At 53.1% G+C, this 49159-nt stretch carries 46 protein-coding genes and 5 tRNA genes; 20 read left to right on the top strand and 31 right to left on the bottom strand.

Features of this window, described 5'->3' with window-relative positions:
• Window positions 1-101: 101 nt before the first annotated feature.
• The 9 genes from HMPREF3107_RS04600 to HMPREF3107_RS04560 form a co-directional block, all read right to left on the bottom strand.
• The gene (locus tag HMPREF3107_RS04600) at window positions 102-686 is read right to left on the bottom strand and encodes a DUF924 family protein (RefSeq protein WP_070453964.1); all 585 of its coding nucleotides are present in this window, start codon (window positions 684-686) and stop codon (window positions 102-104) included.
• Window positions 687-911: 225 nt separating this feature from the next.
• Window positions 912-3728, bottom strand: a complete 2817-nt coding sequence (ileS, locus tag HMPREF3107_RS04595; RefSeq protein ID WP_070453961.1) for an isoleucine--tRNA ligase — start codon at window positions 3726-3728, stop codon at window positions 912-914.
• Window positions 3729-3940: 212 nt separating this feature from the next.
• On the bottom strand, window positions 3941-5107 hold the full coding sequence (porB, locus tag HMPREF3107_RS04590) for a trimeric porin PorB (RefSeq protein ID WP_070453959.1): 1167 nt from the start codon (window positions 5105-5107) through the stop codon (window positions 3941-3943).
• 487 nt (window positions 5108-5594) lie between these two features.
• Window positions 5595-6506, bottom strand: coding sequence for a hypothetical protein (locus HMPREF3107_RS04585; protein ID WP_070453958.1), 912 nt, complete (start codon window positions 6504-6506; stop codon window positions 5595-5597).
• Window positions 6503-8221: a bifunctional biotin--[acetyl-CoA-carboxylase] ligase/type III pantothenate kinase gene (locus tag HMPREF3107_RS04580; protein ID WP_070453956.1), complete on the bottom strand. Its 1719-nt coding sequence runs from the start codon at window positions 8219-8221 to the stop codon at window positions 6503-6505. Before HMPREF3107_RS04580 ends, HMPREF3107_RS04585 begins: the two co-directional genes overlap by 4 nt.
• On the bottom strand, window positions 8222-8722 hold the full coding sequence (locus HMPREF3107_RS04575) for an adenylyltransferase/cytidyltransferase family protein (protein ID WP_070453954.1): 501 nt from the start codon (window positions 8720-8722) through the stop codon (window positions 8222-8224).
• A gap of 235 nt (window positions 8723-8957) precedes the next feature.
• Window positions 8958-9033, bottom strand: a tRNA-His gene (locus HMPREF3107_RS04570).
• Between the two features lie 20 nt (window positions 9034-9053).
• Window positions 9054-9130: transfer RNA gene (locus HMPREF3107_RS04565), tRNA-Arg, on the bottom strand.
• A 33-nt stretch (window positions 9131-9163) separates the two neighbouring features.
• Window positions 9164-9241 (bottom strand) — tRNA-Pro (locus HMPREF3107_RS04560).
• Between the two features lie 209 nt (window positions 9242-9450).
• Here HMPREF3107_RS04560 and folD point away from each other — a divergent pair.
• The 6 genes from folD (at window position 9451) to HMPREF3107_RS04530 (ending at window position 14143) form a co-directional block, all read left to right on the top strand.
• Window positions 9451-10302: a bifunctional methylenetetrahydrofolate dehydrogenase/methenyltetrahydrofolate cyclohydrolase FolD gene (gene folD / locus HMPREF3107_RS04555; RefSeq protein ID WP_070454090.1), complete on the top strand. Its 852-nt coding sequence runs from the start codon at window positions 9451-9453 to the stop codon at window positions 10300-10302.
• A gap of 174 nt (window positions 10303-10476) precedes the next feature.
• Window positions 10477-10968, top strand: coding sequence for a cyclic pyranopterin monophosphate synthase MoaC (locus HMPREF3107_RS04550; protein WP_070453952.1), 492 nt, complete (start codon window positions 10477-10479; stop codon window positions 10966-10968).
• On the top strand, window positions 10968-11720 hold the full coding sequence (locus HMPREF3107_RS04545; RefSeq protein ID WP_070453950.1) for a HesA/MoeB/ThiF family protein: 753 nt from the start codon (window positions 10968-10970) through the stop codon (window positions 11718-11720). The genes HMPREF3107_RS04550 and HMPREF3107_RS04545 overlap by 1 nt, the downstream gene beginning before the upstream one ends.
• Window positions 11721-11801: 81 nt before the next feature.
• The gene (gene dtd / locus HMPREF3107_RS04540) at window positions 11802-12263 is read left to right on the top strand and encodes a D-aminoacyl-tRNA deacylase (protein WP_070453948.1); all 462 of its coding nucleotides are present in this window, start codon (window positions 11802-11804) and stop codon (window positions 12261-12263) included.
• 343 nt (window positions 12264-12606) lie between these two features.
• Window positions 12607-13800 carry an MFS transporter gene (locus HMPREF3107_RS04535; protein WP_070453946.1) on the top strand — a complete coding sequence of 398 codons (1194 nt, stop codon included), beginning with the start codon at window positions 12607-12609 and terminating at the stop codon, window positions 13798-13800.
• Window positions 13801-13807: 7 nt separating this feature from the next.
• A complete protein-coding gene (locus tag HMPREF3107_RS04530; RefSeq protein WP_141742829.1) occupies window positions 13808-14143 on the top strand; it encodes a hypothetical protein in 336 nt (111 codons plus the stop codon).
• Window positions 14144-14262: 119 nt separating this feature from the next.
• On the opposite strand, the gene thiL is transcribed toward HMPREF3107_RS04530, so the two are convergent.
• Window positions 14263-15222 carry a thiamine-phosphate kinase gene (gene thiL / locus HMPREF3107_RS04525; RefSeq protein ID WP_070453942.1) on the bottom strand — a complete coding sequence of 320 codons (960 nt, stop codon included), beginning with the start codon at window positions 15220-15222 and terminating at the stop codon, window positions 14263-14265.
• Window positions 15223-15531: 309 nt separating this feature from the next.
• The gene (locus tag HMPREF3107_RS04520) at window positions 15532-16284 is read right to left on the bottom strand and encodes an OmpA family protein (RefSeq protein ID WP_070454089.1); all 753 of its coding nucleotides are present in this window, start codon (window positions 16282-16284) and stop codon (window positions 15532-15534) included.
• Between the two features lie 438 nt (window positions 16285-16722).
• Between HMPREF3107_RS04520 and HMPREF3107_RS04515 the strand changes: the two genes are divergently transcribed.
• Window positions 16723-17673 carry a LysR substrate-binding domain-containing protein gene (locus HMPREF3107_RS04515; protein ID WP_070453940.1) on the top strand — a complete coding sequence of 317 codons (951 nt, stop codon included), beginning with the start codon at window positions 16723-16725 and terminating at the stop codon, window positions 17671-17673.
• A 44-nt stretch (window positions 17674-17717) separates the two neighbouring features.
• Here HMPREF3107_RS04515 and fnr read toward each other — a convergent pair whose 3' ends face one another.
• Window positions 17718-18452 (bottom strand): fumarate/nitrate reduction transcriptional regulator Fnr, encoded by a 735-nt coding sequence (gene fnr / locus HMPREF3107_RS04510; RefSeq protein ID WP_070453938.1) that lies wholly within the window; start codon window positions 18450-18452, stop codon window positions 17718-17720.
• Between the two features lie 134 nt (window positions 18453-18586).
• Between fnr and hemN the strand changes: the two genes are divergently transcribed.
• On the top strand, window positions 18587-19993 hold the full coding sequence (gene hemN / locus HMPREF3107_RS04505; RefSeq protein WP_070453936.1) for an oxygen-independent coproporphyrinogen III oxidase: 1407 nt from the start codon (window positions 18587-18589) through the stop codon (window positions 19991-19993).
• Between the two features lie 373 nt (window positions 19994-20366).
• A complete protein-coding gene (asd, locus tag HMPREF3107_RS04500; RefSeq protein WP_070453934.1) occupies window positions 20367-21482 on the top strand; it encodes an aspartate-semialdehyde dehydrogenase in 1116 nt (371 codons plus the stop codon).
• Between the two features lie 142 nt (window positions 21483-21624).
• Here asd and HMPREF3107_RS04495 read toward each other — a convergent pair whose 3' ends face one another.
• On the bottom strand, window positions 21625-22092 hold the full coding sequence (locus HMPREF3107_RS04495; protein ID WP_070453932.1) for a hypothetical protein: 468 nt from the start codon (window positions 22090-22092) through the stop codon (window positions 21625-21627).
• Window positions 22093-22290: 198 nt separating this feature from the next.
• Here HMPREF3107_RS04495 and HMPREF3107_RS12075 point away from each other — a divergent pair, with 198 nt between their 5' ends.
• Together HMPREF3107_RS12075 and HMPREF3107_RS04490 are read left to right on the top strand one after the other, a co-directional pair.
• A complete protein-coding gene (locus HMPREF3107_RS12075) occupies window positions 22291-22458 on the top strand; it encodes a hypothetical protein (RefSeq protein ID WP_168160514.1) in 168 nt (55 codons plus the stop codon).
• Entirely contained in the window at window positions 22443-23249 is an 807-nt protein-coding gene (locus HMPREF3107_RS04490; protein WP_070453930.1) for a glycosyltransferase family 2 protein, read from the top strand. Before HMPREF3107_RS12075 ends, HMPREF3107_RS04490 begins: the two co-directional genes overlap by 16 nt.
• 178 nt (window positions 23250-23427) lie before the next feature.
• On the opposite strand, the gene HMPREF3107_RS04485 is transcribed toward HMPREF3107_RS04490, so the two are convergent.
• The 11 genes from HMPREF3107_RS04485 to lgt form a co-directional block, all read right to left on the bottom strand.
• Window positions 23428-23504: transfer RNA gene (locus HMPREF3107_RS04485), tRNA-Pro, on the bottom strand.
• Between the two features lie 29 nt (window positions 23505-23533).
• A complete protein-coding gene (locus HMPREF3107_RS04480) occupies window positions 23534-23869 on the bottom strand; it encodes a hypothetical protein (protein ID WP_003773822.1) in 336 nt (111 codons plus the stop codon).
• A complete protein-coding gene (locus HMPREF3107_RS04475; RefSeq protein WP_003773820.1) occupies window positions 23847-24155 on the bottom strand; it encodes an integration host factor subunit alpha in 309 nt (102 codons plus the stop codon). Before HMPREF3107_RS04475 ends, HMPREF3107_RS04480 begins: the two co-directional genes overlap by 23 nt.
• A 147-nt stretch (window positions 24156-24302) precedes the next feature.
• Window positions 24303-26666, bottom strand: a complete 2364-nt coding sequence (pheT, locus tag HMPREF3107_RS04470) for a phenylalanine--tRNA ligase subunit beta (protein ID WP_070453927.1) — start codon at window positions 26664-26666, stop codon at window positions 24303-24305.
• Between the two features lie 170 nt (window positions 26667-26836).
• A complete protein-coding gene (pheS, locus tag HMPREF3107_RS04465; protein WP_070453925.1) occupies window positions 26837-27829 on the bottom strand; it encodes a phenylalanine--tRNA ligase subunit alpha in 993 nt (330 codons plus the stop codon).
• A gap of 248 nt (window positions 27830-28077) precedes the next feature.
• A complete protein-coding gene (gene rplT, locus HMPREF3107_RS04460; RefSeq protein ID WP_002214103.1) occupies window positions 28078-28437 on the bottom strand; it encodes a 50S ribosomal protein L20 in 360 nt (119 codons plus the stop codon).
• Between the two features lie 12 nt (window positions 28438-28449).
• Window positions 28450-28647: a 50S ribosomal protein L35 gene (gene rpmI, locus HMPREF3107_RS04455; protein ID WP_002232040.1), complete on the bottom strand. Its 198-nt coding sequence runs from the start codon at window positions 28645-28647 to the stop codon at window positions 28450-28452.
• Between the two features lie 146 nt (window positions 28648-28793).
• The gene (infC, locus tag HMPREF3107_RS04450; protein ID WP_083284614.1) at window positions 28794-29315 is read right to left on the bottom strand and encodes a translation initiation factor IF-3; all 522 of its coding nucleotides are present in this window, start codon (window positions 29313-29315) and stop codon (window positions 28794-28796) included.
• 17 nt (window positions 29316-29332) lie between these two features.
• A complete protein-coding gene (gene thrS, locus HMPREF3107_RS04445; RefSeq protein ID WP_070454088.1) occupies window positions 29333-31246 on the bottom strand; it encodes a threonine--tRNA ligase in 1914 nt (637 codons plus the stop codon).
• A 54-nt stretch (window positions 31247-31300) separates the two neighbouring features.
• A tRNA-Val gene (locus tag HMPREF3107_RS04440) sits at window positions 31301-31377 on the bottom strand.
• Window positions 31378-31474: 97 nt separating this feature from the next.
• Complete coding sequence (gene lgt, locus HMPREF3107_RS04435; protein ID WP_070453920.1) at window positions 31475-32332, bottom strand: prolipoprotein diacylglyceryl transferase; 858 nt, start codon at window positions 32330-32332, stop codon at window positions 31475-31477.
• Between the two features lie 160 nt (window positions 32333-32492).
• On the opposite strand from lgt, the gene hemE reads away from it, so the two are divergent.
• The 7 genes from hemE to HMPREF3107_RS04400 all read left to right on the top strand — a co-directional run bounded on the left by hemE (window position 32493) and on the right by HMPREF3107_RS04400 (window position 38272).
• Window positions 32493-33554 (top strand): uroporphyrinogen decarboxylase, encoded by a 1062-nt coding sequence (hemE, locus tag HMPREF3107_RS04430; protein WP_070453918.1) that lies wholly within the window; start codon window positions 32493-32495, stop codon window positions 33552-33554.
• Between the two features lie 207 nt (window positions 33555-33761).
• A complete protein-coding gene (locus HMPREF3107_RS04425; protein ID WP_070453916.1) occupies window positions 33762-34208 on the top strand; it encodes a hypothetical protein in 447 nt (148 codons plus the stop codon).
• On the top strand, window positions 34205-34795 hold the full coding sequence (locus HMPREF3107_RS04420) for a phosphatase PAP2 family protein (protein WP_070453914.1): 591 nt from the start codon (window positions 34205-34207) through the stop codon (window positions 34793-34795). Before HMPREF3107_RS04425 ends, HMPREF3107_RS04420 begins: the two co-directional genes overlap by 4 nt.
• A 301-nt stretch (window positions 34796-35096) precedes the next feature.
• On the top strand, window positions 35097-36101 hold the full coding sequence (locus tag HMPREF3107_RS04415; protein WP_070453912.1) for a Clp protease/crotonase-like domain-containing protein: 1005 nt from the start codon (window positions 35097-35099) through the stop codon (window positions 36099-36101).
• A gap of 75 nt (window positions 36102-36176) precedes the next feature.
• Window positions 36177-36836, top strand: a complete 660-nt coding sequence (ung, locus tag HMPREF3107_RS04410) for a uracil-DNA glycosylase (RefSeq protein ID WP_070454087.1) — start codon at window positions 36177-36179, stop codon at window positions 36834-36836.
• Between the two features lie 87 nt (window positions 36837-36923).
• Window positions 36924-37442 carry an rRNA maturation RNase YbeY gene (ybeY, locus tag HMPREF3107_RS04405; protein ID WP_070453910.1) on the top strand — a complete coding sequence of 173 codons (519 nt, stop codon included), beginning with the start codon at window positions 36924-36926 and terminating at the stop codon, window positions 37440-37442.
• The gene (locus HMPREF3107_RS04400) at window positions 37442-38272 is read left to right on the top strand and encodes an HlyC/CorC family transporter (RefSeq protein WP_049248682.1); all 831 of its coding nucleotides are present in this window, start codon (window positions 37442-37444) and stop codon (window positions 38270-38272) included. Before ybeY ends, HMPREF3107_RS04400 begins: the two co-directional genes overlap by 1 nt.
• 74 nt (window positions 38273-38346) lie before the next feature.
• Here the strand turns inward: HMPREF3107_RS04400 and HMPREF3107_RS04395 are convergent, their stop codons facing one another.
• Both HMPREF3107_RS04395 and HMPREF3107_RS04390 read right to left on the bottom strand, forming a co-directional pair.
• Entirely contained in the window at window positions 38347-39165 is an 819-nt protein-coding gene (locus HMPREF3107_RS04395; protein ID WP_070453908.1) for a hypothetical protein, read from the bottom strand.
• Between the two features lie 187 nt (window positions 39166-39352).
• Window positions 39353-40147, bottom strand: coding sequence for a 3'-5' exonuclease (locus HMPREF3107_RS04390; RefSeq protein WP_049251820.1), 795 nt, complete (start codon window positions 40145-40147; stop codon window positions 39353-39355).
• A 161-nt stretch (window positions 40148-40308) separates the two neighbouring features.
• On the opposite strand from HMPREF3107_RS04390, the gene HMPREF3107_RS04385 reads away from it, so the two are divergent.
• The gene (locus HMPREF3107_RS04385) at window positions 40309-41112 is read left to right on the top strand and encodes a DsbC family protein (RefSeq protein ID WP_070453906.1); all 804 of its coding nucleotides are present in this window, start codon (window positions 40309-40311) and stop codon (window positions 41110-41112) included.
• Between the two features lie 78 nt (window positions 41113-41190).
• Here the strand turns inward: HMPREF3107_RS04385 and HMPREF3107_RS04380 are convergent, their stop codons facing one another.
• From HMPREF3107_RS04380 to HMPREF3107_RS04360, 5 genes are all read right to left on the bottom strand, one after another.
• Window positions 41191-42528 carry a sodium-dependent transporter gene (locus HMPREF3107_RS04380; protein ID WP_070453904.1) on the bottom strand — a complete coding sequence of 446 codons (1338 nt, stop codon included), beginning with the start codon at window positions 42526-42528 and terminating at the stop codon, window positions 41191-41193.
• A gap of 240 nt (window positions 42529-42768) precedes the next feature.
• Window positions 42769-43650 (bottom strand): LysO family transporter, encoded by an 882-nt coding sequence (locus HMPREF3107_RS04375; protein ID WP_210391390.1) that lies wholly within the window; start codon window positions 43648-43650, stop codon window positions 42769-42771.
• Between the two features lie 57 nt (window positions 43651-43707).
• Complete coding sequence (locus HMPREF3107_RS04370; protein WP_070453902.1) at window positions 43708-44874, bottom strand: glycosyltransferase; 1167 nt, start codon at window positions 44872-44874, stop codon at window positions 43708-43710.
• Complete coding sequence (locus HMPREF3107_RS04365) at window positions 44874-46280, bottom strand: lipopolysaccharide biosynthesis protein (protein ID WP_070453900.1); 1407 nt, start codon at window positions 46278-46280, stop codon at window positions 44874-44876. The genes HMPREF3107_RS04370 and HMPREF3107_RS04365 overlap by 1 nt, the downstream gene beginning before the upstream one ends.
• A gap of 156 nt (window positions 46281-46436) precedes the next feature.
• Window positions 46437-47264 (bottom strand): factor H binding protein domain-containing protein, encoded by an 828-nt coding sequence (locus HMPREF3107_RS04360; RefSeq protein ID WP_070453898.1) that lies wholly within the window; start codon window positions 47262-47264, stop codon window positions 46437-46439.
• 231 nt (window positions 47265-47495) lie between these two features.
• Between HMPREF3107_RS04360 and HMPREF3107_RS04355 the strand changes: the two genes are divergently transcribed.
• Window positions 47496-49076 carry a sigma 54-interacting transcriptional regulator gene (locus tag HMPREF3107_RS04355; RefSeq protein WP_070454085.1) on the top strand — a complete coding sequence of 527 codons (1581 nt, stop codon included), beginning with the start codon at window positions 47496-47498 and terminating at the stop codon, window positions 49074-49076.
• The last annotated feature ends 83 nt before the right edge of the window (window positions 49077-49159 follow it).

The following is a 49159-nucleotide window of genomic DNA, read 5'->3' as shown; positions in this document are numbered from 1 at the left end:
GCCGTACTGGTTTAAATTTAATCCACTATAGAAAAAGCCGAGTTCCGCAATATACAGAACCCGGCTTACTCCAGACAAACAATCTTTAAAAGACCATCTTATCACTCGTCGTCGTCATCCTCGTCATCCAACTCAAAACCGCTGGGGTTTGCCTTCAAAAAGGCCAATTCTTCAGGAGTGCTTTGACGGTTTAAAATGGCATTGCGGTGGGGATAACGCCCGAAACGGTCGATAACGGCCTTATGACGCTCCTCCAACCGCACACTCTTCGGCGTACCGAACCGCTGGAACAAACCGCGCGCCACAGTATGAATATTACGGTTTTCACTGTGCAGGAAAGGCATGAGAATAAACTGGCGCTGCTTGGCCTCCAGGAAAGGGAAAGACTGATGCCGAACAGCTTCCTGCGCCAGCAACAATGCCATGCGGTCTTGCGTATAAGCATGCGGCCTGCCGCGGAAAATCAACCTTGAAAACTGGTCGAGAATGATAATTTCGGCCAACCGCCCTTGTATGGTATCCCGCCAGTCCGATAATTCGCAATTTACAGCATCACGGAAAATCCGCTCATACATTACACGGACTTTCGTATCCAGAAATTCGCTATGTTCAAACCAATGCAGTTTAACTTCTTTACTGAACCAAAAATCCAGAATTTCTTGCGGGGTTACATACATCAGCTGCATCATGCTTCCTTTTGAAACAAAGCGGTTGAATGGAAAGGAAGATGATTGTATTACAAACAGTCTCTTGCTTATTTCATTTAGGTTTATCGGTTATTTTTAAAAACAAACGGTCATATTTTCAGACTAACGCGTAATTTATATGCAACATACTGATTTACCTTATCATTGTAGACAATCTAAAAGGCCGTCTGAAACCAATTTTCAGACGGCCTTTTAAACTAAGACTTAAACGTAATTCCTTGTTTCGCCCTGCCCGTCAATATTATCGGCACAACGGGCGCAGACAGTTGCATGTTCTGCCACTGTTCCAACATCTTCGGTGTAATGCCAGCAACGTTCGCATTTTTGCCCGCTGCTAACATGCACATCAACCGACAAGGCATCTCCTTCCTTAACTACGGCTTTCGAAACCAATAAGGCAAAACGCAATTCTTCGCCTAATGCGGACAATGCAGCGGCCAAATCGGCATCGGCAGTAATCTCCACCTCTGCCTGCAACGAAGAACCCAGCGACTTGTCCGCACGCAACGGTTCAATTGCAGCGGTAACGGCATTACGCGCCTCGCGTATGGCCTGCCATTTCTTCACCAGCTCCGCTTCGCTGGCAGCCGGCATTTGCGGGAAATCATGCCATGTATGGAACAACACGCTGTCTTCCTCGCCGCCGCCAATGATGTCCCAGGCTTCTTCTGCGGTAAAACACAAAATCGGCGACATCAGTAAAACCAAGCTGCGGGTAATGTGGTAAAGCGCGGTTTGCGCACTGCGGCGTGCGTGGCTGTCAGCTTTGGTGGTGTAGAGGCGGTCTTTTAGAATATCGAGATAGAAGGCGCCCAAATCCTCCGAGCAGAATGACACAATATCCTGCACGGCAAAATGGAAGGCATAACGCGGATAATAATCACCGGCTAGTTTTTCTTGCAACTGACGCGCCATTACCAAGGCATAACGGTCGATTTCCACCATATCTGCCTGCGGCACGGCATCTTCAATCGGATTGAAGTCGCTCAAATTGGCCAACAGGAAACGCAATGTATTCCGCAAACGGCGGTAGCTTTCGGTTACCCGTTTCAGAATCTCTTTTGAAATCGACAATTCGCCGCTGTAATCGGTAGCAGCCGTCCACAGGCGCAAAATATCCGCGCCGAATTCATTATACACTTCCTGCGGTGCAACAACGTTGCGTAGCGATTTCGACATTTTTCTGCCGTTTTGATCAACTACGAAACCGTGCGTCAGCAACTGTTTGTACGGCGCACGCCCCAAAGTGGCGCAGCCGGTCAGCATGGAGGATTGGAACCAACCGCGGTGCTGGTCGCTTCCTTCCAAATATAAATCGGCCGGCCAAGCCAATTCTTCCCGCTGCTTCAGCACGGAATAATGCGTCGAACCCGAATCAAACCATACATCCATTGTATCGGACAATTTGTCGTAATTTTCGCAATCTTCCGCACTCAGCAACTCACTTTTATCCAAGGCAAACCATGCCTCAATGCCTTTTTCCTCAATGCGCTTGGCCACTTCCTCCAGCAACCGTGCCGAATCGGGATGCAGTTCGCCCGTATCTTTATGCACGAAAAAGGTCATCGGTGTACCCCAGAACCGTTGGCGCGAAACCACCCAATCAGGACGGCCTTCAATCATCGCCTGCAAACGCGCACGACCCCACGCCGGGAAAAATTCGGTATCGTCCACAGCTTTCAACGCTTTGTTGCGCAGGGTTTTACCGTCCGCACCCTCTTTATCCATACCGATAAACCATTGGCCGGTGGCACGATAAATCAAGGGGGTTTTGTGCCGCCAACAATGGGCATAACTGTGTTCGATTTTGTTGTTCGCCAACAACCGTCCTACTTCCTCCAGCCATCCGACAATCACAGGATTGGCTTCCCAAACCGTCATGCCCTCAACGCGCGGTGTTCCGGCAATATAACGCCCTTGTGCGTTTACAGGGTTAAACAGTTCGATACCGTATTTGATGCAGACAAAATAATCTTCCAAACCGTGCGCCGGCGCAGTATGAACCAAGCCCGTACCGGCCTCGGTACTCACATGTTCGCCGTTCAACAACAGAATATCGCGCTCTAAAAACGGATGGCTCAATAGCAGGTTTTCCAACCTTGCCCCCGTTGTTTCCGCCAAAACCCGGAGGCCGTCTGAAAGAGATTCATCATCGGCTCCGCCAACCAACAAGCCGTAGCGCTTCAGCGCATCACGCGCCAAATCTTTAGCCAAAACCAAATTCCCTTTCGGTGTGGCAATCAGTTGATAAACGATATCCGCTCCCGCAGAGACAGCCTGACTGGCAGGCAACGTCCAAGGCGTGGTCGTCCAAATGACGGCAAAACTGTCTCCGGTTAATTTTTTCAAACCAAAGGCTGCAGCCACAGCACCATTGCTTTTAAACGGATAGGCAACATCGATGGCCAAAGAAGTTTTATCCTTATATTCCACTTCCGCTTCCGCCAACGATGATCCGCAATCCAGGCAGAATTGAACGGGTTTTGCCCCCCGATACAGATAGCCTGCCCGGTAAATTTCCCCCAAGGTACGCACCGTGTCGGCTTCGGTTTGATAATTCATGGTCAGATAAGGGCGTTCCCAATCACCCAACACACCTAGACGGATAAAGTCTTTTTTCTGCCGCGCAATCTGCTCGGCAGCGTAAGATCGGCACAACTCGCGGAATTTCGCCGTAGGCATTTCACGCCCGTGCAACTTTTCTACCATTACCTCAATCGGCAAACCATGACAGTCCCAGCCCGGTACATAAGGCGCATCAAAGCCAGCCAAGGTCTTACTTCTCAGGATGATGTCTTTCAGAATTTTATTGACGGCATGACCGATATGGATATCGCCATTGGCATAAGGAGGACCGTCGTGCAGGATAAATTTCGGCCTTCCCTGCATTTTTTCGCGCAGTTTCTGATAACGCTTTTGCTCATACCAGCTTTTCAGCCATTCCGGCTCGCGTTTGGCCAAATCGCCGCGCATGGGAAACGGCGTATCCAATAAATTAACGGTTTTACGGTAATCGGTCATTTTGTGTCTCGGAAATAGTGGAATATAAAAACCGGCCTTTTTAGGCCGTCTGAAATTCAAGGCATAGCACATTGTAGCGGAAACAGCCCTTAATTATAAGGGTATGTGCAAGGATTGAGGAAAGGCCGTCTGAAACAATATTTTCAGACGGCCTCAACAACTAAAAAAGAGCCTGCAAAGCAGGCTCTTTATCAAGCAATTCTAAATTTAAATTAGAATTTGTGGCGCAGACCAACCAAACCAGCAGTAGTTTCTACGCGGTAAGCTTCTTTATGACCAGATTTCAACCAACCGGCTTGGGCAAATGCAGTGGTACGTTTAGAGAAGTCATAATCAGCACCAACAATCACTTGGTCGTACTGAGCTTGTTTTCTCTGAGCATCGTTCAAGCCTTTGCCTTTTGCTTTAAAGCCGTGAGCGTAAGAAACTTTAGGTGTTACATTGCCGAATTTGTATGCACCAGTAACGGCCAACTCGTGAGTTTTCAAGGCTACAGAATCATCGCCTGGAACAGTAACAAAATTACGAGTAGCAGAATCCCATTCTTGAGAAGGACCTGCTTTGTAGCTATCATCACTAGTCAAAGCTGCATGGTAGCTGTCTTGGCTATCCCAACCGTTGGTGTACTGGTAACCAGCACTTACGAACAAGTTATTGGCATCGTAACCGGCTTCTACACGGTGAGCCTGACCTGACTTGCTGTTGAGCTTACCAGCAGCGTCACGCTCTACATAAGCAGATTTTTTGTAACCGAAACCATACTGAGCGAAGAAGCCAGCATTTTCATAGTTCAAACCTGCATAGTATGCAGCATTGTCTTTAGCATCATCATCACGACCGCTAGTCTGACCTATGTAACGGATAGTGTTGACTTTATTATCACGAGGAGAGAACTGAACGTTTGCGCTGAAGCCTGCGAATACCGGAGAATCGTAGCGTACAGAAACAACTTTCTGACCGGTACGGGTAAACATACCTAAGCCCAAAGCACTGTTGCTGTATTCCCAAGCATCAGTTTTATCCATTTCGTCCAACTGGGTGCTCATTTTACCAGCGCGGAAAGTACCGGCAGTAGTTTCCAAACCGATGTAAGCTTGGCGGTTACCCCAACCGGAATTAGTACCGGCAACTGAAGTTTTTTGTTCTACTTTCCAAATAGCATTCAAGCCATTGCCTAAGTTTTCGTGGCCTTTGAAACCGATGCGTGAACCGAAGTCGGCAATTGCAGTTTCAGTATGGCTTTTCTCAGTAGTAGTTGTTGTTTTTACTTTAGTCTGACCGGTTTCAACACCTGCTTTGATGGTACCGTACAGAGTTACGTCCGCCATTGCAGCAGAAGACAGAGCGGCCAGAGACAGAGCAATCAGAGTTTTTTTCATTGCTGTATTCCTTTTCTATGTTTAAGAAAATCAGGCGAAACCGGATTACTCCGATTAAGCTGTTGCGTTTATCGCCGTTGCCAGCGATTACATGGCTATTAATATAAATGTTCCGCCACAAAAAAACAAACTTTATCGGCGTTTCCCCTGCACGAATGCAGCAAAAAGTGTGTTATTTTTCCCACAACCATTGCTTATTTTCTTTCGTTTCATGGCGTTGCCTGAAATTTCATGTTGTTACAACTTTATCCCTTAATAGCTGTTTATTGCGCAATCGCCCACAAGCAATTATGGCTGCATCAGGCATCAGTCCTACTGCCAAACGGGAAAGGCACTGTAAGACTGCCTTTGCAGCAAAGAGGCCGTCTGAAATCTGACTGCAGGCATAACGGATTAACTTGATATCACCAATTCGGCATCAAGAAACCAAAAGGCCGTCTGAAAGACGTTTTACAATAAAACACCTTTCAGACGGCCTTCCGTTATTTTAACGGCATTTGTTTCTAGACAGCCTGCCGTAGCTTCCGACTATATTTTGAATGGCTTTGATATCGGCATCGTTCACAGTCATGAATGTAATCTGCATTTTGGCAACACTCTGACCACCGGACGAACCTGAATTCACCTCGCGCAACTGGCCTGTGAAACCCGCACCCTGCAAACGGTTTAACAATGCTTGGGCTTGCGCCTTATCAGACCGAATACCAATGCTGATACCGCCTTCCATTAGTACGGTATTGAAGCCTTTGCTTTGAAGGGCCTGCATTTGGCTGCCGGCATCAATCTGAATCGGTGTCCAAACCGCATAGCTTGTTTTGCTCCTGCCCGCCTCTTTGCGCTCTACCGTGCGGCTGGCCGCATGCGGCCAACGGTTTAACAGCCCTTTTATTCTGTGATAGTCGTCTTCCGGCAGGGAAACATTAGCCGTTGTTACACAGCGGTTTCCCTGTCCTGCCTCTGTAATGACGGGCTGACGCTCAAAGTTGCCCTGATTATTATTGCCCTGTGCATACTTGCTGCGCCGCATGGCTTCTTCTTTGGCCTGAATTTGGCGGCGGTTTCTTTCATCTTGCAATCTGGCTATCTGTTTCGCCGTATCTTCTTCGGTATCGGTGGGTTCGATATAGACATCAGCCGCACCACCGTTGTCCGTCAACCAGTTGCCAGACGGGGCGGACGAGGCGGGCGCAACAGCAGAAGCCGGCGTTTCGGACGCACCTGCATCCGAAGGTTTGACCATGGGTTGCGGCAAGTCTGCGGAATCACGCGTCATCCGGGCACTGGCCTCTTTCCTTTTGGCCATCATTTCCGCCTCTTGCTTTTCCATGACTTTAGGCAGCGTCATGCCGCCGAATATCGCGATATTCAGCGCCAACAACGCAAAAAACAACCATTTCATTCTTGTCCCACCCAGCTTAACAGGCCATAAATGACCAAATTATCTACGATTTTAATGTCATTGTCTAAAGCAAACGCTTGCGGCAGAGCCTCGGCCACTTTGGCCGCACCACCTCCGGTGAGGATGACATCTACTGTTTTGCCGCCGCCGATTTTTTCTTTCAGACGGCTGTGCATCAAAATAACGGCTCCGCAGACCGCATCCATCATACCGCTCGCCAATGCGTTGGACGTGGTGGTCGGGAAGGGATAAACGCGCCCGATTCGCCGGTTTAGATTGGCGGTTTTCATGGCCATGGCCTCTTTCATCAAATGAAAACCGGGCATGATGCTGCCGCCGAGATAACTGCCGTCATCGGTTAGCGCGTCTATCGTTACGGCCGTTCCGCAACTGACGACCACGCAGGCATTCCGACTGAATCGGCGGCTGCCCAATGCGTTAAACCAACGGTCGGAACCATGTTCCGCAGGATTGCGGTAGTGATTGCGGATACCCAAGGCATGAGGCATTGACGGCAGCCATTCGATTTCTGCCGCTAACTGCTCCTGCACTAGTGCCTTCTTTTCATCCCCGCACACCGCACTGCCGACTATCACAACGCCGTTACCGCCGAAATGCCGCCAGTCTTCGCCCAATTGCTGCAAATCACGATACGGCGCGCCCGAAACATTGCCTATTTTGCCGTTTTCCGCCCACGCCCATTTCAGACGGCTGTTACCGCCGTCCAACAATAAATAGCGTGTCGCCGCCCTACCGGCAGGCTCAATACTTTGACGCAGACTGATTTCGCCGCTGGCTATCCGTTTTTCGCCTCCGGCAGTCTCAAGCCGCAATACGCCCTGTTCGGTCACGCCGAGTACAGTGCCTTCTTCCAGCACTTGCCCGTTATGCAGCAGGCGGACGGAAGCACCCTGATCACGGTTGGCCGCCTCATAAGCCGCAAGGAAAGGGGCGAAACCGTGCACTGCAAATTCGGACAATATGCCGTCTAATTCGCCCAGCAGGATTCCGAGCAATTCGGCGGCACTCGGCGGCACACTTTGACAGGCGGCTTGCACGGATGAGGCATTCTCAATCTCTTTCGGCAAGACAAAATTCAAACCTATGCCGATAACGGCGGCCGTTTTACCCCCGCTGCGCATGGTTTCAATCAAAATGCCGCCCAGTTTGTCGCTACCGACAACCAAATCGTTCGGCCATTTGAGTTGCACCGGCACACCCAGCCGCTGCAATGCATTGCAACAAGCCAGGCCGACCGCCAGCGACAAAGCACCCAATTCGCCCTGCTGCCGTTCGAATACCCAACCGAAACTGAATGTCAGGCATTCGCCGATGCGGCTGTACCAGCTGCGCCCCTGCCGGCCCCGCCCTTTGGTTTGCTCGTGCACAATACACAGATAACGGTGTGCGGCATCAATATCGCGCTTTGCCGCCATCAATACCGCATCATTGCTTGAAGGATGAGTATGGAGCAGTTCGGCACGGAAACCGCCCGCAACGGCAGACAGGCACTCGTCCGAAAAAACAGCCAAAGGCCGCACCAAACGCCAATAACCGTCCTGCTGGCGCAACAACCCCCGGATATGCGCGGGCATTTTCAGCCATAAACCGTTCAACTGCTGCGGTTTCACACCCGCCTTCCCGGCCAGTGCCGCGATATGTTTGGGCAGGCCGTCTGAAAGCTCGGCCAGCAACCGCCAATGAACAGCCTGCATTTACTCACGCTCCGAAGCGCGGATTTTTGCCAGCGTCTGAGTAGTGGAAGTTTGATGCAGGAAAGGAATCGAATAGACTTTCCCGCCCCTCGCCAGCGTTTCGGCAGAGCCGACGATTTTCTCTACCGGCCAGTCGCCGCCTTTAATCAGAATATCCGGCCTGACCAGTTCAATAAGCTCGAAAGGCGTATCTTGATCAAACCAAGTAACCAAATCGACACTAGACAATGCCGCCGCCACTGCCGCCCGATCGGCCAACGTGTTAATCGGCCTGTCATCACCCTTGCCCAGCCTCCTGACCGACTCGTCGGTATTCAACGCCAACACCATGGCCGCACCTGCCGCCCTGGCCTGCGCCAAGTAAGTAACATGCCCCCGATGCAGGATATCGAAGCAGCCGTTGGTAAAAACCAGCGGCCGGGGCAAGGCAGCAATTTTCGCGGACAGCATCTCAGGGGGGCAAATTTTCCCTTCAAAATCAGGTAGTGGCCAAGTTTGCATTCTCTTTGTACTCAACTGAAATAAAGGGGCAAATCATACCGAAAGCATGGTAAGACGGCAATCCGCTGATTATCGGCATCGCTTTTCTGCTTTAACTGCTGCTTCCTGTTTCAGACGGCCTGCCTGAAACCTGAGGCCGTCTGAAACAACGAGCTGCACCATAGTCATGCCAGCCACACCGGAAGCAAAAATAACAAAACCCGCCTCATTAATGAGGCGGGTTTTGTTTTGATTTTGGGGTGGCTGATGGGGCTCGAACCCACGACAACCGGAATCACAATCCGGGGCTCTACCAACTGAGCTACAGCCACCACAAGAAAACTTGCCGTTTTGGCACGCCCGACAGGAATCGAACCTGTAACCGCCCGCTTAGAAGGCGGGTGCTCTATCCGGTTGAGCTACGGGCGCATCAACCTTTGCGTGCTGATTTTATCGGGTTTCTGGTCGGGGCGGTGGGATTCGAACTCACGACCCTCTGCTCCCAAAGCAGATGCGCTAACCGGGCTGCGCTACGCCCCGACGAGAAGAAGCGGACTATACAGAAAGCTTTATTTTGCGTCAAGCGTCCGCGCTATGTTTTTTATCAAACCAAGCATACCGTTTTATTTTTAAAACGTATTTATCTTCCACCGCATATTTCGACACCGCCGCGCACGGATGCAATTATGAAAAGCACGGCAAAAAATGCCATAATGCCGCCTTCCCGTTTTCTGTTTGAAAGGTTTTCCATGTCCGCACAAATCATCGACGGTAAAGAAGTTGCACGGCAAAGGCTGTCCATGCTGGCCGACCGCGTGGCCGAACGAAAAAACAAAGGGCTGCACACGCCCTGCCTGGCCGTCATATTGGTTGGCGACGATCCCGCCAGCGCGGTTTACGTCCGCAACAAAAAAATCGCCTGCGAAAAAGCGGGATTCGAATCGCGCTCTTATGAGATGCCGTCTGAAACCACGCAGGACGAGCTGCTGGCATTGGTGGACGAATTGAACGGCAATCCGGATGTGGACGGCATTTTGGTTCAACTGCCGCTACCGAAACAGATAAACAGCCAAGCGGTTTTGGAGCGCATCCTGCCGCATAAAGATGTGGACGGCTTCCATCCTTATAATGTCGGCCGCCTGGTGGTAAAAATGCCTCTGATGCGCCCCTGCACGCCCAAAGGCGTGATGACCTTGCTGGAAAACTACGGCGTGGAAGTGGAAGGGAAAAAAGCCGTCGTCGTCGGCGCGTCGAATATCGTCGGCCGGCCGCAAATGCTGGAACTGCTGCTGTCCCGCGCCACGGTTACCATCTGCCACAGCAAAACGTGCAATCTGGCCGAAGAAGTGGCGTCGGCCGATATTGTGGTGGCGGGCGTGGGTATCCCGAATTTCGTCAAAGGCGAATGGATCAAGCCCGGCGCGGTGGTTATCGATGTCGGCATCAACCGCTTGGACGACGGCAGCCTGTGCGGCGACGTTGAATTTGAAACGGCAAAAGAACGCGCCGCCATGATTACGCCCGTTCCCGGCGGAGTGGGTCCGATGACGATTGCCACGCTGCTGGAAAATACCCTCCATGCCGCCGAACTGCACGACTGATTCAATCATATAGTACAGGCCGTCTGAAAAGCATTTTTCAGACGGCCTCTTTACTTCCGACACCACCTGTTGCCGATATTTTGCGCTACAATCTCCAACTGTCGGCGGCTGTCTTTTCAGACGGCCTGATTAAAGAAACGGCTATTCCAATAAATTTACATTCCGGGATTTTTTATGTTCGACCCATTCTACTCCTATGAAGATGCCGGCGAAGCAACCGGCAACACCCTTCCAGACACCCCGACTGCCATTGCCTGCGGCGACATCAACCTCAACCCGCAAACGTTTGCCGCGCTAGACGACGAACCGTTGCGGAAAAGCGAAATCCTAGCCACCGCCCGCATGTCCGCCATACACGGCTGCAAACAAGCCGGCCTGCTGCTGCCGATGCATCTGCCCGCGCGACTGACCGATGTCAAAGTACAGTTCGACTTCGATGCCGCACTCAGCCGCATCGGCGTAACGGTCAGCGTTTCCTCAAACGACGCCGACAGCCTCGAAATGGAGGCCTTATCGGGCGTGAATGCCGCCCTGCTGTCGATTTACAGCGCATTGCGGCATCACGACAAAACCATGATTCTGACCCAAGTCCACCTGCTCGAACAGCACGACGGAAAAAGTAGCCCGTTTATTTTCGCCAACGAATACGAGAACCTGAGCCTGTAATGGACGACCGCGACCTCTTACGCTACAGCCGCCACATCCTGCTCGACGAAATCGGTATCGAAGGGCAGGAAAAACTTTTATCGTCCGCCGCATTGGTCATCGGCTGCGGCGGCTTGGGGGCGGCCGCCCTGCCGTTTCTGGCTGCGGCGGGTGTGGGCCGTCTGATTTTGGCCGACCACGACGAAGTCGATGAAACCAATCTGCAACGGCAAACCGCCTTCAATGAAAGCGACATCGGCCGCAACAAGGCCGAAACCTTGTCAGGCCGTCTGAAAAGCATCAACAGCCGCTGCGAAACCGTTGCCCTGCCGCATTATCTGGACGGCGACGAACTGGCGGAACAAGTCCGCCGCGCAGATGTCGTGCTCGATTGCAGCGACAATTTCGCCACCCGCCAAGCCCTCAACCGCGCGTGCGTGGCGGCGGCCAAACCCTTGGTTTCCGGCGCGGCAGCCCGCTTCGACGGCCAGCTGGCCGTCTACCGTCCCGACCTCTCCGGCTCTCCCTGCTACGCTTGCTTATTTGACGACGGGCAGGCCGACGACGGGGCATGCGCCCTGTTCGGCGTATTCTCGCCGCTGGTCGGCGTCATCGGCAGCATGCAGGCCGCCGAAGCCTTGAAAATCCTACTCGGCACCGAGCCTCAGAAATACGGCCGGTTGCACGTTTATAATGCCCTGAGCGGCCGTTGGCAGTCTTTTGCTTTGACAAAAAACCGGCAATGCCGCGTTTGCGGCCCGAAGGCCGTCTGAAAACGCCCGCCCCAACCCTCAATCCGAAACCGTCCGTCCGCCGAAATACCTTTTCAGACGGCCCGAACCGAAAGCCCGAATATGCGCGCCGTGATTCAAAAAGTTACCCATGCCGAAGTAGATGTTTTAAACGGAAACACCCGTGAAACCGCCGGACGGATTTCAGACGGCCTCACGGTGCTGCTGGGTGTCGGCACGGAAGACACCGACGCCGATGCCCGCTACATCGCCGACAAAATCGCCACCTTGCGGATTTTTGAAGACGGCGACGGCAAATTGAACCGCTCGCTGCAAGACACCGGCGGCGCGGTGCTGCTGGTTTCGCAATTCACACTCTACGCCGATGCCCGCAACGGCCGCCGCCCTTCTTTTTCCGCCGCCGCACGCCCCGAACAGGCCGAACGCCTTTATCAGGCCGTGGCGGATTTGCTGCGCGGACACGGCCTGACGGTGGAAACCGGCCGCTTTCAAACCCATATGCAGATTACGCTGTGCAACGACGGCCCGGTTACCCTGCTGCTCGACTCCAACAAACTGTTTTAACGAAGCTAACGAAACAACGGCGCAAACCGACAGGCAGAAAGCGGCCAAAGAAATCAAAAAGCAACTCTTTCCGCCGTCGTCAGGCCGTCTGAAAGACGTATCTGCGACAAACGGTATTCTGCAAACCACTCATTTAAAAAATTTGATGGGCACAGCCTCAAATCGACAAATCAGGCCGTCTGAAAACCAATCTGGCAGACACACGCCTTTTCCATTACACTGCAATAGGCAAACCGCTTGATTTCGCTTGCGATTTCAAACACGCCTTCCTCATGCGCCAAAATACCGAATCAGTTATCTCCCTGATTAAAACCAAACCATTCCCCAATACGTTTATGACCGTATGAAACAAAAAAACCGCCCCGCCGCCGCCCTGCCCCTCGGCCTGCTGCTGATTGCCGTCGCCCTGCTGGCCGCCAACCTGCGCGCGCCCTTGGCCGCACTCGGCCCTTTGGTCGGGATGATACAGGCCGATTTGCGGACTTCAGGCACGTTTATGGGCATTGCGGCCGCCCTGCCCATGCTGGCTTTCGCGCTGTTTTCGCCTTTCGCGCCGAAAGCGGCGCGGCGTTTCGGCATGGAGCGCGTATTGGCCGCATCCCTTGCCTTGATGATTGTCGCACTGGTTTGCCGCTCGTCGGAGCCGTCTGAAAGCCTGCTGGCGGGAGGGACGCTGCTGTTGGCTGCCGCCATCGCCATGGGCAACGTGCTGCTGCCCGCGCTGGCAAAACGCAATCTTCCCGGCCGGGTCGGCTTGGCGGTTGGCACGCTATCGGTGGTCATGGCATTGTCTTCGGCCCTGGCCGCATCGGCTTCCGTTCCGCTGGCGGAATATGCGGGCTGGCAATGGTCGCTGGCGGTATGGCTGCTGCCCGCAACGGCCGCATTATGCGTATGGCTGGCCATAGCGCGCCGCGCGGGTGCGGAAAGGCCGTCTGAAAATATGCTTTCAGACGGCCTCACAGGCAATATATGGCGGCTGCGTCCGGCGTGGTGCCTCAGCGCGTTTATGGGTTTGCAGTCCCTTCTGTTTTATTCGCTGGTCAATTTCCTGCCTTCGGTGCTGATGGAAAAAGGCATAGGAACCGCCGCCGCAGGCAATTATGTCGCCTTGTTTCAAATCGGCTCCCTGGCCGGCAGCCTGTCGGCATCGTTTCTGTTCGCCCGCATCAGGCACAGGCAGTGGTTCAATCTCGGCTTAAGCCTGATGATGCTGGCGGGCATCTCGGGCTTGTGGCTGATGCCGGCAGGCACCGCCCCACTGTGGATTCTCTTGGCCGGTGCGGGCACTTCGGGCTGCTTCGCGTCCGCTTTAATGCTTTTCGCACTCCGTTCATCCGATAGCCGTACCGCCGCAGCCCTCTCCGGCATGGCGCAAACCGTCGGTTATTCCATTGCCGCCGTCGGTCCGCTCGGCATGGGTCTGCTTTACGATGTTTCCGGTTCGTGGTCGGCATCATTATCCGTTTTAAGCGTGCTGATGCTTGCCGAATGCGTGTTGGCATGGTTTGCCGCCCGCCCCGACATCATCCGTTAAAGGAATCATGATGCGAAACTTGATGTTATGTATTCTGTTACTTTCAGCCTACGCTTCAGCCGAAGTGCGCTTCTACGGCAGCCTCGGCAGCGGCATTGAAAGCGGACGCTTCCGCTGGAACGGCCAAAACACCACGCAAACTGCCGTGCGTGATTTGGACTCATATGTCGGCATTCAAGGCAGGCATCCGATTGGCGGGCAAAATGCACCCGGCTGGGAATGGGCCCAACCACCTCTTCCCGCCAACATCCCAACAGACAAACAACAATCATGGCAACCACGGCAACCGGCAGATTTTGCAGACCCGTCGAACAAACCCATACTCCCGCCTGTTTCACCGTAAATTTTCAGACGGCCTCAAAATGAAATAAATGCTTTACTCACAACATAGCTTGCGACTTTTATACAAGCGCAACAAACTGGCTAAAAAATTCTTTATTGCTTTTAAAAATAGCAAAAAGTTCAGGCAAAATGATCAAAACCATATTTTTCCAATGTAATCTCCCTGCCTTCTTCATCCCAAATACGGATACCTTTGCCCGCCACCACCCTTCCTATCCTACTGACGGGCACGCCGTACTGCCGGGCTAACGCTTCAATCTGTCCACGCCGCCCGGCATCCGCGGTAAACAGCAGTTCATAATCATCTCCGCCCGCCAAAACACACTGGTGCAATTGTTTTGATGACAGGCAATCCCTTAATTCAGGCAACACGGGAATATCCTGCCAAAAAATCTCAGCCCCCGCTCCCGAAGCATCTAGGATATGTCCCAAATCCTGTATCAGGCCGTCTGAAATATCCTGCGCCGCATGAGCCTCCGCCAGCAAAGACTGTCCCAAACCTACCCTTGGAATCGGCCGCAGCAAAGCCTGCTCGCATTGCTGGAATACAGCCTGAGGCAAAACAAAATTACCCAGCAAATGTTGCAATGCCGCTGCCGCAGAACCGAGTCGGCCCGAAACCCAAACATCATCGCCTTCTCGGGCTGCACAACGCAACAAACCATGCCCTTTCGGCACTTCGCCGAAAATCGTTACATTAAATACCCAATCCCCTTTAGTCGTATCTCCGCCGATCAAAGAAACGCCATATTCATCACACAGTGCATAAAAACGATTGCAAAAAGACTTCAACCAATCCTTATCCAAAACGGGCAACGCCACACTTAAAAGCACCCACTTCGGCACCGCACCCATCGCCGCCATGTCGGATAAATTAACCGACAAGACCTTATGCGCCAAGTCTTCGGGTTTTGTATCAACGAAAAAATGCCGCCCGGCCAACAACATATCACTGCTGATGCACAGATCCCAATCAGGTCTCGGACGGACAATCGCAGCATCATCTCCAATACCCAACAATACCGATGAATCGCCCTGATTTTTAATAAGGTATTGCTCTATAAAATTAAACTCGTTCATTCTATTCCTCTTGTTATTTGAAACTCGCACACACCAACCACTATTGCGGAATCACTAAATAAAAGATACGTGATGGATTGACTAATAATTGATACATAGCAACAAGTGTTAAACAGTAAAAGCAGTACGGCCGAACAAACTTGAAACGTAACGGAAAATAAGTTGATCTGCCAAATCACCAATTCCAACATCCACATATTAGATTCATTACTCCCACTTTAACAGGAGTAATAAAAGTGAAATACCTATGCCGCACCTGACGTAACAATAAAAAAACCCCGCAAATTTGCGGGGTTTTCAAAAATCATCTTACCAGCGAGTGTAACCGTGGATGTCTGATCTTTCGCCAGGCAACCAGTGGCTGTCACTGGCAGGACGCTCACCAACGGCTTCAGAACCGACAGAAACTTGTTTTTGTACCAAGCTGCGGATCTTAACGTCTACACGGCGATCAGGTTCGATACATGCAATCAGAGCAGCGCGTTTTTTGGCTTTAGATACTTTTTTGCCCAGTTTGGAAACTTCAGCTTCACAAGTAGTGGTCATTTGAGCTTGAGACTCACCTAAACCTACAGCAGAAATCTTGCCTGCGGGTACGCCTTGGTTAACCAAGTAGTTCGCTACAGCATTGGCACGACGCTCAGACAAAGCTTGGTTGTATTGCTCTGAACCCATAAAGTCAGTATGACCTTCAACACGAACAGCCTGAACGTTAGCATCAGACAAACGGGCAGCCAAGCTATTCAGGGTTTCAATAGCCTGAGGACGCAGATTGTCTTTATCGAAGTTAAACAGAGTTTTAGCTGACAAAGAAACAGTCTCGTCTACATACTCAGGGGCGGCAGGAGCTTGAGCAACCGCATCACCGCACTCAACACGGCCTTGTGTTTCCTTATCAAAATAAGTGGTTTTCCAGCATTCTTCGTAATTGTTACGAACAATTTCTTGAGATTCACGGCTAACGACATATCCGTGTTTGGTATGCGGCTCGCTGGCGGCAAGAGTATTGGCCGAAGCAATAGCGGCAACGATTAATGCACCTAATTTAAGCTGTTTGGTCATTATTATTCCCTCATCAAAGATTGTTAATGCAATGACCCAAAGACCATTACAAAGCACAACATAACAGGCCGCTGAACTTAACGGCAACCAGAATATCTAAGGTCGTACTATAAAAAAACCCGACACAAACTGTCAATATCCCATTAAAAATTGCCCGAAGGCCGCCTGCTTCCTAGCTGTGCATCATGCCGAAAAATCAATTCCGTGTCATTCATTTACTGGTGAAAGTACTACTCTTGCCACTCCCAGTTGCACAAAAGCAACAAGAAATTACATCTTTGGATAATCCCAATCTGTTTTACGCCCTTCTCCCGATTCGCTGGCGATTTACCAAAATAATCGCCGCAAGCGGTCATTTCTTAATTTAAGTTTGTTTTTATGTTACATTCACGCTCTCAAAACAGCCCTACCCTTTCATCCGAATCATTCTTCAACATTATGAAATTACAACAATTACGTTACGCACTTGAAGTTTACCGGCATAATCTGAACGTTTCCGAAGCTGCCGAGGCCCTGTTTACTTCTCAGCCCGGCGTATCAAAACAAATACGGCTCTTGGAAGAAGAACTGGGCATTCAGATTTTTATCCGTAGCGGCAAACGGATTATATCCGTGTCACAACCAGGCAAGGCTGTGCTGCAAACGGCAGAGCGCATCCTCCACGACATCCAAAACATCAAAAACATCGGTTATGAGTTTACCAAACAGGATAACGGCGTTTTAACCATAGCCACCACGCATACTTTGGCACGCTACATATTGCCGCCCATCATTGCGGAATTTATCGGCATGTATCCCAAAGTCAGCCTGAATATCAAGCAAGGGACGCCTTCCGATATACAGCAAATGGTTTCTGAAGGGAAAGTCGATTTCGCCATCACGCCGGAATTGCCCGGAACAGTTGAAGAATTACGCAATATTCCGTGCTTCCGCTGGCATTACGGGCTTATTGTCCCGAACGACCATCCCCTTCTTGACCACAAAGGCGCACTCACCCTCCCCCTGATTACCCAATATCCTTTAATCACCTATGAATTTGCCTTCAACCAAGGAACCAATATTGTCCGTGCATTCCATAAGGCAGACATACCGCCGCCGAATGCCGCACTTTTGGTTGCAGACAATGACGTGCTTAAAACTTATGTCAAACTCGGACTCGGCATTGGAATTATGGCCAAAGCGGCCTACGAACCGAAAACCGATTCGGATTTGACCTTAATCGACATCTCGCAGCTGATTGAACCCTGCTATTCCGGCCTGTTATTCCGACCGGACAGCTATTTGCGCGGATATATCTATGACTTTATCGGCTTATTCAATCCAAGCCTGACGAAAGAAAGATTAGACCAACTGTTGTACGCGCCGGTTATCGAAGATTTTTCCATTTAAAACGACAAACAAAAAACACAGAACCCAAAAGTTCTGTGTTTTTTTCAGACGGCGTGAGAGCCGCCCGATACCATCTGATTTAACATTTCCGGCTTCAGCAGCCTGATGTGCTTATGCTCAACCACAATCAACCCTTCCTGATGAAATCTCGATAACGTCCTACTGACCGTTTCCAGCTTCAAACCCAAATAGCTGCCGATTTCCTCGCGGGACATCCTTAAAATAAAATCATTGGCGGCAAACCCCCGATGATGCAGACGCTGCGACAAATTCAGCAAAAACGCCGCAATCCGCTCTTCCGCCCGCATATTGCCCAGCAACAGCATCACGCCCTGATCACGAACAATCTCCCTGCTCATCAAGCGGAAAAAATGCGTTTGAATGCTCGGGATTTCCTTACTCAACGCCTCCATATGCCCGAAAGGCAACTCGCACACCTCACTGTCTTCCAAAGCCACCGCATCGCAGCTATGGGAATGCGTACAAATGCCGTCCATCCCAATCAATTCGCCCGACATAAAAAAACCGGTAACCTGATCCCGACCGTCTTGGGAGGCAACCGTTGTTTTAAAAAAGCCGGTACGTATCGCATACAGCGAATGGAAGGATTCACCCGACCGGAATAAAAACTCACCTTTTTTCAACCTGTGGCTCTGTTTGATGACCGTATCCAACTGCTCAAACTCATCCGGCCGCAATCCTACAGGCAGGCACAACTCGCGCAGCGAACACGTCGAACAGAGTGTTTTCATCGGTTGTAACAAAGTATGTGCACCCATGTAATATATCCTTATTGTTGTATGCCAGACAAACTGTATACAATTCGGTCTTGACTCACATCAAGGCGTATCCGCCAGCTTTATGCGATTCTAACAAACAACTACAAACTTGACCAATATCAAACCTTACCCTCATGAAAATTATCCGAATTTCTAACGACGAACAACCCGAATTCGACCGGGAACTCATCGCCTCGCTGCCCGCCAGCGGTCCGCGTTACACTTCCTACCCGACGGCAGACCGCTTCCATAAAGATTTTAACGGGCAAGAATACATCCGAACATTGGAACTGCGGCAGGCAGGCGCGTTGAACAAACCTCTGTCGCTCTACATCCACATCCCCTTTTGCGACACCATCTGCTACTACTGCGGCTGCAACAAAATCATCACAAAAGACAAAACCCGCGCCGACGAATACCTGAACTACCTCGAACGCGAAATGGACTTGCTCGCCCCGCACCTGAACGGCAAACAGCCTTTGGCGCAACTCCACTTCGGCGGCGGCACGCCCACCTTTCTTTCAGACGGCCAACTCGACCGCGTATTCTCCATGATACACCGCCATTTCAACCTGCTTCCCGACGGCGAATACTCCATCGAAATCGACCCGCGCAAAGTCAGCCGGGAAACCGTCCTGCATCTTGGCAGGCTGGGCTTCAACCGCATGAGCGTCGGCATACAGGATTTCGATCCCAAAGTGCAGCAGGCCGTAAACCGCATCCAAACCGTTGAAGAAACACGCACCGTCATCGATGCCGCCCGCGAAGCCGGTTTCAAATCCGTCAGCGTCGATTTGATTTACGGCCTGCCGCACCAATCGCTAGAAAGCATCAAACCCACCATAGACACCGTATTGGGCCTGGACCCCGACCGCCTCGCGCTCTACCACTACGCCCACCTGCCACACATATTCAAACCCCAACGCCGCATCGACACCGACGCTGTTCCCAGCAGCGAAGAAAAACTCGACATCCTGCAATACGCCGTGCAACGCCTGACCGAAGCAGGCTACGTCTTCATCGGCATGGACCATTTCGCCAAACCCGACGACGAACTTTCGGTTGCCCTGCGCGAAGGCTTTTTGCAACGCAACTTCCAAGGCTATTCCACCTATGCCGACTGCGACCTCATCCCCATCGGCGTATCCGCCATCGGCAAAATCGGCAGCACCTACGAACAAAACGAACGCAACATCACCGACTACTACGCCGCCATCGACCAAGGCCGCCTGCCGATTATGCGCGGCTACCGACTGAACAAAGACGACATCCTGCGCCGCAACATCATTCAGGACTTGATGTGCCGTTTCGCCCTCGACTTCCACGTTTACCAAGACATCTTCGGCATACCTTTCGAACAATATTTCGCCACCGAATTGGAAGACCTGAAACAAATGGCGCAACTGGGGCTGGTCCAACTGCACAGGCACAGCTTGCAGGTAACACCCAAAGGCCGCTTCCTCATCCGCAACATCGCCATGGTATTCGACTACCACCTGCGCCACCGCGAAACCACCGCCCAATACTCGCAGACCGTATAAACCCGCCCGGCGCCGCCAAACTTTCAGACGGCCTATACCCAACAGGCCGTCTGAAAACATCATCTCTTACGGATTCAAAACCTTACAACCTTATCCAACGGCTTTTTCAGACGGCCTCAACACCCCCTTAGTGCTACGCACCCATCACGCACTCTGCCCAAAGACATAAGACATAAATAGGCCGCCTGAAAACAAACCCTGCCGAAGTCAAAATGCCACGCCCTGCCGCACACTTTGTAAACAATTTACGAAAAAACTTTACTTTTCCACAAGGCAGGTTTAAAAAGCGCATTTCCCCCTGCAACCGCAAAACAGCCCGGATAGAGGCTGCCTTATCTGCGGTACGGCACAAACTCAAACACGGAGATTAATCATGAAAGTAGGTTTCGTCGGCTGGCGCGGCATGGTCGGTTCGGTTTTGATGCAGCGTATGAAAGAAGAAAACGACTTCGCCCACATTCCCGAAGCGTTCTTCTTCACCACATCCAACGTCGGCGGCGCGGCACCTGATTTCGGTCAGGCGGCTAAAACATTATTGGACGCGAACGACGTTGCCGAGCTGGCGAAAATGGACATCATCGTAACCTGCCAAGGCGGCGATTACACCAAATCCGTATTCCAACCCCTGCGCGACAGCGGCTGGAACGGCTACTGGATTGACGCGGCGTCCTCCCTGCGCATGAAAGACGACGCGATTATCGTCCTCGACCCCGTCAACCGCAACGTCATCGACGACGGCCTCAAAAACGGCGTGAAAAACTACATCGGCGGCAACTGCACCGTCTCCCTGATGCTGATGGCGCTGGGCGGCCTGTTCCAAAACGATTTGGTCGAATGGGCGACCAGCATGACCTACCAAGCCGCTTCCGGCGCGGGCGCGAAAAACATGCGCGAACTCATCAGCGGCATGGGCGCGATTCATGCCCAAGTGGCGGACGAGCTTGCCAATCCTTCCAGCGCGATTCTCGACATCGACCGCAAAGTGTCCGATTTCCTGCGCAGCGAAGACTACCCGAAAGCCAACTTCGGCGTACCGCTCGCCGGCAGCCTGATTCCATGGATTGACGTGGATTTGGGCAACGGCCAGTCCAAAGAAGAATGGAAAGGCGGCGTGGAAACCAACAAAATCCTCGGCCGCAGCGACAATCCGACCGTAATCGACGGTTTGTGCGTCCGCATCGGCTCTATGCGCTGCCACAGCCAAGCCATCACCCTGAAGCTGAAAAAAGACCTGCCCGTTTCCGAAATCGAAGCGATTTTGGCAGGCTCGAACGACTGGGTGAAAGTCATCCCCAACGAAAAAGAAGCCAGCATCCACGAGCTGACGCCCGCCAAAGTCACCGGCACGCTGTCCGTCCCCGTCGGACGCATCCGCAAACTGGGCATGGGCGGCGAATACATCAGCGCGTTCACCGTCGGCGACCAGCTCTTATGGGGCGCAGCCGAACCCCTGCGCCGCGTGTTGCGCATCGTGTTGGGCAGTTTGTAAGATTCGCAGTGCAAACAAAAAAGCAACGGTTTATCCGTTGCTTTTTTATGTTTAATCAACAACAAGAAAAGCTATGTCAGTCAGCCGTCCTGATTTTGATTGATTCGCCGAATGTGAGGCCGTCTGAAAAAACAGTCGTCCGTTAAAAGGCATAACGCGGCATAGCGGGCAATTTGCATTGTGCTTCCATACGGCGCGTTTCATTCCACAACCTGTTGAGTTCCAGGCTGGCATCCTGCTCCTGCAACATAGCCAGTTCTACGGCGGCATAGCTTTTCCAGTCGGTCCTGGCGACTGCACATTTGCAGGCTGCATCATGCTGTTTATCATATAAAACGACACAGTCTTGCGTAACCGCTTTTTTCAGACTGTCCAAATCGGCATATCTGGCACGGCTCGAGGCAATGGCATATTCGGCCGCCGTCTTATATCGGCGCACATCAGGACGGGATTTTTCCGACCATTCCGTGGTATGTTCGCCCACCGGAGTAAAAGCGGCGGTATGAATAAACGAGTTTTCATACTTATCCGGGACGGGCAAAAAGGCATCAGCCCGAACAGCCTGGGCGGATAAGGCCAATATACAGTAAGCCAAAGCATAAAGTTTCATTGCATATCCTTTCTTGACGGATTGAACCGCGGCAAACTTTTCAGACGGCCTCCCCGTGAGGCTGCCTACGTTTAATTTTCCAAGCAGAGTTTCGCCCCCCAACCGGCACGGCAGATTCAAAACGGAAGATGCCGCTTGAAGACAAAAACACGGCAGGCCTTGATATAAAGCTTGTTACAATAAGAAGCCGTCTGAAAAATGATAGTGACCCCCCAACCGGTACAGCCCCCTGCCTTGGTTTCGCCCGTTTACCCCGTCTTACCCAAGCTTGCTCCATACCGCCCGATTAACCTTCAAGGCCGTCTGAAAACCAAAACGGCTTTTCAGACGGCCTCCTTAGGGACTTCATCATGCAGCCGACCTTAGACGTTATCATCCCCTGCTACAACGCAGCAAACACATTACGCGCGGCCGCCGAAAGCGCGCTTGCCCAAAGCGTCGTCCAAACCGTTTGGCTGGTGGACGACGCTTCCGACGACGGCACACCCGACATCATGCGGGAATTGGCGGCACAATATCCGCAAATCCGTTGCGAATATCTGCCGTCCAACGGCGGCGCAGCACGCGCACGCAACTGGGGCGCACTGCAAAGCCGGGCCGACTTTACCGCCTTTCTCGATGCCGACGATGCATACGAGGTTTCAGCCCTTCTCCCCGCCTATACGGCATTAAGCCGATTTACCTACCTGAGCCTGGTTCGGCTGAAACTGCGCCCGACAGGCTTCCCCGACCGTTATCTCACCCATCCCGACTTCAATCGGGCATGGCAGCAGCTGGAAATGACCGTAGGCGGCAACACGGTTTTCCGCCGGAATACCCTGCTTGCCTGCGGCGGTTTCCCACAAGACGAAATATTCCGAACTTTCGGCGGAGAAGATGCCGCTTTGGGCATTGCCTTAACCCGCAACAGCGTGGTCGGCACGTTATTCGGAGAACAAGATGCCGCCGTTCGCCACACCTACCGCCCGAACATTCATGCCGAACGCCTGCTGGAGCTCGCATTATTCGGCATCTCCGATCAAAAAATCACAACAAAACATTTCCAACAGGCAGAAGCCGTTACCGAACGTATTTGCCGAAAATTGGAAGAACTCAAACTGCAAATTGCATTGGAACAAAACGGCATCATGCCACTGCTCACTTCTTATGCGGACTAAAACCTTTCCAATACGATACAGCGCAGCTAACGCAACAATGCGTCATCAAAACAATCATATAGAAAAATGCAAACGAATCAGAAAATTCAATCCAACGAAAATAGAGGCCGTCTGAAACACCTTCCCAAGCCAGAAAAGGGAAAAGGCTTGGTAAAAATTACCAAGCCTTTTATATTTTTGGTCGGAGTGAAAGGATTCGAACCTTCGACCCCTTGCACCCCATGCAAGTGCGCTACCAGACTGCGCCACACTCCGACGAAATAAGGATGCGGATTATAGGGAAATTACACTTTGCTGGCAAGTGCTTTCTCAATCCTATCCAACAATGCCGCCAAGCCGACGGTCATTTCTTCGGCAGTTGCCGCCGGATTACCGGCCGCATCCAACCCGTTGCGGTTAAACGTATCGACAAACGGCGAAAAAGTCGCACATAACTGCCTGATTTTCACGACATCGGAACGGGTATAAACATTACCGCCATATCCGATGACCAAACCGTGCTCATGCTGCCAATCGGCAAACTGGGCCGGATTGATTCGAGCCAGTTCGCACAATTCTTCCAAACTGAAATAACGTTTGGCCGGGATCGGCGGCAAATTATCGTTGCTGCTGTTTGTCATAATAATGTTCCACCATGCCTTTCAATTTTTGGCTGGCATGGAAAGTTACTACGCGGCGTGCTGAAATCGGCACTTCTTCACCTGTTTTGGGATTGCGGCCGGGGCGTTGCGGTTTGTCGCGCAACTGGAAGTTGCCAAAACCGGAAATCTTGATTTCTTCACCGCGTTCCAATGTAGTGCGGATTTCCTCAAAAAACAGCTCGACAATTTCTTTGGCATCGTTCTTCGTTACGCTGCTTACCTTTTCAACCAAAATATCGGCCAATTCTGCTTTTGTCAGTGTCATTATCTTTTACCTTTTGTTTGCGACAAAGGGCGGATTATCGCAAAAATATTTTTCATATTCAAGAAAATATGGACTTGCATTCATAAAAAGGCAGAGTGTCGGCCGCCTCCGGAAATCATCTGCCTTCAACTCGTCAAAACCGCTTGGCTACGCCCGCAACCTCGCGCCGATGCCTTCCGCCGCCACCACCAGTTCGGCCACAATCGGTTCGACCACTTCGTCGGTCAGCGTGTCTTCCGTGCTTTGCAGGATGACTTTCAACGCCATGCTTTTGTGGTTTTTCGGGAGGCCTGCACCACGATATACGTCAAACAACGTAATTTCGCGCAACATAGGCTCGCACACGGTGGTCAAAGCAGCCTGCAACTGCTCGAAGGTGGTGGCTTCGGGCATCACAAACGCCAAATCCCTGCGCACCGGCTGGAATTTCGATACTGCCTGATAACGCGTTTTTTCGCGTTCCAACACGGCAGCCATGTCGATTTCAAATACCAACGGCGCTTGCGTCAAGTCGTATTTTTGCAGCCATTTCGGATGCAATTCGCCGACAAAGCCGATGACCTGGCCGTCTGAAACGATATCGGCGGCGCGGCCGGGATGCAAGGCGGGATGTTCGGTTTTGACAAACTCAACTAGTTTGTTTTTTAACAGATTTTCCACATCCGCCTTGATGTCGTAAAAATCCGCGTTGCGCGTTTTCTCGCCCCATTGTTCGGGCATCGCCGCGCCGTACCACAAGCCGCCGATGCGTTCGTTTTGTACAAACTGGCCGTCTGAACCTTTGCTGAACACGCGGGCGATTTCAAACACGCGCACGCGGTTTTGTTTGCGGTTCAGATTGTTTTGCAGAATTTCCACCAAGCCGCCGATGAGCGTGGAGCGCATCACGGCATACTGCGCCGCCAGCGGGTTTTGCAGGCGGATGGGATTGGCGTTGGCGGCAAAATCGAGCTCCCATTGCTCGTCAACGAAGGCGTAGCTGACGACTTCGCGGTAGCCGCGCGCCGCCATTTCATTATAAACGGCAAAACGCGGACGGCGGGTTTCGGGCAGTTCCAACATTTTCAGACGACCTGACGTGTAATCGTCGGAGATATTTTCATAGCCGTAAACGCGACCAATTTCTTCAATCAAATCGGCTTCGATTTCGATGTCGAAACGGAAACTCGGCGCGGTAACGCGGAAGCCTTCCGCCGTTTTTTCAGGCTGCAAGCCCAAGTGCTGCAAAATGGTTTCCACCTGTTCGGCAGGGATGTCCACGCCCAACACGGTTTTCAGACGACCCAAACGCAATTCGACCTGTTTGTTTTCAGGTAGCCTGCCCAACGCTTCCAACATTTCGCCTGCCGCACCGCCGCAGATTTGCAAAACCAATTCGGTAGCGCGTTCGATAGCATCAGTCTGCAAACGGTAATCCACGCCGCGCTCAAAGCGGAACGACGAATCCGAACCAAAACCGTATTGGCGCGATTTGCCGGCAATGATTTCAGGCGCAAACCAAGCCGCTTCCAGCACGATATTTTGCGTGTCGTCTGAAACCGCGCTTGCCGCGCCGCCCATCAGTCCCGCCAAACTCAACGCACCTTTTTCATCGGCAACTACCAGCGTGTTTTCAGACAGGGAGACGGTTTTCTCGTTCAGGCATTCCAACGTTTCACCTTCACGCGCGCGGCGGATGTGCAGGCTGCCTGAAAGTTTGTCGGCATCGAAAATATGCATCGGCTGACCAATTTCCAGCATCACATAATTGCCAATGTCCACCAGAGCGGAAAGGCTGCGGATACCGCTGCGCTCCAAACGCTGCTTCATCCAATCCGGCGTAGCGGCGCGCGCATTCACGTTTTCAATCACGCGGCTGATAAAGCGGCCGCAATCGGCAGGCGCATCAATCTGCACAGGCTGTTTGCGGCTGCCCGTGATGGGTGCGGCATGGATTGCAGGCTGCTTAAACGCGCAACCCGTCAGCGCGGATACTTCGCGCGCAATGCCTTTAATGCTCAGGCAGTCGGCACGGTTCGGCGTAATTTTCAGCGTGAATACCGTATCGTCCAAATCCAGATATTCGCGGATGTTTGCGCCAACGGGAGCGTCTTGCGGCAGAATGTGCAGACCGTTCACGCCGTCGTCAGGCAAACCGAGTTCGTCGGTGGAACACAACATCCCGTTCGACACCACGCCGCGCATCTTGGTCGGTTTGATTTTGAAATTGCCCGGCAACACCGCACCCGGTAGCGAACACGGCACTTTGATGCCCGCTTTCACATTCGGCGCACCACACACAATCTGCACCAACTCGCCCGTACCCGCATCGACTTGGGTAACGTTCAAACGGTCGGCATCTGGATGTTTTTCAACGGATTTCACTTCGGCAATCACCACGCCCGTAAACGCCGGCGCGGCAGTCTCAGCTTCTTCCACTTCCAAGCCGGACATGGTTAACAGATGTTCCAGCTTATCGGCGGAAAGTTCGGTATCGGCTTGGGTTTTCAGCCATGAGTAGGAGAATTGCATGTTATGTTCTCAATCAACTAATTAACTTTTTATCAGATTTTGTTTTCAGACGACCTGTTGTTTGGGGGCGCAGGCTGGTTTTTAACTTTGTTGGGGCTGTTGCTTTCAGGTAGCCTTATTTAGCTTTCTGCGACGCAGACTGCTTTTTCATTTTTAGACAACCTGCACGATCATTTCGCAAACTGCTTCAAAAAGTTCAAATCGTTATCAAAAAACAGTCGCAAATCATTCACGTTGTAACGCAACATAGCGAAACGATCGAGGCCGATGCCGAAGGCGAAACCGGTGTATTTTTCAGGATCGATATTCACGTTTTTCAACACGTTAGGATGCACCATACCGCAACCGCCGACTTCCAGCCATTTGCCGTTTTCGCCCATGATGTCGATTTCAGCGGACGGTTCGGTGAACGGGAAGAAAGACGGACGGAAACGTACCTGCAAATCATCGCGTTCGAAAAAGCGGCGGATAAAATCGGTGAACACGGCTTTCAAATCAGCGAAAGTTACACCCTCTTCCACCCACAAGCCTTCAGCTTGGTGGAACATAGGCGAGTGCGTAGCGTCGCTGTCCACGCGGTAAACGCGGCCGGGGGCGATAATGCGGATGGGCGGCTCTTTTTTGTCGAGCATATAGCGGATTTGAATTGGGGAAGTGTGCGTGCGTAAAACATCGCCGTTTTCAACGTAGAACGTATCCTGCATGGCGCGGGCGGGATGATTTGCGGGGATATTCAGGGCTTGGAAGTTGTGGAAATCATCTTCGATTTCCGGGCCATCTGCCACATCAAAACCCATACCGTGAAAGAGTTCGACTACGCGCTGCAAGGTCAGGGTTACGGGATGCAGACCGCCGTTTTCCTGCGCGCGTCCGGGCACGGTGATATCGAGTGCTTCGGCGGCAAGCTGGGCTTGGAGTTTGGCTTCGTTGAGGGCATCACGTTTATTGTTCAAGGCCGTCTGAAACTGGTTTTTGCATTCATTGATATGGGCACCTATGGTTTTGCGCTCCTCAGGCGACATTTGACCTAAGGTTTTCAGAAGTCCGGTCAATTCGCCGGTTTTACCAAGATAACGGGCTTTGATCTGTTCTAGAGCGTTGAAGTCTTGCGCGGCTTCTACTGCGGCAATGCCTTCTGCAACGATACGGTTTACATTTTCCATAGTGGTTTTATCGTCTGTCGGTTGATGATGGGTCGTCTGAAACAATGAGGTCGCCTGTATGGTTTGGTGTTGCCAAACTTTTCAGACGACCTTTTATCCGTTGACGGCCAATCCGTTTGATAGAATCGACGTATTTTAACGCAAATCAATTTAAAAAAATAGACTTTAAAGAAAGAAAATCAATCACATAGACTTTCTTTAGACAAAGAAAAAAGGAAGCCGTAGCTTCCTTTTCAAATTTTTTTGGATTAAGCAGCCAAAGCAGCTTTAGCTTTCTCAACCAATTGTGCAAAAGCTGCTTTATCAAATACAGCCAGATCAGCCAATACTTTGCGGTCGATTTCGATAGAGGCGCGTTTCAGACCGTTCATGAATTTGCTGTAAGACAGACCATTTTCACGGGCACCTGCATTGATACGGACAATCCACAATTGACGGAATTGGCGTTTGCGTTGACGACGGTCACGGTATGCGTATTGACCGGCTTTCATTACCGCTTGCTTGGCAACGCGGTATACGTTTTTACGACGACCGCGGTAGCCTTTGGCTAACGCGAAGATTTTTTGGTGACGGGCACGAGCGGTTACACCGCGTTTTACGCGTGGCATATTCTAAACTCCTTAAGCGTAGGGTAACATTTTAGCAACAGAAGCCAAATCGCGATCGTTTACCATCGAGGTACCGCGCAGTTGGCGTTTGTTTTTAGTGGTCTTTTTAGTCAAGATGTGGCGTTTGAACGCATGAGCGCGTTTTACACCGCCGTTACCCAGTACTTTGAAGCGTTTTTTCGCGCTAGACTTGGTTTTCATTTTAGGCATGGGAAAACTCCATTCGTTATTAGATAAGGCATCAGGGGGTTTTAAAACATTGGTTTCAAACACTTGAACCCAAAATGCCACGGTTTTTGCCGCCAGTCAAAAGCTTACTCCGAAGCGGCAATCGGAGTAAGCCGAGAATTATAACTTTATTTTTTCTTCGGTGCAATCATCATCACCATTTGACGGCCTTCCATTTTAGGGAAGGATTCGATTTGGGCTACTTCCGCCAAATCCTCTTTCACGCGCTCTAAAAGTTGCGCACCGAGTTGCTGGTGAGCCATTTCACGTCCGCGAAAACGGAGTGTTACTTTGACTTTATCGCCGTCATCCAAGAAGCGGTTGATGTTGCGCATTTTGATTTGATAATCGCCTTCATCGGTACCCGGGCGGAATTTGATTTCCTTAATTTGTACCTGCTTCTGGTTTTTCTTGGCTTCGTCGCGTTTCTTGGCTTGTTGGTATTTATATTTACCATAATCCATCAGTTTGCATACAGGCGGTTTGGCAGTAGGGGAAATCTCTACCAAATCCACATCCTGCTCTTCGGCCATAGCCAAAGCTTCACGAACCGATACGACACCAAGCTGTTCGCCTGACTCACTGATTAAACGCACTTCTTTGGCGGTAATTTCGCCATTGATTCGTGCTTCGCGTTCCTGAGCGATGATGAATACTCCTATAAAAATTAATGGTTGACGAGGGCGTCTGAGATTTTTTGCTGCAGTTGCGCAATGAAATCATCCAAATCCAAAGAACCCAAGTCTTCTGCTTTGCGGCGCACGGCCACTTTGTTTTCTTGCTTCTCTTTATCGCCGACAACGATTTGATAAGGGAAGCGATATTGGCTGTTATCACGGATTTTGTAACCGATTTTTTCGTTACGCAAATCCAGCTCTACACGGAAGCCTGCGACTTGCAATTTAGCAGCCACTTCTCGGCAGTAATCCGCTTGATTTTCGGTGATATTCATAATCACCATTTGAACCGGTGCCAACCACAACGGGAAAGAACCTGCATGGTTTTCAATCAAAATACCGATAAATCGTTCCAAAGAACCCAAAATGGCGCGGTGCAACATTACCGGACGGGCGCGGTCATTGTTTTCGGTTACATATTCTGCATCTAAGCGTTCCGGCAATACAAAGTCCAGTTGCAGCGTACCACACTGCCAAGAACGTCCCAATGCGTCTTTAACGTGATATTCGATTTTAGGTCCGTAGAACGCACCTTCACCCGGCAACTCGTCCCATTCCACGCCGCAAGCAGTCAATGCTTCGCGCAGACCTTGTTCTGCCTTATCCCATACATCGTCTGAACCAGCGCGCTTTTCAGGACGCAGTGAAAGCTTGACGGATACATCGTGGAAACCAAATTGCTTGTAAATACGAACCAACAATTCATTGAATGCGCGCGCTTCGCTAACGATTTGATCTTCGGTACAGAAAATATGTGCATCGTCTTGTACAAAACCGCGAACACGCATCAGTCCATGCAATGCACCACTCGGCTCGTTGCGATGGCAAGAACCAAATTCAGCCAAACGCATCGGCAAATCACGGTACGAGCGCAAACCGTTATTGAAAATCTGAACATGTCCCGGGCAGTTCATCGGCTTAACCGCGTATTCGCGCTTTTCCGAGCTGGTTACAAACATATTGTCTTTGTAGTTATCCCAATGACCGGATTTTTCCCAAAAGGTTTTATCCATGATTTGGGGAGTTTTGACTTCTTTATAACCGGCAGCATTCAGCTCTTTACGCATATGCTGCTCGATAGTCTGCCACAAAGCCCAGCCTTTGGGATGCCAAAACACCATACCCGGCGCTTCGTCTTGCAAGTGGAACAAATCCAGTTGTTTGCCCAATTTGCGATGGTCGCGTTTTTCTGCTTCTTCGATACGCTGGATATAGGCTCTTAATTCGTCTTTTGTCGCCCAAGCCGTACCGTAAATACGTTGCAGCATTTCATTATTGCTGTCGCCGCGCCAGTATGCACCTGCCAGTTTGGTCAACTTGAAGTTTTTCAGGAAACGGGTGTTCGGAACGTGCGGACCGCGGCACATATCGACATATTCCTGATGATGATACATACCCATTGCTTCAACTTCGGGCATATCGTCAATCAGGCGCAGTTTGTATTCTTCGCCGCGATCTTGGAAAATTTTGATGGTTTCAGCACGCGGAGTCATAATTTTGATTACATCATAATCTTGTGCAATCAATTCTTTCATGCGCGCTTCGATAGCGGCAACATCCTCAGGCGTAAACGGTTTTTCCGTCGCGATATCGTAATAAAAGCCCTCTTCAATAACGGGGCCGATAACCATTTTTGCGTTGGGATAAAGTTGCTTGACCGCATGACCGACAAGGTGGGCGCAAGAGTGGCGGATAATTTCAACGCCTTCTTGATCTTTCGGGGTAATGATTTGGACGGTTGAATCTTCGGTAATCGGATCGCACGCATCGACCAATTTGCCGTTTACCTTACCCGCCACTGTCGCCTTCGCCAAACCTGCTCCGATAGACGCGGCAATCTGTGCCACGGTAACGGGCGATTCGTACTGGCGGACTGAGCCGTCAGGCAAGGTAATGTTCAACATCAAAAAGCTCCAAAACATTAAAAAATAACGGCAAAAAATGCCGTTTGGAAAATTTGGTAGGCACGATTGGATTCGAACCAACGACCCCCACCATGTCAAGGTGGTGCTCTAACCAACTGAGCTACATGCCTGTATTTGAGAAAGCGCGAATTGTAGCCGAAGGCGGGCAAACTTGGCAAGCGTATCCGACACTCTCGCATCCGGTTTGTTGTTTTCAGACGGCCTCTTTTACTGCACATCCTTCCCTTTTTGACCGAAATAGACAAAACCGGCCACACCTAACAACACCATCGGCAAGCTCAACCACTGCCCCATCGACAAACCGAAAGTCAGCAGGCCGAGATAGTCGTCGGGCTGGCGGGCATATTCGGCGATGAAGCGAAATACGCCGTAACCCGCCAAAAACAACATAGCTGTTTGCCCGACCGGCCGGGGTTTGCGCGAGAACCACCACACCAGCACAAACAGCATCAGACCTTCTAAAGCAAACTGGTACAACTGCGACGGATGACGCGGCAGAGCGCCGTATTGCAACAGCCATTCCGCCCATTGCGGATTACTTTGCGCCAAGTGCGCATCGACTTGCGCCGCCTGCGGGAAACCCATCGCCCAGAAATTCGACGGATCAGTAACCCGCCCCCACAATTCGCCGTTGATAAAATTGCCGATACGCCCCGAAGCCAGTCCGAGCGGCACAAGGGGGGCGATAAAGTCCAATACTTGCATCCATTTCAAGCCCTTCCTGCGGGCAAACAGCCAACTGGCGGCAACCACGCCCAAAAAACCGCCGTGAAACGACATGCCGCCCTGCCACACCTTAATCATTTCCGCAGGGTGGCTGAAATAGTATTCCGGCTGATAAAACAGCACGAAACCGAGCCGTCCACCCAAAATCACACCCAACACACCCCAAGTCAGAAAATCGTCCAACATTTCGGCCGTAAACGGCGTATTACCCTGACGGATACGGCGGCGGCCCAGCCACATGAACAGCACGAAGCCAACGATATAGCTGAGTGCATACCAGCGCACGGCCAACGGGCCGAGTTCGAAAGCGGCAGGATTGAATTGCGGGTGGATAAGCATACGGTATTCCTTGATTTTGGCAGGCGGCCATTATACGCAAAGCATCCGACGGCGCAAAACGCGCCTTTCAGACGGCCTCTCCTCCCGCAAACGTGCGGATTTCCGAACCTGTGGTTTATAATGGCCGTCCGTTTTCCCAACCCACCCTCCGGCAACAGTTATGACCACCTTGAAAAACGACACCTTCCTCCGCGCCCTGCTCAAACAGCCCGTCGAATACACGCCGATTTGGATGATGCGTCAGGCGGGGCGTTATCTGCCCGAATACAAAGCCACACGCGCGAAAGCGGGCAGCTTCCTCGATTTGTGTAAAAACACCGAATTGGCGACCGAAGTCACCATCCAGCCCTTAGACCGCTTCGATTTGGATGCGGCGATTCTGTTCTCCGACATCCTGACCGTCCCCGACGCAATGGGCTTGGGACTGTATTTTGCCGAAGGCGAAGGTCCGAAATTCGAACGCGCCTTGCAACACGAAGCCGACATTGCCAAGCTGCAAGTTCCCGATATGGAAAAACTGCAATACGTCTTTGACGCCGTCGGCTCCATCCGCAAAGCATTGGACGGCCGCGTACCGCTTATCGGTTTCTCCGGCAGCCCGTTCACGCTCGCCTGCTATATGGTCGAAGGCGGCAGCAGCAAAGAATTCCGCACCATCAAAACCATGATGTACTCGCGTCCCGATTTGCTGCACAAAATCCTCGACACCAACGCCCAAGCCGTTACCGCCTACCTCAACGCCCAAATCGACGCGGGCGCGCAGGCCGTGCAGATTTTCGACACTTGGGGCGGCGTCCTGAGCGATGCGGCGTTTAAAGAGTTCAGCCTCAAATATATCCGCCAAATCGTTGCCGGATTGAAACGCGAAAGCGAAGGCAGACGCGTTCCCGTTATCGTGTTTGCCAAAGGCGGCGGGCTGTGGCTGAAAAGCATGGCGGAAATCGGCGCAGACGCATTGGGCTTGGACTGGACGTGCAACATCGGCGAAGCACGCCGCCGCATCGGCAACCAAGTCGCCCTGCAAGGCAACTTCGACCCGTTTGCCCTCTTTGGTACGCCTGAATCCATCCGCACCGAAGTCGCGCGCATCCTTGCCGATTACGGACACGGCAGCGGTCATGTATTCAACCTCGGACACGGCATCAACCAACACGCCGACCCCGAACACGCAAAAATCTTAGTCGATACCGTACACGAACTGTCGCGCCAATATCACGTTTGATTAAACAAAAGGAAATAAAGAGGCCGTCTGAAAGCGAAACCTTACTTTCAGACGGCCTTTCATCAACAAACAGCTTGTACAAAGTGGCGCATAAACAGACATCGCCAACCAAACCCATTGAGGCAACAACCACTCCAAATCGAACCGATCCGGCAAAAGGCCGTCTGAAAAATCAAACCGCCATCCGCAAGCAATACATAAAACGGCATGAATACCACTCAAGCCGCCCTCACCCGCAACCGCCCGAAAGGACAGCCCGTGCAGTGGAAAAAATCACTGAATGAAATCGAAGAAATGATTTGCCGGCAAACCGAACGGCACATCCGCATCATACAAACCGGCCGCAACGCCATCCGCATCGAAGACAAAGTCGGTTTGGATTTGGTTTTGGAACATGTGTATGATGACGGCCTTTTGTTTGGCTACCGCCTTCCGTTCGGCCTGAACGCCATCGCCAAAACGGCAGGCAAAATGTTGGCCAGCCGGGTTCGGACCAAAAAATTGAATTGGGATGCGGAAAAGCAGCAAATCCGCGTCAATCTGCCCGTATTCGGCCAAATCAAGCCTCTGTTCGCAAACCACAAGCTGGTTTCGGCAGAAATCGACAGCAACCAACTGTATTTGAATTTTTCCCCTAAGGAAACCAACCCATGACGTTCAGCGACTATTTTATAAATTTGATATTAAGTGCCGTATTGATTATCGGCGCCTACCAATTTTACTTCTTCACCCAACGGCACCCCTTGCGCAAACCCATCGTATGGGACTCCGTCGTCGATGAAGAAATCCCCTTCCGCCCGCGCTGGTCGTGGGTGTACAGCTTCCTCTACTATCCGGCCATCCTCTACCTCAACCTGATTGCGACCGACCACCGCCACTTCATCATGATGGCCTTCAGCTTCTTAGTCCTACTGTTTATGCAGATGCTGTTTTTTTGGCTGTTCCCCGTCTCCACGCCGCCGCACTGGCGCAATATCAATCCGGGTAAAACCCCGTCGGAATGGTTTTTACAGTTTGTGCAGAAATTCGACCAGTCCAGCAACTGCTTCCCCAGCATGCACGTTTCCGTTGCCATGCTGACTGCGCTGCACGCCATGCCGGTCATGGGCGGATGGGCATTCCTCTTTCCCGTCTTAATCGCGATTTCCTGCATATTTACCAAGCAGCACTATCTCATCGACCTGCCGGCCGGTGCCGCACTGGGCGCGTTTGCCTATTGGCTGTACCTTCCAACAGCCTGACAGGCAGACACGCGCGGTAAATATCTGTTATACTGTTAATGGAAATTATCGGCTATTGTAAACAATCTATAAAAAACACAGAAATTACTGCTTCACGGAATTCATTAACCCGAAAACGGCCTTTACGGTTCGTCCGAATTTGAGACGGGTCGATAGTGCGGCAATGGCGGGGTTTGGATACGGCAATAGAAGTGCCCGGCCAAAATCCCGTCCGTTTCGGAACCGCCCTGTTCGAAAGCCAAACCCGGCCGAAACCGCAGGCATCCCGTGCCCTGCCGTCGATTTACAAAGGGAGAACACCATGAACGAAAACGAAATATCTGTCAAACAGCCGCCGCGACTGTTTTCCAAAACACAAAAAATCCTTGCCGAACTCGAAGCCAACCTCAACGGCCCGCTGCTTTGCTATTGGAACAGCAATGGCGGCAGCATCTGCCGCAACGACGTGCTGGCCCTTTACCGCATCCTCGAGCACGTCGATCAGCACGACACCGTTTACCTGTTCATCAAAAGCGACGGCGGCTCCGGCAAAGAAGCCCTGCGCATGATCAACCTTATCCGCAGCCACTGCCGCAACCTAGTCAGCCTCATCCCGCTGCAATGCGCTTCGGCCGCCACCATGATGGCCATAGGCGCGAACGAAATCCGCATGGGTTCGATGGCCTACCTCAGCTCCGTCGATACTTCCCTCACCCACGACCTCTCCCCGATAGACCGCGACAACGACCGCGTTTCAGTCAGCCTCGACGAACTCAACCGCGTCGTCAAACTGTGGAAAAACAACACGGAAGACACCGGTTCCAACCCCTACAAATCCCTGTTCGAATACGTCCATCCCCTGGTTATCGGCGCGGTGGACAGAGCCGAATCGCTATCGATCAAACTGTGCGAAGAACTGCTGTCCTACCACATCATCGACCCCGTCCGCGTCCACAGCATCGCCGAAACCCTCAATTCCGGCTACCCCACCCACAGCTATCCGATACTGACCAAAGAAGCCCGCCGCATCGGTCTGAACGCCCGCGAACTCGACAAACTGGTGAACGACCTGCTGCTCGCCCTAAACGCCTGTTACAGCGAAATGGGGCAACGCGCCGTTACCGACTTCGATGACACCCGCTCCCACTCCAATGAAATCCTCAACATCTTGGAAGCGCGCAACGTGCAAGTGTTCTACCAAAACGACAAAGAATGGTTCTACCGCACCGAAGAACGCCGCTGGCTGACCTTAAACGACAACTCCAACTGGCACGTTACCGAATCCATCAAAGGCAAAGTACACCATTCCATCCTCCACCTATCCTAAACGGAAGGCCGTCTGGAAACAGGCAACCCGCCTTTTCAGACGGCCCCAACATAAAACACCACCGACAAAATCATGATGCAAACCTGGACAGAAGCCCTCGGCAAAGAAAAGCAACAGCCCTATTTCCGACACATCATCGACACCGTCAAAGCCGAACGCGAAAGCGGGCAAACCGTCTATCCGCCTGCCGCCGACGTCTTCAACGCCTTCAAAGCCACCGAATTTAGCCAAGTCAAAGCCGTCATCCTCGGCCAAGACCCCTACCACGGCGAAGGACAGGCGCACGGACTGGCCTTTTCCGTCCGTCCGGGCATCGACATCCCGCCCTCCCTGCAAAACATCTACAAAGAACTTGCCGACGACATCCCCGGTTTCCGCATCCCGAACCACGGCTGCCTGCAACACTGGGCGGAACAAGGCGTCCTCCTGCTCAACACCGTCCTCACCGTCCGCGCCCGCCAAGCCCACTCCCACGTCGCACTGGGCTGGGAAACCTTTACCGACACGGTCATCCGCCGCCTGGCCGAACAACGCGAACACCTCGTCTTCATCCTCTGGGGTAGCCACGCGCAGAAAAAAGGCGCGTTCATCGACCGCGGCCGCCACCTCGTCCTCACCTCGCCGCACCCCTCCCCCCTGTCGGCCTACCGCGGCTTTTTCGGCAGCAAACCCTTCTCGCAAACCAACGCCTACCTGCAAAAGCACGGCCGAACACCGATAGACTGGCAAGTGTAACGGCAAACAAAAGGCCGTCTGAAAACACCTTCAGACGGCCTCTCCGATTTCCAGTATCATCACGCCTTTACACAACCTCAACCGAACATGAAAAAAGCCAAACGCTACCCCTTCCTCAAACTGCAACGGCAACGCTTCGCCCTGCATTTCGACAACCAATCCTCCGCCGCAGGCCTCCCCTCCGAGCGCGACTTCTACCGCTGGGCATGGCAGGCGGTCAAACAACACCACCGCTGCGCCGACATCTCCCTGCTCCTGCTCGACGAAGAACCCGCCCGCGCCTGCAACCGCGATTACAGGGGCAAAGACTACGCCACCAACGTCTTGAGCTTCGCCCTCGACGAAGGCGAAACCATGTACGCCCCCGCCCTTTCAGACGGCCTGCACGGCGATTTGGTCATCTGCCCGCAAGTCGTCTTCAAAGAAGCTGCCGAACAAGGCAAAACACCCGAACAACACTTCGCCCACCTCACCATACACGGCGTTTTGCACCTGATGGGCTACGACCACATCGAAGATACCGAAGCAGAAGAAATGGAAGCCCTTGAAACCCGCCTGCTAAATCAGTTAGCATACCCCGACCCATACCCACAGGACGAACAATAATGGATGACAGCCCGTCGAAGCCCAACTTTTTCGAACGACTCATCAGCCGTATCAACGGCGACGCACCCGATACCGCCGAAGGCGTATTGGCCCTCCTGCGCCAAGCGCACGAACAACAGGTATTCGACACCGACACCCTGCAACGGCTGGAGAAGGTACTCGACTTTGCCGAACTCGAAGTGCGCGACGCCATGATTACCCGCTCGCAAATGAGCGTCATCAAATCGACCGACAGCCTCGAACGCATCATTCCCTACGTCATCGAAACCGCACACTCGCGCTTTCCCGTCATCGACGGCGACAAAGACACCATCCTCGGCATACTGCACGCCAAAGACCTGCTCAAATACGCCTTCAACCCCGAACAGTTCAACCTCGAACAACTCCTGCGCCCGGCGTTTTTCGTCCCCGAAGGCAAATCCCTCAACGCCCTGCTCACCACCTTCCGCGAGCAAAGGCTGCACATGGCCATCGTCATCGACGAATACGGCGGCACATCCGGCCTCGTTACCTTTGAAGACGTCATCGAAGAAATCATCGGCAACATCGAAGACGAATTCGACGAAGACGATTCCGCCGACAACATCTTCGCCGTTTCCGCCGAACGCTGGCGCATCAACGCCGTAACCGAAATCGAAGACATCAACGCCTTCTTCGGCACAGACTACCACAGCGAGGAAGCGGACACCATAGGCGGGCTGGTCATCCAAGAACTCGGCCGCCTGCCCGTACGCGGCGACAAAATCATCCTGCCGCCGCTGCAATTCACCGTCGCCCGCGCCGACCACCGCCGCCTGCACACTCTGATGGCCGTGCGCGTGAAGGAATAAATCCGCGGATACAAAACGAAAGGCCGTCTGAAAACCGGAAAACGGTTTTCAGACGGCCTTTATCGTTATTTTCGTTACATTAGGCTGTAAAGCGGGTAACCCTTGGGCACGACATGTGTCTTCCCGTTATACGGCATCAGGTATTTCTGCCGCCGGTATCGTTTCTTGCCCTGCGTTCCGCTGAGTGAGGCTTCAACCGCCCACACATCAAATTCGGGCTTCAAGCGGCGGTTAAACGAAACATCTGCGTCCAAAGAGGTTTCCATTTCTTCGCAATGGCGCCGCTCCCGCCCTTTGTATTCTTTGCAATTTCCGTAATGAGCCCCGTTGTCCAAACCAGTCGGAATGTAGCTGTTGGCGATACGGTTGCGGTTGTCGCTGAACAGCAAAAACAACCCTGTCACTGTCGAACCTTGTCCGGTATAGGCCGTTTCGACGGCATAACCCCAATTTTGCCCGCCTACCTGCATAAACCGCCAATCTTCGGCATCGGGCGTTTTACCCCACGCGCCGACTTCATCTTTACCGTGCAGCTTGATTGCCCACTTGCCGCCCTCCTTCTCCAAAACGAACACTTCTGCCAGGCCGGACGAGGCATGCGAATCGTTTATCCGTTTTTCTTCAAGGTCGTAGGCAAAACCCGTATAGAGTTCGTAGCGCGTGGTTTTGCCGTTGCGGGTAACGGTGTGTCCGGCCGCGCGTTTCATACAATAGGCCGTATTTCTAAGATTCTGACTGCCCTTGGGCGGGTCGGACAGTTGGCATTTTTCGGCCGCCAAAGGGCGGTTGTAATGCTGTTCGATTACATGACGGATGGCGGCATCATCGGCAGGTGCAGCCAAAGCCGGCATGGCCAATACGGCCGGGATAAGGGTGGAAACAATGCGTTTCATTCAAAACTCCTGATTGTGTGTTTGATGCGTAGAACGGACGGTCAAACGGTTGCCCCGCCGCAGCGGGCAAAGAAAAGGCTTACGCAAAGCCTGCCGCTCCGTTCGTCCGCAAAGAATTGCGGCGTGTTTCGGGCAAAGGCCGTCTGAAAAACCGAAAAATCGTTTTTCAGACGGCCTTTGACAAAATTCAGCCCCATGCGGCAAGAAATTCGCGCCAATGTTCCTGCCCGTCCGCCAGCGTTTGCAGATAATTTTTCAGACGGCGGATTTCCTGCTCGTACTCGTCGCCGTCCAACGCGCCGCTCATCAGGCGGAAACGCAGGTACATCAAATAAGTATTGGCCGCATCGGTTTCACAGTAGTCGCGGATTTCTTTCAGACGGCCTTCATGAAACGCCTGCCAAACTTTACCGCCGTCCATGCCCAATTTTCCGGGGAAGCCGCACAGTTTGGCCATATCGTCCAAAGGCACATTGGCACGGGGCTGGTAGAGGGCGAGCAAGTCCATCAAGTCGCAATGGCGGTTGTGATAACGGCTGATGTAGTTGTTCCATTTAAAATCTCGGCTGTCGCCGAAATCGCCCTCACCCATGTCCCAATAACGGGCGGCCGTGATGCCGTGTATCAGGGCGCGGTAGTGCAGCACGGGCAGGTCGAAACCGCCGCCGTTCCAGCTCACCAGCTGCGGCGTGTGCGTTTCAATCAGCTCAAAAAAACGCGCAATCACCGTTTCCTCGTCATCGCCGATTTCGCCTATCGTGCCGACGTGGATTTTGTCCTGCCCCCAACGCATACAGCAGGATATGGCCACCACCTGTTGCAAATGGTGTTGCATAAAATCGCTGCCTGTCCGCGCACGGCGTTTCTGACGGGCGAATTCCACCACCTCCGCGTCCGCCACTTCCGACGGTAAGTCATATAGCGTGCGGATACCGCGCACATCGGGAACCGTCTCAATATCGAAAGCCAAAATCGGTGTCATACTCGTATTCTCGCTGGGAATCTGACCATATTGAGCGGATTGTGCAGCAAGGCGCGACTTTTGTCATGCAAAATACTTAGCCCTGCGCGCTTTTTTTCGGCATAATACCGACCCGGCGACAACGCCCGAATTTTATTGAGAAAACGAAAGCCAACATAAATATGAAAAGAAACACCCTCACCGTCCTGGCCGCTGCCCTGCTGATTGCCGCCTGCGGTCAAAACCAGGTCGGCACAACCTCAGCGCAAGCCGCCGGCAAAACAGCCATCGGCGCAGGTTCGGCGAACGGCAAAACCGATGCTTCCGTCGAACAAACCATCCGTGGAAAATTAGAAAAAGCCTATGCCGAACAGCAAATTAAAGTGCTGTCCGTCCACCCTACCCCGCTGGACAACCTGTATGAAGTCGTCTTGAGCGGCAAAACCGTCATCTATACCGATGCCAAAGGCGACTACATGATTGTCGGCGACTTCATCGACATTAAAAACCGCAAAAGCCTGACCGACGAGCGCACGGCACAATTGAGCGCGGTCGAATACGACAGCCTGCCTTTCGACATGGCGATTAAAGAGGTACGCGGTAACGGCAAACTCCAAGTAGCCGTTTTCTCCGACCCCGACTGCCCGTACTGCAAACGTCTGGAGCATGAATTCGCCAAGATGACCGACATCACCATCTACAACTTTATGATGCCTTTGGCCAGCCTGCATCCGGACGGTACGCGCAAAGCCCAACAGATTTGGTGTCAGCCCGACCGCACCGCCGCTTGGACGAAATGGATGCGTGAAGGCAAAATGCCGCCGCAAGTTCCCGTATGCGACAACCCTGTCGATGAAACCACCTCGCTGGGCGAACAGCTCGGCTTCCACGGCACGCCGGCCATCGTCTTCCCCAACGGCCGCACACAAGCCGGTTATACGCCGATGCCGCAACTGGAAAAAATCATCAAAGACAATCAGAAATAAGCTGAGAAACATACAAAGGCCGTCTGAAACCCGTTCTTCAGGTTTCAGACGGCCTTTTTACTTTTCAAACTATTCGCCTCAAATCCAGCCCAGCGTATTGGCAAACACCAGCAAAATCGCCACCGGCGCGAGGAAGCGCAGGGCGTTGAGCCACAGCACAATCACGGCTTGCGGCACGCTGCTGCCTTCGCGCATGTGCCCTAACACATCGCTCTTCTGCCGTATCCAGCCCACAAACACCGCCACCAAAAGCGAGCTGATCGGCATAATCAGCGCGGTAATCATGTAGTCCCACAGATCGAACAGTGTTTTGCCGAACAGCTTCCATTCGGAGAGTACGCCGAACGAGAGCGCGGAGGGGATGCCGACAATAAAAATTGCGGTGCCGATTATCCAAGTGGTTTTGCTGCGTTTGCTTTCGTCTTCGCGGATGGCGGCGGCAATCACGGTTTCCAGCATGGAGAAGGCGGAAGTGAGCGTGGCAAATACCACCAGCAGCATAAACACGGCAAACAGAATTTGTCCCAGCGGCAGCTTCATAAACACGGCGGGCAGCACCACGAAAATCAGCCCCGGCCCCTGCCCCGGCTCAAAATGGAAAGCGAACACGGCGGGGAAAATCACCAAACCGGCCAACAGAGACACCAGCAGGTTCATCCACATAATGCTGTTGCCGGAGCGGAACAAATCCTGTTTTTTATCCAAATAGGCGGCATAAGTAATCATGGTGGACACGCCCAGGCTCAGTGCAAAAAAGGCCTGTCCCAGCGCGGTGAGCATGGTTTGCGGCGTGAAGTGCGACCAATCGGGCTTGAGCAGGAAGGAGATGCCCGCCATCGCGCCGTCCAGCGTGAGCGAGCGCACTGCCAAGAGCAGCAGCAACACAAACAGCGCGGGCATCATGTATTTGTTGGCCCGTTCGATGCCCGCCGCGATGCCGCTTTTCACCACCCATACCGTCATCAGCATAAACAGCCCCTGATAAGCGATTGAGCCGACAGGATTGGAAATCGTGCTGCCGAACAGTGCGTTGAAATCCGCATTTTGGTGAATGCTGCCGTCAAACGCGTGCACCACATAATTCAGCACCCAGCCGCCCACCACGCTGTAGAACGACAGCAAAATGAAGCAGGCAAACACGCCCATGCGCCCGATCCACGGCCACAGGCTGTTCGGTGCGAGCGTTTTAAACGCATCCACCGCGTTTTTGCCGCTTTTGCGGCCGATATAAAACTCGGCCAGCTGCACCGGCAAGGCCACCAAGATGGTGAACACCAAAAACATCAACACAAACACCGCGCCGCCGTTGGTACCAGCGGTATAGGGGAATTTCCAAATCGCGCCCAAGCCGATGGCGGAACCGGCGGCAGAGAGGATGAAGCCGATTTTGGACGACCAGGAAGCAGGGGTTTTCATAAATGTAATAACCTGTAAAGACCAACGAAGGGCGCGATTGTAGCAAAACAGACGGGTAGAAATCCGCCTAGAAAGCGGCATGGAAAATTTAAGCAGGATTACTGCACGGAACAAACCGCATTCAACCTACCGTTTTAGAAAAACGACATCATATGAAATAAAATGCCAAAAACTTGAAAAATTAAAAATAATATTCCAAAAAGAAAACAAAAAGGCCGTCTGAAAACACTGCTTACCGTTTCAATACAACAGAGCGGTCAAAGCCGAAATCAACACAGGCGCGGCCAACGTCAAAATAAAGCCGCTGACAATCGCGTATTTCACATATTCCGGCTCGCAGTTTTCCTTTACAAACGGCAGCGCGGAATCCATCGCCGCCGCGCCGGAAAGGCCGATGGCGGCGGCAGGCTGGGTTTTGCCGAAAAAATAGAGGAATACGATGCTGAACATTTCGCGAAAAAAATCGGTCATCAAAGCCGTCGCACCCATTTCGGCAGACACCAGTTCGCCCACCATCGGCCCCGACAGGGAAAACCAGCCGAAGCCTGCCGACAGCATCAGGCTTTGGCCAAACGAATACGGTGTCAAGAGTGAAAAAACCAAACCAGCCGCCACCGTGGCCGCCGCTGCAAACAGGGGCAGCAGGAATACGCGCCGGTTCAGGCCGCCCAGGCGGACATGCACCAAATCCGTCCCCACCAAAAAAATCAGCAGGTACAGAACCTGCGTGCTGCCGATTACGCCTTCCAAAGTACCGTGCGGCAACAGGCGGTAGGCCGCCACGCCCGCTGCAAACGCGGCCACGGCTTTGAGACAGCCGAAAAAAGGCAGCCAAAAACTGCCCGACGGTGCCGCCCTGCCGCCCTTACGGTACAGCAGCGCGGCGGTAAAGGCGGCAATCAGCGAGGAAAGCAGCAAGGCGCGTTTCACGACATCCGCACCCAAAGCCTTATCGGTAAAAATGCCACCGAATTCCGCCCCCATCAAAAACAGCAACAGCAGCACCACGGCCGACAATGGTTTGAGCATCTGCCGCAAAACAGACGTTGGCAGGATTTTCCCCACTGCAAAACCGAGCAGCAGCAAACCCGACACCGATAAAACAGGTAAGAGGGAAGTCATGATTTGTTCTCACTTATTTGAATGCCGATGCAGGATGAGGCCGTCTGAAAGTTTTATTTACTGTGCCAAAACCTGCGCGTAAACCGCTTTCAGACGGCCTGTTACCGCCTGTTCGCCGAATTCTTCCAAACAGGCGGCGCGCAGGGCTTCGGCCGGATAGCGCGCGCGGTTTTCCGCCATTTCCAGCAGGGCTTCGGCCAAGGCTTCGGGCTGTTCTTTCGGCACGAGTAGGCCGTTGTTTCCGTTCACGATGCCCTCCGGCCCGCCGCAGCGGGTGGCGATGACGGGCAGGCCTTGCGACAAGGCTTCGATGAATACCACGCCGAAGGTTTCGTTGCGGCTGGCAAGTACGAAAGCGTCGCTGCCGCGCATCAGCCGCAAAACCGCGCCGTTATCCAACGCGCCGAGGAAATCCACCGCCGCATCGATTTTCAGACGGCCTGCCTGACGTTTCAAAGCCGCCTCTTCCACGCCGCCGCCGCCGATTTTCAACCGCAAATCTGGCCGTTTTTCCAGCGCGCGGGCGAAGGCGTCCAGCAAAACGTCGAAGCCTTTGTTGCGGTTCAAATGCGCCACCGAGCAGAAGGTAAAGCCGTTTGAGGCCGTCTGAAAACCCCTTTCGGGCAAAGGTTCGCAAAACGCCGCGCCCGGTATATTGGGCAGATACCGCCATTCCGAGCCGCCGTATTCGGAAGCCAGCAGGCGGCAGAAATCGGGGCTGACGGCAAACCGTGCCGCCGCGCCGTCCGCCGCCGCCCGCATGGCTTCGCGCTGCCACGGCCTGATTAAGCCGCGCGCGTAAGTGCTGCTGTGTTCGGTGATGACGTAGGGGATGCCGTACCGCCGCGAGATGCGGCGCGCAAGGATGCCGCCGTGGTTGACCGCATGGGCGTGCAGAATGTCCGGCCGCCCCTGTTCGGCCAGATAGCGTTCGAACAGGCGCATTCCGGCGGCCACCCAACGTTCGCGGTCGAGATACGGGATGCGCGGGAAGAAATAAACGCTGTGGCGCGTATAGGTGGGAATCGGGCCGTCTGAAAAACATTCCGTTCCGTAACGGCCTAAAAAGATTTCGCGCAGGCGGCGCGGCGAACGGAACAGCGGCGCAACCACGCCGACGCGCAAACCGGCGCGTTGCAATGCGTGCGCCTGCTGACGGAAGAAGATGCCGTCCAAAGATGACGGCGTTTCGGGATACCACGAAGGCAGCAAAAGGACGTGCATTATCGGTTATTCCTCGTTTTCAGACGGCCTGCCAAACGGCGGTAACGCCAAGCCAATGCCGCCAAACAAACCAGCCACAAAACGGCAAAATAAGGATACAGACCGTCGCCGCAGGCCGTGTACGCAAGGCAAACCGCCAGGCAGGCCGCCGTCGTGCCGTAGAGCGTGCCGCGCGGCAGCGGCTGCCACAAACGGGCAGACAATTCGGTTTTCAGCGCGAAAAACAGCCAAAACGACACCGCCGTCGCCATCGCCGCCCCGCGCGCGCCCCACAACGGAATCCACAGTTTCAGAAGAAACAGGTTGCACAACAGCGCGGCCAGCGAAATCAGCGGCACCGGCCAATTCCGCTTGCTGACATGGATGCCGATGCCGCTGACTTCGGTCAGCGTATACAGCAGCGGAAACAGCAGCGACGACAGCAGCACGAACTGCACCGGCCCATATTGCGGCGGCAACAACAGCGTAACCGCAGGCGACAACAGGCCGGCCAGGCACACAATCGCCGCCGCCGCGTCCGTCATCTGCCGCGCCACCGCCGCCACCTTCGCCGTATCCCCGCCCTGCGCTACCCATTTGAACACCATGGGCGACCAAACGGTGGAAAACACGCTTTGAAACACCATCGCCGCCGCGCCGAAACTGACCGCCATCGAATACACGGCCAACTCTTCCAAGCCCGCCAAATCGCGCAACAGCCAGCGGTCTATCGAAGTAAACGCCCAATAAATCAAACCGCCCAAAGCCAGCGGCAGACCGTACTTGAGGCCGTCTGAAAGCTGCCGCGCGTCAAACGGCGCACGAAAAGCGGCGGCGCATTCATGCCGCGTTTGCCACAGCAACAACCCCGCCGCCGCCCACTGGGAGGCCGCATACACCGCCGCCAACACCCAAATATCCGCCCGCGTGCCGAAGCAGGAAACGCCCGCCACCGCCGCCAACACCAACAGCTTGGGCAGCAGTTGGCTGAAAGAAAAAGCCAGCGCGCGCTCCTGCATCCGCAAAATCAGCGACAGATAGCGCACCGGCAGCAAACCGGCGGCAAACAGCAGGCACAGCAGGCTCAAAGTCCCGTCGGCCAAACCGAAAATCTTTTCAGACGGCATCTCGGGCGCGGACAGCCAAACCGCCGTTGCGGCCGCCACACCCAAAAGCAACGGCGGCCAAGCCAGGTTTTTAAACAAAGCCGCCTGCCGCCCGCCGCAATGGTGGAACTCACGCACATAAGCCTGGTCCAGCCCCAAGCCCAGCACGATTAAAGCCAGCGAGGCCGCCGTTTGCAGCAGCACGATGCGGCCGATGTCGCCGCCGGCAAAATGCCACGACATCAACGGCAACGTCAGCAGCCCGGCGGCGGCACTGCCGACCGGCCCCAAGGCATAGGCCAGGAGTTTGTTTCGATTCATAAAGGAAATGGCGGGAAGAAACCGGAAAGCCGCACATTATAGCGGCTCGCAACAAAAACGATACGGCGGCACTGCCGCCCCGTTATCCGAAAGGCCGTCTGAAAACCTGTTTTACGGTTTTCAGACGGCCTTTGCTGTATTTCAAACCGTCAAAGATTATTTCTTCTGCGAACCGCCGAAGCCGATCTGTTTCGAGTTGCCGCCGTTGCTGAAATACGCGCTGCCGGCCAATTCGTCGGCTTGGGGGCCGTACAGAGTCAGGTCGTAGCTGCCGCCGGTCAGGCCGCTTGACACCGCTCTGCCGCCGTCCACGCCCACCGTGCCGTCAGGACGGGCATGCAGCCTGTGGTTTCCCAACATAACTTTGTTCACGCCCTTCAGGCCGGTAATGCTGCCTTCGCCCGTTTTCCGGCCGAAATCGATGGTGTAATCCAATTTGCCGTTACGGTCGTCGCCGCCGGCAAAAGCCAAGCCTTCATAACGGATTTTGCCGGTCGGCAGCTTGTCTTCCGTCGTATGTGTGCCTTGGATGGTATTGACTTCGAATTTGGTATCGACGGGGCGGATGCTGCCGTCGGGATATTTTCCGCCCGCCGGATGCCTGCCGGCCACCACGGAATAATTTTGCTTGTAGATGAGCAGCTCGCCGTTTTCCTTGGTTTTTTGGTCGGTATGATTGAGTTCGTACTCCAAGCCCGTTATTTTTCCCGTTTTTTTATAACTGATGTCGATTGTCTCACCCTTGCGGTAAGTCTTGACCCGGTCAGCGCCGCTTTTTTCGCTGTCGGTAATGGTGATGGTGTCGTTTTCAGACGGCAGCAGGCTGTTTGTCTCGCTGCTGCCCACGGTCAGCCGGTTGAACTGCCCTTTGACTTTCGGATTCAGCGGATCGGTTATTGCACCTGCCAAACCGTCGGCAGCCCCGCTACAGCCGGCCAGCATTAAAGAAACGGCAATCACGCTAAAAAAATACTTGTTTTTCATAATACTATCCTTATTCAAACACCACAATGCAACGTTATTATTGTAACATCATCCCGTCCTGCTTACGGACCTCGGCATCAAATAAGACAATTTGTCCAAACAACAATCTGATAATAAATAAAAAATAAGTTTGTAAAAATCAAGACTCCGCACTCCCGCCTGCAACCGCCTTTCAGACGGCCTGCATTTTATTTACAATACCGTTTGAATGTTTACATTACGAAACACGATATGACTTCAAAATCACAAACCGACCGCCGCGACTGGCGGGCGCAGGAAATGCTGCTGCTGCAACAAGTTATCCGAAACCTGGGCAAAGACGGAGGCGCGCACCACACCGCCCTGAAAATCATGCTGCAACTGATGAGCGAATTTTTCGGTTTGAACCAAGGGCGCATCGTCCTGCAGCACATCGACGACGAAAACGCATCCATACGCTACGCCTACGGCATGTCGCCCGAACAAGTCGCGCGCGGCGTATACGCGCCCGACGAAGGCATCACCGGCACCGTATTGAAACATGCCCACATGATTGTGGCCGACGACGTGCGCAATGACCCCCTATTCCTCGGCCGCACCGTCCTGCGCGAAGACATGCCGCCCGAACAAACCATGTTCATCGCCCTGCCGATAGCCGCCCACAACCGCACCTTCGGCGTACTCGCCTGCCTGCGCGCCCGCTACAGCCCCCGCCCGCTGCACGACGACGTCTCCCTGTTGAAAATCCTGTCCACCCTGGTCGGCCAACTGCTCTACATCCACGAAAACAACGAAGCGCACACGCAAAAACTGCAAAGCCAAAACCAAAAACTCAAACAAACCCTGCAATCGCACAGCCGCCGCTACGGCATCGTCGGCTCGTCCGCCCCGCTTTTGAACGCCGTGAGCGAACTCGAACGCGTAGCACACAGCAACGCCAACGTTTTGCTGCTGGGCGAAAACGGCACGGGCAAGGAAATGTTCGCCCGCACCCTGCACACCGCCGGACGGCGCGTCGGCCAGCCCTTCATCAAAGTGGCCTGCAACGGCGCGGACAACGACACCCTCGGCCGCGAAATCTTCGGCCAAGGAGAAACAGGCGGGCTGCTCGAACAGGCCGACGGCGGCACGATATTCTTCGACGAAATCGCCGCACTGGACGCAGACCTTCAAAGCCGCCTGCTGCACGTTCTGCAAAACAACGCCGTACAACGGCTGGACGGCGGCAAAGCCCGCAACATCAACGTCCGCATCATCACCGCCACCACGCGCGACCTTGCCGCCGAAGTGGAAAGCGGCCGCTTCGACCCCGACCTCTACTACCGCCTCTACGTCGTCCCCATCCACCTGCCCACCCTGCGCGAACGCCGCAGCGACATCCCCGAACTCGTCGCCTACTTCATGCACCGCATCAACCGCGAAACGGGCAAAAACGTCAATCTGACCACCGAAGCGGTGGAACAACTGCAATACTACTCCTGGCCGGGCAACGTCTTCGAACTCGAACGCTTCCTGCACGAGCTGGCCAAACAAAGCGAAGGCAATATTGCCGACGAACATCAGGTTTGGCGGCTGCTTAACCAACAATCGGGCAAACCTGTTCCCACCGTCGCCCCCAAGCCCGCACAACGCGCCCAAAACGCCGGCTTCGCCATTCAGGGCAACCAAGCGCGGCCTTACCTCCAAGCCGATTCCCATTCGCTGGAAAAAATCGAAGAAACGCTGGCCTACTGCCGGGGCAACAAAACCCAGGCCGCCCAAATGCTGGGCCTCTCCACGCGCCAGCTTTATTACCGGCTGGAAAAGCTGAAAAAGGAAAAAGAAGGGCAATAAACCCCGCCTTTTAAACGAAAAGCAAAAGGCCGTCTGAAACCCGTTTTCGGGTTTCAGACGGCCTGAGATCTTTGCAAAAAAGC

The organism is Neisseria sp. HMSC31F04, from assembly GCF_001807735.1.
Taxonomy (GTDB): Bacteria; Pseudomonadota; Gammaproteobacteria; order Burkholderiales; family Neisseriaceae; genus Neisseria; species Neisseria elongata.
Note: the sequence above shows the minus strand (reverse complement) of the source record. Positions and strands in the feature narration are given on the sequence as shown.

Bases quoted from the DNA above. Each gene is read 5' to 3' on its own strand.
- HMPREF3107_RS04600 (WP_070453964.1), bottom strand. From the start codon at position 686: ATGCAGCTGATGTATGTAACCCCGCAAGAAATTCTGGATTTTTGGTTC.
- ileS (WP_070453961.1), bottom strand. From the start codon at position 3,728: ATGACCGATTACCGTAAAACCGTTAATTTATTGGATACGCCGTTTCCC.
- porB (WP_070453959.1), bottom strand. From the start codon at position 5,107: ATGAAAAAAACTCTGATTGCTCTGTCTCTGGCCGCTCTGTCTTCTGCT.
- HMPREF3107_RS04585 (WP_070453958.1), bottom strand. From the start codon at position 6,506: ATGAAATGGTTGTTTTTTGCGTTGTTGGCGCTGAATATCGCGATATTC.
- HMPREF3107_RS04580 (WP_070453956.1), bottom strand. From the start codon at position 8,221: ATGCAGGCTGTTCATTGGCGGTTGCTGGCCGAGCTTTCAGACGGCCTG.
- HMPREF3107_RS04575 (WP_070453954.1), bottom strand. From the start codon at position 8,722: ATGCAAACTTGGCCACTACCTGATTTTGAAGGGAAAATTTGCCCCCCT.
- folD (WP_070454090.1), top strand. From the start codon at position 9,451: ATGTCCGCACAAATCATCGACGGTAAAGAAGTTGCACGGCAAAGGCTG.
- HMPREF3107_RS04550 (WP_070453952.1), top strand. From the start codon at position 10,477: ATGTTCGACCCATTCTACTCCTATGAAGATGCCGGCGAAGCAACCGGC.
- HMPREF3107_RS04545 (WP_070453950.1), top strand. From the start codon at position 10,968: ATGGACGACCGCGACCTCTTACGCTACAGCCGCCACATCCTGCTCGAC.
- dtd (WP_070453948.1), top strand. From the start codon at position 11,802: ATGCGCGCCGTGATTCAAAAAGTTACCCATGCCGAAGTAGATGTTTTA.
- HMPREF3107_RS04535 (WP_070453946.1), top strand. From the start codon at position 12,607: ATGAAACAAAAAAACCGCCCCGCCGCCGCCCTGCCCCTCGGCCTGCTG.
- HMPREF3107_RS04530 (WP_141742829.1), top strand. From the start codon at position 13,808: ATGATGCGAAACTTGATGTTATGTATTCTGTTACTTTCAGCCTACGCT.
- thiL (WP_070453942.1), bottom strand. From the start codon at position 15,222: ATGAACGAGTTTAATTTTATAGAGCAATACCTTATTAAAAATCAGGGC.
- HMPREF3107_RS04520 (WP_070454089.1), bottom strand. From the start codon at position 16,284: ATGACCAAACAGCTTAAATTAGGTGCATTAATCGTTGCCGCTATTGCT.
- HMPREF3107_RS04515 (WP_070453940.1), top strand. From the start codon at position 16,723: ATGAAATTACAACAATTACGTTACGCACTTGAAGTTTACCGGCATAAT.
- fnr (WP_070453938.1), bottom strand. From the start codon at position 18,452: ATGGGTGCACATACTTTGTTACAACCGATGAAAACACTCTGTTCGACG.
- hemN (WP_070453936.1), top strand. From the start codon at position 18,587: ATGAAAATTATCCGAATTTCTAACGACGAACAACCCGAATTCGACCGG.
- asd (WP_070453934.1), top strand. From the start codon at position 20,367: ATGAAAGTAGGTTTCGTCGGCTGGCGCGGCATGGTCGGTTCGGTTTTG.
- HMPREF3107_RS04495 (WP_070453932.1), bottom strand. From the start codon at position 22,092: ATGAAACTTTATGCTTTGGCTTACTGTATATTGGCCTTATCCGCCCAG.
- HMPREF3107_RS12075 (WP_168160514.1), top strand. From the start codon at position 22,291: ATGATAGTGACCCCCCAACCGGTACAGCCCCCTGCCTTGGTTTCGCCC.
- HMPREF3107_RS04490 (WP_070453930.1), top strand. From the start codon at position 22,443: ATGCAGCCGACCTTAGACGTTATCATCCCCTGCTACAACGCAGCAAAC.
- HMPREF3107_RS04480 (WP_003773822.1), bottom strand. From the start codon at position 23,869: ATGACAAACAGCAGCAACGATAATTTGCCGCCGATCCCGGCCAAACGT.
- HMPREF3107_RS04475 (WP_003773820.1), bottom strand. From the start codon at position 24,155: ATGACACTGACAAAAGCAGAATTGGCCGATATTTTGGTTGAAAAGGTA.
- pheT (WP_070453927.1), bottom strand. From the start codon at position 26,666: ATGCAATTCTCCTACTCATGGCTGAAAACCCAAGCCGATACCGAACTT.
- pheS (WP_070453925.1), bottom strand. From the start codon at position 27,829: ATGGAAAATGTAAACCGTATCGTTGCAGAAGGCATTGCCGCAGTAGAA.
- rplT (WP_002214103.1), bottom strand. From the start codon at position 28,437: ATGCCACGCGTAAAACGCGGTGTAACCGCTCGTGCCCGTCACCAAAAA.
- rpmI (WP_002232040.1), bottom strand. From the start codon at position 28,647: ATGCCTAAAATGAAAACCAAGTCTAGCGCGAAAAAACGCTTCAAAGTA.
- thrS (WP_070454088.1), bottom strand. From the start codon at position 31,246: ATGTTGAACATTACCTTGCCTGACGGCTCAGTCCGCCAGTACGAATCG.
- lgt (WP_070453920.1), bottom strand. From the start codon at position 32,332: ATGCTTATCCACCCGCAATTCAATCCTGCCGCTTTCGAACTCGGCCCG.
- hemE (WP_070453918.1), top strand. From the start codon at position 32,493: ATGACCACCTTGAAAAACGACACCTTCCTCCGCGCCCTGCTCAAACAG.
- HMPREF3107_RS04425 (WP_070453916.1), top strand. From the start codon at position 33,762: ATGAATACCACTCAAGCCGCCCTCACCCGCAACCGCCCGAAAGGACAG.
- HMPREF3107_RS04420 (WP_070453914.1), top strand. From the start codon at position 34,205: ATGACGTTCAGCGACTATTTTATAAATTTGATATTAAGTGCCGTATTG.
- HMPREF3107_RS04415 (WP_070453912.1), top strand. From the start codon at position 35,097: ATGAACGAAAACGAAATATCTGTCAAACAGCCGCCGCGACTGTTTTCC.
- ung (WP_070454087.1), top strand. From the start codon at position 36,177: ATGCAAACCTGGACAGAAGCCCTCGGCAAAGAAAAGCAACAGCCCTAT.
- ybeY (WP_070453910.1), top strand. From the start codon at position 36,924: ATGAAAAAAGCCAAACGCTACCCCTTCCTCAAACTGCAACGGCAACGC.
- HMPREF3107_RS04400 (WP_049248682.1), top strand. From the start codon at position 37,442: ATGGATGACAGCCCGTCGAAGCCCAACTTTTTCGAACGACTCATCAGC.
- HMPREF3107_RS04395 (WP_070453908.1), bottom strand. From the start codon at position 39,165: ATGAAACGCATTGTTTCCACCCTTATCCCGGCCGTATTGGCCATGCCG.
- HMPREF3107_RS04390 (WP_049251820.1), bottom strand. From the start codon at position 40,147: ATGACACCGATTTTGGCTTTCGATATTGAGACGGTTCCCGATGTGCGC.
- HMPREF3107_RS04385 (WP_070453906.1), top strand. From the start codon at position 40,309: ATGAAAAGAAACACCCTCACCGTCCTGGCCGCTGCCCTGCTGATTGCC.
- HMPREF3107_RS04380 (WP_070453904.1), bottom strand. From the start codon at position 42,528: ATGAAAACCCCTGCTTCCTGGTCGTCCAAAATCGGCTTCATCCTCTCT.
- HMPREF3107_RS04375 (WP_210391390.1), bottom strand. From the start codon at position 43,650: ATGACTTCCCTCTTACCTGTTTTATCGGTGTCGGGTTTGCTGCTGCTC.
- HMPREF3107_RS04370 (WP_070453902.1), bottom strand. From the start codon at position 44,874: ATGCACGTCCTTTTGCTGCCTTCGTGGTATCCCGAAACGCCGTCATCT.
- HMPREF3107_RS04365 (WP_070453900.1), bottom strand. From the start codon at position 46,280: ATGAATCGAAACAAACTCCTGGCCTATGCCTTGGGGCCGGTCGGCAGT.
- HMPREF3107_RS04360 (WP_070453898.1), bottom strand. From the start codon at position 47,264: ATGAAAAACAAGTATTTTTTTAGCGTGATTGCCGTTTCTTTAATGCTG.
- HMPREF3107_RS04355 (WP_070454085.1), top strand. From the start codon at position 47,496: ATGACTTCAAAATCACAAACCGACCGCCGCGACTGGCGGGCGCAGGAA.